We start from the raw sequence: 56,858 nt of genomic DNA, 5'->3' as shown, positions 1-56,858 counted from the left end.
CGGTCGCGCGGAGCGCGACCGCCCCCGAGATCCGGTGACCTCTCGCGGGCGGTCTCAGATCAGGCCGCGTCCGCGTGCCTCGCGCACCGCTGCCGACCGCGTGTTCACGCCCAGCTTCTGATAGATCGAGCGTACGTGCGTCTTCACGGTGTTCTCGCTGACTCCTTCGGCCTCCGCGATCTCGGGGATCGTCAGCCGCGAGGGGAGGTCGTGGAGCACGTCGAGCTCGCGCGCGCTCAGCAGCGTGTCGATCACCCCCGTGGCGCGGTCGGTCCGCTCGGCGTGATGGGCGAGCAGGGCCGCGACGAAGCCCTCCGCGGGACCGAACCGCGAGCGGTTCCTCGACAGCAGCGGCTCCAGATGTGGCCACACGTCGATGAACGGCCGGCGGAAGTTGTTGGGCACCGCCCACTCGAGCGCCTTTCTGAGTACGTCGAACGCGCGGACGTCATTGCCCACGGACGACTCCAGGGCCGCTGCCAGCACCTGCGCGTAGACGACGGTCGTCGGTACGTGGGCCGGGCGGGTCCCGTCGAGCACCGGCTCGAGCTCGGTCAGTGCGTCGCGGGTCCGTCCGGCGGCGGCGAGTATCTGCGCCTCCGGAATCGTGCTCTCGGCGCTGCCGGGCATCTGGTCGCGCACACGTGCCGCGATCTCTCCAGCCCAGTTCTCGTTGCCGATGGCGAGGGCGATCCTGATCTCCTGGGGCGTGCTGGCACTGATCGCCGCAGGAGAGACATGGTGGGCGGCGTCGAGCTGCCAGAGGCGCCGGAAGGTCTCGGCGGCCGCGGCCCGCTCCTGTCCCGTCGTGGCCTCGAAGGTCGCCAGTGCGTGCATGCCGCGGATGCCGAGCCCGACCTCGGCGTCGTTCACCCCGTCCAGCGCGCGCATGCCGAGGTCGGCGTACTCCAGCTGTCTTCGGCCGTCGCCCGTCTGGAAGGCGGTCCACGCGGCGACGAGGTAGGAGTGGGCGAGCCGCGTCGAGTCTCGCCAGCCGTGCCGGGTGGCGAACGCGATGGCGTGGTCGGACCAGTCGAGGGCGGCCTGGAAGTCGCACATGGCGCCGGCCATCCCGGACAGCTGCGACATGGTCTCGAGCACGACCTGGTCGTAGCGACGGCTGCGGGCCAGCGCCAGCGCCTCTTCGAGGTCGTCGATCGCTCCGAGGTAGTCGCCGGCGCGCATCCGGGCGGGTCCGCGCTGGGAGAGGAGGACCAGGTTGACGTCGCCGTCACCCGTCGTGGCGATGTCGAGGATCGCGCTGTCCTGCAGGGCAGCGACGACGTCGCCCCCGGCGAGGGCCCGCTGGACGACGGCCGCGGCGAGCATCGCGGCGTACGTCGGGTCGGACGGCGGATCGTCGCCCGACGCCGCACTCAGCGCATCGTCGGCCGCAGGGAGGTCGTTCACGTCCAGCGCCGCCAGGGCGGCGATGACCGCGACCCGATGGTCGGTGACGGGCGAATCGCGGGATGTGATGGCCTCGCGCACGAGATCGCCGCGGCCGGACAGGACCATCTGGAGCCCGCTCGCGCGGAGCATGCCGACGAGCAGGGCCTCGTCCCCAGCCCGAGTCGCGTGCCGCAGCGCGGTCGCTGGTTCGCCATGTGAGTCGAGCCAGGCGGCGGTGGCCCGGTGCTGGCGTGCCGGCGCCTCGACGTCGCGTCGGGCCAGAGCGGCGAGCAGGCAGCTCCGCAGCAAGGCGTGGTAGCGGTACCACGCCGAGTCGCCCGACTGGCTGACGAGCGCGTTCGCCGCGCACAGCCGGTCCAGCAGGGCACCGGCGTCGGGTCTGCCGGAGAGGTGGGCAGCCAGATCGATGGACAGGTGGTGGGGTGCGCAGGTGGCGTAGAGGAACTCGACCAGCTCCGGGTCGAGTCGGTGGACGACCTCGGTCAGGACGTACTCGATCATCGTGCGGACATCGCCGTCGAAGGCCGCGACGACCTCGGCGGGGTCGTCGCCACCGACCACGGCCGCGAGCACCGCCATCCGCAGCGCGGCGGCCCAGCCCTCGGTCAGGCCGACGAGACTCGAGATCGCGTCGGCCGTCATCGGTAGGCCACTGATCGCGAACAGCTCCAGCGCCTCGACGTCGGTGAAGGCGAGGTCCTTGCCGCGTACGTCCGAGAGCGACCCGTCGAGCCGCAGCCGGTGGAGCGTGAGCGACGGCTCGGACCGGCACGCCATCACCAGCCCCACCTCGGGCGGCAGCTCGGCGAGGAGGATGTCGATCCCGCGCAGGACCTCCGTGTCGTGGAGCAGATGTACGTCGTCCAGCACGATCCAGCGCACACCGGCGACCAGGAGCGACTCGACCACCTTCGTGACGAACCTCGGCTCGGTTCCCTGCGCAGGAGGGGTCAACCCGTCGAGCTGCTCAGTCCTCCCCGGCAGTCCGGCGAGGACGAGGGCCTCGATCAGCGCCGACCAGAACTCGTACGGCCTGTCGTCCTGCTCGTGCAGCGACAACCAGGCCACCGGCTCATCGCAGGCGGCGGCACGGGTGGCCCAGTCGGCCACGAGCATGCTCTTCCCGTAGCCCGCGGGTGCGCAGACCAGGGTGAACCGGCACTGCCCGACGGCATCCTCGACCAATCGGGCTCGGCTGACGAACGTGGGCAGTATCCGTGGAACGTGCAGCCTTGTATCCGCCACGTAGGCGCGAGAACCGGTGTTCAACATTCGCAAACGAACGCTCCTCGCATCTCCGACAAGGCTTTACCGGCAACCATCCAATCAGCGCCTCTTCGGTGAAGTAAGGAGTCAAAGGGCCCGTATACGGGCCAGGGGATGAGCCCACTCGGGTGGTCGTGCTCACCCCTATCGGGTGATACAGGCGGACCGGACGGGCTAGACCATGGTTGGGTGAGCCCCAGGACACAAAGCCCGGAAGAGCCGGCCATGAGCTGGCCACCGCAGTTCAGGGTCTTGGGGGTCCTGCTCGGATCCGCTGCGGTGGTGATCCTCGTGGCCGGGCTGCAGGCAGCCAGCGGCATCCTCGGACCGCTGTTTCTCGCGATGGTGCTGACCATCGTCGTCCACCCGGCCCGGAACTGGCTGGCGCGGCGCCTCCCGTCCGGCGTCGCCACCACCCTCTCCATCATCGCGGTCATCGTCGGCGTCGTTGGTCTGGGCGTCTGTGTGCTCCTCGCGGTGGCCCGCTTCGCGACCTTGTTGGGCACCTACAGCGGTGTCGCCAAGGAGCAGGTCGAGGAGCTGACCGACTGGCTCACCAAGGTCGGCATCGGCACGGACGAGGTGATCAAGATCGTCGAGTCGTTCGACCTCTCGAACCTGCTGTCCGTCGTCTCCGGTGCTCTGAACGGGATGTTCGGGGTGCTGTCCACGGTGGTCTTCATCCTGGCCCTGTGCCTGTTCATGGCCATCGACGCGACGGCGCTGCCGCGCCAGCTCGCCTCGATCAGCCGCCGGCGCCCGGGCCTCGTCGGTGCGCTGTCCTCGTTCGCGGTCGGGACACGTCGCTACCTGCTCGTCTCGACGGTCTTCGGTCTGATCGTCGCCGCCTTCGACACGCTGGCCCTCTACCTGCTGGGCGTGCCGGCGCCGTTGGTGTGGGGACTGCTCGCGTTCCTGACCAACTACATCCCGAACATCGGCTTCGTGATCGGCCTGATACCACCGGCGGTCCTGGCGCTGCTGGACGGCGACCTCTCGCTGATGCTCGCGGTCATCGCCGTCTACTGCCTCCTGAACGTGGTGATCCAGTCGGTGATCCAGCCGAAGGTCGTCGGAGAGGCGGTGGGCCTCTCGGTGACCCTGACGTTCCTGTCATTGATCGTCTGGTCCTGGGTCATGGGTCCGATCGGTGCCGTGATGGCGGTCCCGCTCAGCCTGTTCGTGCGCGCGGTCTTCGTGGAGGCCGATCCGGAGAAGAGCTGGCTGATGCCGCTGATCGCGGGCAGCGCTCCGGTAGAGCTACTCGGGGATGGTGACGATCTCGAGGACGTCGACCCCCAGAGAGCTCAGTAGGTCCAGCACCCCCTGCAGCTCCTTGGCGTCCGCGAGGTCGCCGACCAGGGTCGTCGTCGCCGGCTGCGTGGCTCGGGTCAGGTGAGGGAACGTCTCGAGGACGTCGTCCGACACCGACGAGCCCACGCGGATGAGGATCCGGGTCATGAGCGCGTCACGCCGATCAGGTGTCCGTTCACGTTGGCTCCAAAGAGTGGCCTTGGACGGTGGTCTCATCACGGTAAGCGGGCCGGCGCCCGGAGCGGTCACCGGAAACGGGCGAGGGTGAGCCGCCGTGCCTGGGGGAACACTGCTCGTGTGGACGTGGCTGCCCTGCGGGGCCGGGTGGAGGCACTGGTCGCCCACGTCCCTCTGCTGCGGAAGCTGGCCACAGAGGTCATTCGGATCGAGTTCATCGACCGGTGCATGCTGATCGCCGCCCAGGCGCTCCTGGCCATTGTGCCGATGCTGGTCGTGCTCGCGGCCTTCCTGCCTCACCTCACCGAAGCCGCGCTGCAACAGGTCTCGCATGTCACCGGCCTCGGCGACGAGGCCGTCCAGCAGGTCTCCGGAGAGGTGGATCTGGATCAGGTGCGTTCCGAGACCGGTACGGTGGGCCTGGCGATCACGATCCTGTCGGCGACGTCCTTCGGTCGTGCCGTGCAGCGGATGCTCGAGCGGGTCTGGGAGCAGGAGCACGTCGGAGGCCTGCGGGGAGCCGGTCGCTGCCTGCTCTGGGTCGCCGTCTGGCTGGCCTGCCTCGGGCTGGTCAACGCGGTCGTCAACCTGCTCACCGATCCTGGGGACCTGCTCCGGCCGCTGCTCCAGGCCGTGGGCGCGAGCGCCGTGTGGTGGGGGACCGGCTGGGTGCTGCTGTTCGGGCGCACCCGAGGATGGCTGCTGCTCCCGGGCGCGGTGCTGACCGGCGTCGTGCAGGTCGTCTACAGCCGAGGATCGGCGTGGCTGATGCCTGTCTATGTCGAGTCGAATGCCGAGCAGTTCGGCATGCTGGGCGTGATCCTCGCGCTCTCGACCTGGCTGATCGGCTTCGGCGGGATCATCGTCGGCGGTGCGCTGCTCGGGCGGCTGCTCGTCGAGGACCCGGTCATCACCTGGTTCGTGCAGCGCGTGCGTACGTTTCTCACCCGGAGAAGGTGAGGCCGGCCGAGCCGGCCTGCGCTGAAGTCGGGCCATGGGCGAAGCAATAGGGGAGTCTCTGCCGATCGCCGTGGGAGTGCTCGTCAGCCCCATGCCGATCGTCGCACTGGTACTCATGCTGGTCAGCGGCCATGCCAGCGCCAACGGGGCGGCCTTCGTCGCCGGGTGGCTGGCGGGCATCTTCGTGCTCGGTACGGCCGTCGCGCTGCTCGTCGGTGCGGCCGGATCGGGAGAGGCGGAGACTCCGACCTGGGCGGCCCTGCTGAAGATCGTCCTCGGAGCGCTGCTCCTGCTGCTGGCCGTACGCAGCTGGCAGGGCAGGCCGGAAGAGGGAGAGACCGCGCCGACGCCGTCGTGGATGGCGGCGCTGGACGAGTTCAACGCGTTCAAGGCGTTCGGCACGGGCGTACTCCTGGGATCGGTCAACCCCAAGAACCTGCTGCTCGTGGTCTCGGCCGCCAGCACGATCGCGACGGCGACAGCGGTGACCAGCGAGCGGATCGTGGCGATGGCCGTCTTCACCTTCGTCGCCAGCCTGGGCGTGCTGGTGCCGTTCGGCATCTACCTGCTGGCCGGTGAGCGCGCAGCCCGGCTGTTGGAGGGCATCAAGGCCTGGATGATCGCCAACAACGCGGCCATCATGACGGTTCTCCTCGTCGTGCTCGGGGTCAAGATGATCGGCGACGGAGTGGGGTCGCTCTGATGGACGCATCCACCTGGGTCGCGAGCCTCATCAGCGCAGCGCTCGTCCTCGCCCACATCACCGTCTGTGTGGTGGCCCTGGGCGTGATCCCCGGCGGCCGGAAGCCGTCCACGGGCCTGGCCTGGCTGTTCCTCATCCTGGCGCTGCCCGCGTTCGGTCTGCTCGCGTTCCTGCTCTTCGGCAGCACCAGCGTCGGCCGCAAGCGCCGGGCATGGCAGCGGCAGGTCAACCACCTGGTCAGCGCCGAGATCAGGTACGACCCGGGGGCACAGACGGCTCCGGCGGGCCCCGCGGTCGGTGCCGTGCGGCTCAACGAGCGCCTGGGATCACTGCCCATGACCGGGGACAACCGGGTCGAGGTCCACCCCGACTACGCCCGCACGTTCGCGGCGATGACCGAGGCCGTACGCAGCGCGAAGTGGTTCGTGCACGTCGAGTTCTACATCTCGGCCTGGGACGAGGACACCAGCGACTTCTTCGATGCACTCGTCGCCGCCGTCGCCCGCGGGGTGGAGGTACGTTTCCTCTTCGACCACCTCGGTTCGCGCGGCATCCCCGGCCACCAGGACATGCTGTCGCGGCTCGAGGGTTCCGGCATCAAGTGGGCACCGATGCTGCCCGTCCGCCCGCTGCGTGGTGAGCTCCGCCGTCCGGACCTGCGCAACCACCGCAAGATCCTCGTCGTCGACGGCGTGGTGGCGTTCGCGGGCTCGCAGAACCTCATCGAGCCCGGCTACAACAAACCGAAGAACCACAAGGCGGGCCGCAAGTGGGTCGACCTGATGATCCGGATCGAGGGGCCCGCGGTGCGGGACCTGGCGGTCGTCTTCGCGACCGACTGGTACGCCGAGACCGCCGAGAGCATCCGGGACCTGCTCCTGCCGCGCGAGCCCCTGGAGCTCCCGCGGACGGAGCGCGCGGCCGAGAACGTGGCGTGCCAGGTCGTGCCGAGCGGTCCCGGTTTCGTGACCGAGAACAACCTGCGCCTGTTCAACACCCTGATCTACGGCGCGCACTCGCGGATCTGCCTGGTCAGTCCCTACTTCGTGCCGGACGAGTCGCTTCTCTACGCCGTCACGACCGCCGCTCAGCGGGGCGTCCAGGTCGAGCTGTTCGTGAACGAGGGCGCCGACCAGTTCATGGTCTTCCACGCTCAGCGCTCCTACTACGCCGACCTCCTCGACGCCGGCGTCCGGATCCGGCTCTACCCGGCGCCGTACGTCCTCCACACCAAGTTCTTCACCGTCGACGACACGATCGCCGTCGTCGGGTCCTCGAACATGGACTACCGCTCCTTCGCGCTCAACTACGAGGTCATCGTGCAGATCGAGAGCGAGCGGGTGGTCGACGACCTGCAGAGCGTGCTCGACGACTACCGGGAGAAGTCGAGCGAGCTCAGCATCGAGGCGTGGTCGCGGCGCGGGCGTGGGGCCGCGTACGTCGACAACGTCATGCGCCTGACGGCGGCTCTTCAGTAGCCCGCTCCCGGGTCGCCGCCGCGAGGGCGGCCTCGACGGTGGGGTAGACCAGCGGCGGGCCTTCCTCGGCGGCCTCGGTCAGGACGTCGCGTACCTGGCCCACGTCGCCGGCGAGCGTCAGGTCGGCGCCGAGACGCTGTAGGTCGGTACGCAGCTGGGTCAGCATCTCGGTGGCGGTGACGTCGATCGAAGGCGTCGCCCGGCCGTCCAGCACCACCAGTCGTAGGTCCGGCACGTCCGTGGCGAGCTCACGGACCCGCTCGCGTACGAAGTCGGCGTTGACGAACAGCAGGGGAGCCTCGACCCTGACCACCAGGACACCCGGGACCCCTGCGTACGCCGGATTGCGGCTCTGGTCGACCCACAGCCCCGGGTGCGCGGACGCGGTGTCGTCATCGGTGCCCTCGACCGGGGCCAGCGGCGCGATGTGTGGCCGCGAGGTCCGCGCGATGAGCAGGACGACCGAGGCGGCGATGCCGATCACGAGACCGGGCAGGGTGTCGAAGACGAGCACGCCGATCAGCGCCGCGACGGCGCCGACGAAGTCGGCGCGGGCGCTGATCTGGTAGATCCTGGTGACCTGTCCGGTCCGGACCCGCCACAGCCGGCGCAGCGCGGAGATGTCGACGAGCTCGATCACCGCGGCGATCACGATCGCCGCGAGGGTGGCCTCGGGAAGGTCGGCGAAGAGCTTGGTCATGAACAGCAGGGTGAGCAGCGTGAGCACCGCGGCGGTCACCGCCGAGAGCTGCGACTTCGCCCCGGCCGAGCCGTTGACGGCGGTCTTGGACAGCGAGCCGTTGACCACCATGCCGCTGGCCAGGCCGGCACCCAGGTTGGAGACGCCCAGGCCGAGCAGCTCGCGGTTCGGGTCGATGTCGTATCCGCTCTTGGCCGCGTACGTCTTCGCGGCGCCCAGCCCCTCGGCGAACCCGACGAGCATCACGCCGACGGCGGCCGCGAGGAGGTCGCGGAACTCGGGAGCCGACACGTCCGGAAGCCCGATGGTGGGCAGGCCGGCGTCGATGTGGCCCACGATGGCGAGCCCGCGTTCGTCGAGGCCGAGCAGGGCGGTGAGCCCGATGCAGACCAGCGCCACGATCAGGGAGGCGGGAAGGAGCGGTACCAGCCGCCGCAGGACGAGCAGGACGGCGAGGCTGCCCACCCCGATGGCGATGGTCAGCGCGTCCACCTCACCGAGCTGGCGCAGCAGGTCCCAGGCCTTCTCGAAGAAGTTGCCCGAGCCCTTCTCCACGCCCACCAGCGACGGTAGCTGTCCGATGATGATCGTCAGTGCGAGCCCGATGATGAAGCCTCGTAATACCGGCTCGCTGATGAACGCTGCCAGAAACCCCAGGCGCAGCAGGCCGGCGATGAGCGCGACGATCCCGGTCGCGATGGCCAGCCCGACGGTGAGCGCGACGACGTCGGCTCCGTCGGACGCGAAGTCCGCCACGATCCCGGCCGAGAGCGCTGCGGTGGCCGACATCGGCGCGACGATCAGATGGCGCGAGGAGCCGAGCAGGCTGTAGAGCACCAGCGCCGGCACGGCCGCGTAGAGGCCCACGACCGGAGGCACGCCGGCGATGGTGGCGTACGCCAACGACTCCGGTACGAGCACGGCCCAGACGGTGAGCCCGGCGAGGATGTCGGACCTGATCCAGGACGGCGAGTAGCCGCTGAAGGACGGAGCGATGAGTCTGGCCACGATCGGTGAGGCTGCTACGACGGGCCTGTTCCGGGATCGCCCGGAAGGGGTGAGCATCGAGTCACCCGCCCGAAGGTCACCCGATGCGGGTGATCAGCACGGGCGCAGAGCGACCTAGCGTCGGAACCGTCCTGCCGCCCCGGCAGGCGTGCGATACGTGGGAGGCACGATGGAACGCGGCCCGGTCGAGATCCTGTTCCTGTCGATGTCGGAGGACGTCGAGCTCGGCGACCTCGCGGCGGTGCTGCGACAACCGGTCGAGAGCGGAGTGATCCGGATCATCGACTGCGTGCTGATGTCCAAGGACGCCGGCGGCAGCTTCCGGGCGCTCGACCTGGAAGAGGCCGAGGGTCTGCCGGCAGAGCTGGCGGGGCTTCAGATCGACGCCAACGACCTGCTCAGCGACTCCGACATCGAGACGTTCGCCACGGCCCTCGAGCCCGGCCGGGCCGGCCTCGCGGTCGTCTACGAGCAGGTCTGGGCGCGGGAGGCCGTCAGTCAGATCCGCAGCGTCGGTGCCGAGGTCGAGCTGTTCCTGCGCGTGCCGCCCGAGGACGTCGACGTCGCCTTCGCATCCGCCGCCCGCTAGAGAGGAGAAACGCCATGTTGCGCAGACGCATGGGCCGGCCCGGTCTCATCGGTGCCGCCGCACGTACGGCCGTCATCGCCGGCACCGCCACCGCCACCTCGAACGCCATCAACCGCCGGCAGGCGGCCAGAGCCCAGGAGCAGGCCGAGGCACAGGCGTACGAACAACAGCAGTACGCGGCAGCCCAGCCGCCCCCGCAGCCTGCCGCGCCGCCCGCCCCGGCGGCGCCGGCGCAGAGCGATCTGACGGGACAGCTGGCCCAGCTGGGTGAGCTGCACAGCCAGGGGGTGCTCAGCGACGAGGAGTTCGCCACCGCCAAGCAGCGACTGCTCGGCTGACGGACGCCAGAAGCGGGGGAGGACATGTCGACAGGGACTCTGGCCGTGTGGAGGTTCGACACTCCCGAGGGCGCCGAGGAGACCATGCACGCGCTGGAGGAGCTGGCTGACGAGGGTCTCATCGACCTGCACGACGCCGCGGCGCTCTCCTGGCCGTCGAGCACCACGAAGCTGAGGACGATCGAGCTGCATCCTGCCTCGGACGTGGGCGGGGCGGCGTTGGGCAGCTCCTTCTGGGGGCTTCTGCTCGGCTTCATCTTCTTCGTGCCGTTGCTCGGCGCCGCGCTGGGCACCGCCACCGGGCTGATCTCGGACGCGCTGAGCGCCGTCGGGATCGACGACGGCTTCATCAACAGGATCCGGGACCGGGTCACCCCCGGGACCTCGGCCTTGTTCGTGCTGACCACGGACAGCGTCGTCGACTCGGTCATGGACGCGCTCGGAGGGCGACTGCCGTCCGACCCGATCTTCACCGACCTGACCGATGGCCAGGAAGCAGCGCTGCGCGACGTCTTCGGCGCCGGAGGATCGCCCGTTGCGGGTGAGCCCGCCGGGGCTGAAGCGGCCTAACTTCACCTCCATTGAAGCGGTCAACGAGAAACCGCTCACGACCACAGGGAGTACTCATCATGAGCACCACCACACCACGAGGCGGAGGCTACGACACTCCGGTCAAGACCGCCTTCGCCTTCTCCGGAGCGATCTTCGCAGGCACCATTCTCACGACAGTCGGTATCTTCCAGATCCTGTCCGGCATCGCTGCCGTGGCCGAGGACACGGTCTATGTGAGGGGTGTCGACTACGTCTACCAGTTCGATCTCACCGCCTGGGGCTGGATCCACATCGTCCTGGGGGCGATCGCGGTAGCCGTCGGCATCGGCTTGCTCCTCGGTCAGACGTGGGCCCGTATCTCCGGCATCGTGATCGCCGTCATCGGCTCGGTCTCCGCCTTCGCGTTCATGCCCTACTACCCGTGGTGGGCACTCGCGATGCTGGCGCTCTACATCTTCGTCATCTGGTCGCTCGCGCAGCTGATGTCGAGCGATGCCGAGCTCTGACATGGCCCGCTCCGACATCCCGGGCTCCGACGTCGCCGGCTCGGAGCCTCCGGGACCCGACGTACGGAGCTCGGGTGCCGGACCGGATCCGCGGTCGGCCACGCCGGCTCAGGAGCGTCGCGTCGGCTCCGGGTCGGTGTTCGAGGGCCTCGGGGACTACTGGGGCCTGGTCCTGACCTACGGTCTGGTCACCACCGCACTCGGCATCATCCTGGCGGTCTGGCCGAAGCAGACGCTCGTCGTCGTCGCGGTGATCATCGCGATCCAGATCATCGTGTCGGGAGTGTTCCGCCTCATCGCCGCGGTGGCCGGCAGCTCCATGGAGGGTGGCCTGCGAGCGGTCGTCGGATTCTCGGGGGCGCTGGCGATCGTCGTCGGCCTGCTCTTTCTGCGTCACCCGGTCCAGACGCTGCTCATCGTCACCATCCTGCTCGGGGTCTGGTGGGTCATCGGAGGCATCGTCGACATCATCGGCGCCGTCCTCCGGCCGACTCCTGGGCGACGTATGTGGGACATCACCGCCGGGGCCATCACGGTCCTCGCCGGTGCCGTGCTGCTCATCAATCCGAAGCTGTCGCTCGGTGCGCTCCTGGTGATCTCCTGCGTGTGGCTGATCGTCGTCGGCATCATCGCCGTCGTGATGGCCTTCCGGCTCCGTTCCGAGGCCAAGAGCTGAGTTTCTGCCCCGGCCGAGAGCGAGCTCGATCGCCTCGGCCGGGTCCGCCCGCGGATCTCGCGGATCGTTCAGACGAGGTTCAGGCTCCGCGCCACGGCCAGCGCCTGACTGCGCCGCGAGGCGCCGAGCTTGGCGTACAGGCTGCTGACGTGGGTCTTCACCGTGTTCTCGGAGACGTAGAGCGCGGCACTGATGTCGGCGTACGTCGACCCGCGTGCGAGCTCACGAAGGACGTCCCGCTCCCTGGCGCTCAGACCCGGGAGCGGCCCGGCCGCCTCGTCGACCGCCTCGGTCGGACGGGGCGTGCCCTGGTCGAAGTACGTCGTCAGGCTGGACATGTCCGCGATGCCGGCCGAGATCCGGCCGACCCAGCGATGAGGCCGGAGCGCGGGCAACCGTCCCAGCATGGTCTGCACGGGCGTCCCCTGCCGGGTCCAGCCGAGGAACGGGATCGCGTTCTGGCGCACCTCGGTCTCGATCGCGACCTGCTGGAGATGCTCGGCCGCCGCGTCCACGTCCCCCAGCTCGTGGAGCAGCTCCGCGCGCCCGACGAGCGCGACCCCTCGGGTCATCGGCTGGGACCACCTCGCCTGCTGGGCAGCGGTGTCGAAGTGGTCCGCGGCGAGTCGCCGGTTTCCGTCGAGGTCGGCGAGCAGGGCACTGGCCAGGGCCGCCTCGCCGTGCATCCCGTGCTCGGTGAGCTCGGCCTCCACGGACTTCAGTGAACGCCGGTCGGTCGCCAGCGCGGCCAGCTCGGCCTGGTTGAGCAGCAGAGTGACCTGCAGATGGTCCGGCAGCCGGAAGGCCCCGGGCAGGTCCAACGGCTCGCCGAGGATCTGGCGGGCGCGTACGACCGAGTGGCCGGACAGGGTGACATGTGCCTCCCGGAGCCGCATCCAGAACCGGGTGCACAGGTCCGCGGGATGGAGCTTCGCGTCCGGGATGGATGTCAGCTCGAGCCAGGGGAGCCGTGCGGTGCGCGCCAGGGCTGCCGCCAGCGCCGTCCGGGTGCGGGTGAAGTCGCTACGAGGGCGCTGCGGGCGATCTTGGTCGGCCCGTTCGAGGAGGGTGGCGGCCTCGTCGGCGATCTCTCCGCAGGCCGCCTCGCGACCGAGCATGTACTCGGTCATCGCCAGATGGCTGGAGGCGGCGGCCCCGATCGCCGGCATGTCCCAGGTGCGAGCCAGCCCGATCGCCGAGGTGAGGCTCTGCTCCGCCTCGAGCAGGCGACCGAGCCAGTTCTGCGTGATGCCGAGCTCGATGAGCAGCTGCGGCAGGATGTCAGCCTCCCCGCCGGTGCCGTGCCTGCCGCGGACCACCTCGGCCGCCCTCTCCGTCGCGGCGCGCAGGGGCTCGAGACCGAGTCGTGCCCGCATCAGCCCGATGCAGGCGAGCTCCTCCTCCGACATCGCCTCCGACTCCGCCAGGCACCGGTCGAGCCAGTGCTCGGCCTCGGGTACACCGCCGTCGAGCCAGGCCTCGATCGCGAGGGCGAACCACGCCCTCGGGGTCGTCTCGACATGTTCGGCGAGGTTGCGGGCGAAGGGGGTGAGGCGATCCCCGTCGCCGCGTAACGCCGTTCGGACGCCGTCCTCGGCGAGTACGGCCGCCATCTCGTCGTGGGCGCCGACGGCTTCGAGCCGTCGCAGCGCGCCCCGCGCCTCGCCGCGTGTCCGGTCGATCCGAACGGCACGCACCACGGTCGACTGCGCCCGGGCGACGTCGACCCCGCCGGCGACCAGCCGGCGGCGTACGACCTCGGCGAGCAGCGGGTGGATCCGGTAGGCCTCCTCGCCGTGGGCGTCGGGGACGAGCGGGACCGCCCGGGTCACCAGCAGTCCGGTGCTCTCCAGATCGGTCAGCGTCTCCCCGGCGCTCGGGTCCTGGGAGAGGTGGGCGGCGGTCCTGGCGGTCACGACCGTCTCGGCAGACGTGCACAGCAGCAGATGCCTCGCGCGTGCGGACAGCGACGCGAACACCTCGCTCGCCACCCGGTCACCGAGGCCGACGGTTCCGTCCTCGAAAGCGGTCTCGCCCGCCCTGCCCGGGGGGCGGGCGTGGACCGACCGGGCCGCGAGGACGACGGCAGCGCACCAGCCGCCGGCCTGCTGGACGATGGCGTCGATGACGGGCCTGGAATCGGTGCGGGCGTGCTCGACGATGAGCGCCTCGGCCTCGACGTCGCTCAGTTGCAGCACATTGCCTCGTACGACCGAGAAGTTGCCCCGTAGCTCCGGCACCAGTCTGGTGAAGGGGAGGTCCCAACGGCTGATCATCAGCAGCCGCATGGAGTCGGGATCGTCGTTGAGCCTCTCGTTGAGCATCCGGTGCGTGGCCGCGCGAAGCAGGTGTGCGTCGTCGATCACGATGCGAGGGGGCGTGGCCTCTGCTGCCTCGTCGATCATGCCGGAGAGCTGATCGGGGGTCATCGTGCCGTCGGCGTCCACCCAGCGCTGTGCGCGTGGGAGGCCATCGCCGCTCTGCTGCCGCAGCCATCCGGCGACCCCCAGGGTCTTGCCGGCGCCGGCGGGGGCGATCAGCAGCGTGATCGCGGCATCGGCGGAGCGGTCGAGGTCGGCCCACAGCGAGCGGCGTGGCACGTAGACCCTCGGGAGGCGAGGCCACGGGGCGCTGGCCGCGCCGTCACCGTCCCTCGGCGTGGGTATCACCACCGTTGCCGCCTGACGGCGCGGCATCGGTGCGGGTTCATCTGTCGTCGGGTCTGTAGCGGGCGCCGGCCTGCTGCGCTGCACAACCTCTCCCCTCGGTCAGAGCTCAGATGCCAACGTCGGCGTCGTGCGCTCGTTGGGGGAGAGCATGCTGACGAGCGTCCCGCGCCGTGGACGAGCGGAAAATACCCGCCCGGTCATACTGCGATGCTTCTCAAAGTAAACGGCAAAAGATGGCGAAGGATCACCTATTTCAGGTGACCGGGCTCAGATCATCTTGGGGAAGGTCGCCAGGATGACCGCCAGGAGCACGAACCCCACGCCGCCGATACCGAGCAGCGCCCACTGTGCGCTACGGCGGCGCATGCGCTCGGAGAGGGCTGCGAAGAAGAGCACGGAGGCGAATCCGATGGTCAGGACGGTGTAGTTGTCGCCGCGCTGGTTGTTGCGGAGCGCCTGGACGAACTTGCGGTCGGCCTTGCGGTCGGCGTCGCCGGCCTGAACGGACTCGGGGATGACGTACTCCTCCATGTCGAACGGCGTGGCGGGAGCGTCGGGATCCTTGAGCGGCCGGGCCTCGAGCCAGGCCGGGAAGACCGTCGCCAGCGGCTCCGGGAAGCGCGCCTGGAGGAACTCGGTGAGCTCGGTGTCGCCGCTCTGGTAGGCCTCGAGCCACTGCGTGAACAGGGCGACCTGGACCGACAGCTTGCGGTTGGCCGTGGACTCGAACCCGAGCGGCCGCGATCCGGTTCGTCGATGCCTGCGAGAAGGAGATCGACATGGCGCCGCTCCACTTGCTGGCCTGGAAGCCGGTCCAGGCGGTCAGGATCGCCGTCACCGACAGCAGCAGGATCGCGATCAGCTCGCGCCAGTCCGTACGCGAGTGCTCAGGGGCCGCAGTGGTCGTCACGATCCCAGGGTGCCTACGCCGGGAGGCGCCGGTGATCGCCGGAAAGGGGTGAACGAGCCGATCCGTGCGATCAGCGAGGTCTAGAGGGCCATCTGGTCCGGTGGCCAGTCGCCCTCGTGCGCGTCGCGGTAGGCGCGCCTGGGGGAGGGCCGCTCCTGGTCGCTGGGCTCCTCGTCGTCCTGGGCCACCCAGGCGAGGGCATCCCCGTAGGCTTCCCGGGTGGCCTCCCAGATCACCGCGGTGCCCTGGTAGACGGAGCCTGCCGCGCCGAGCGTGTCGTCGGTCTGCAGTTGTCGCACCAGCCGTTCGTTGTCGGTGACGATCACCAGCCTGCTGCCGAGGTCGCCGAGCCCAGCGGCGTACGTCCCCAGCACCTCGAGCAGCGTGGCGCCGGCGTCGTCGGCGCCACGCAGCCGCAGGATCACCACCGACCTGCGGGAGGTCGGCGTCAGGTCGGGCATCTGCGAGCGCAGGGAGCTGGCGGTGGCGAAGAAGATCGGCCCGTACGGCTGGAGCACCACGACCTCGCGTTCGCCGAGGCTCCCCGGAGGATTGGTCTCGATGACCCTGTCGTCCGCTCCCATCACCAGCCGGCGCGTCACCAGGCGCGAGGACTGGCCGATCACGAAGAGCAGCACCGACAGCCCGACCCCGACCAGCACGGCGTACTGCAACGGCATCAGCAGGGTGAGTACCAGCGTCGTCAGCATCACCGTCAGCGGAACCGGCCCGGTCCTGCCGACCGCGATCAGCTTGGCCGGCTTGACGGTGCTGACACCGACCACGATCAGCAGCCCGGCGAGGGCCGGCATGGCGACGAGCTCGACGACGCCGGCGAACAGGACGATGACGGCGGCCATCACGGCGGCCGCGACGAGCAGCGCGAACCGGTTCCGGGCGCCCGCGCCGACGACCAGCGAGGTGGCCGACATCGACCCGCCCACGGGTACGCCGCGGAAGAGGCCGGAGGCGATGTTGCCCGCTCCCTGGCCGATGAAGTCGCGCGAGGGACGGCTGGTGCCGTCCGGGTTCGGGAAGCCCGCCGAGACCCCGGCGCCCTGGACGAGCCCGACGAACGCGAGCGCGGCGGCAGGAAGCAGCAGATCGATCGTGGCCGACAGGTCGGGGAGCACCGGAAGAGGCAGCGAGCCCGGGACCTCGGCGACGTCGGCGACCAGCGCCACGGTGTCGCTGCCCATCGCGTTGAGCAGGGCGGCCAGCGCGGAGCCGGCGGCGACCGCCACCACCAGCCCGGTGGCGCCCAGGCGGGTGCGCTGCAGGAAGAGGATGCCGGCGACCGTGGTCAGGCCGACACTCAGGGACGCGAGGTCGACCCGGTGCAGGTGCAGGAGTAGGTCCAGCGCCGCGGTGACGCGGTTGCCTCCCTGGGAGTCGTAGCCGGTGAAGTTGTCGAGCTGGCCGAGCACGATGCTGATCCCTACGGCCGAGATGAACCCCGTCATCACCGACTTGGACACGAAGCGCAGCAGCCGGCCCAGGCCGAGGGCGCCGGCGACGATCATGATCACGCCGGTGAGGATCGAGAGGGTGGCGAGGGCTCGAACCGGGTCGTCGTACCCATCGAGGTCGACGTCGGCGACGATGATCGCCATCGCTCCCGTGCCCTGGATCGCCATCGCCGCGGTCCCGGTGAACAGCGCGCCTCCGGCGAGCCCGAACAGGTAGCCGTAGAGCCCCGCAACCGGGTTCACCCCGGCGAGGAGACCGCTGGCGAGGCCGTCCGGGACCGACTCGATGCCGAGCACGGCGCCGGCAGCGGCATCGCGCCCGGCCGTACGCCGATCGAAGAGGTGGCGAGGCAGAGTGATCCGCTCGCGCAGCCAGGTCAGCACCGCACCATCGCAGCGTCCCCGGCGCGCAGCCGCATCACCTGACTCGGGTGAGGCGGTTACCTCGAACTTACGAACCGAAACGGGTTCCGTATTCCAGGCGTAACCAGTCCGAAACGGCTGGGCCGAAGGCTTGATGCCATGACCAAGCCCCTCCACGACGCCCACCGCCACATCGGCCGGCTGCCGGCGTACCCGTTCTACGGAGGCCCGGCGATCACTGCCGACGTCACCGCGCGCGGCACCGTGAAGGAGCTGGTCGCCGACCTCGACGCCGATCGGATCGAGCGGGCGCTGGTGCTGCCGAACTACGGCGTGCCCGACCCGGATGCGGCCTTCGCCCTCAACGCCCTGGCGATCGAGGCGGCCCAGAGCGACGACCGGATCCGGTGCGGCCTGTGGGTCTCGCCCAAGGGCACCGACTCGGCCCGCAACGACGCGGCCCTCGCCCTCGCCGGTGAGGACGGCGTGGCCGCGCTCAAGACGAGCTTCCTGCTCGGCGGCCATCCCACCGACCCGGAGTGCCTCGAGCAGCTCGACAAGGTCTTCGCCACCGCCCGGGCGCACGACCTCACCGTGCACGTGCACACCTCGCCCGGCGCCGCCTCCGACGTCGACCAGATCGGCACGCTCGTGGAGCGCTACGCCCGGGACGTACGTCTCCATCTCGTGCATCTCGGCGGCGGGATGAGCGGCCACATGAAGCTCATCGGCGGCCGGCTCTTCGACTGGATCGAGGCCGGGATGCAGGTCTACACCGACACCAGCTGGGCGATCGGCTTCGCGCCGTCCTGGCTGGTCCAGGAGATCGAGCGTCGTGGCGTCGGGCACGACCGCATCCTCTTCGCCACCGACGCGCCCTGGGGCGATTTCGCCGGCGAGCATGCCCGCCTTGCGGCCGCGGCCGGTGACGGCGAGCTCGCCGACGCCTTCTTCCACCACAACTTCTCAGCCCTCTACGGCTGAGACCGGCAGCTCGACTGCCGGCCACTCGTCAAGGACGACGAGCTCGCCCCCACCACCCGCATCGCCCCTTCCACCTCTCATGGAGACCCCAGTGACCACTGACACCGCTGACATCGACGCCCAGATCGCCGAGAACATGGCCAAGTCGCTCGGCGAGATCCCGCACCCCTCGCAGCAGCCGGGCACGAACATCTACGGCTCGACCAAGATCTTCCCCGACTACCAGGCCGAGGACGGGGAGACCTACTTCACCCTCGTCCACGGCATCCCGCACGAGTCCTCCGTCAGCTTCGTCGCCGTCCTGCAGGCGACCCGAGCGCTGCGCAAGGGCTTCGAGTCCGCCATCTACTTCTACGGTCCCGGGACGCTGGCGTGCATGGCCTCCCGTGGCTTCCCGACGATGGGCGACGCCGGGTTCCCCGGAGAGCTCAACACCAACGGCGCCATCGAGACGTTCATCAAGGAGGGCGGCACCGTCTTCTGCTGCCGCTTCGGGATGGGACTCCACGGCCTGCGCGAGGAGGACCTGATCGAGGGCGTCGTGCCCTCGCACCCGCTCGACGTCCAGGACGCGCTGATCCACTACGCCCGCAAGGGCGCCATCATCAACTCGACCTACAACCTCTGAGGGCCCGGCCATGACCTCGCCGATCTCGTCCAGCACCCGCGTCGACGTCGCCATCCAGGGGATCCGCCTGCTCGACGCCCCGGTCGCCCGCCGCTCGGGCGCGGGACCGAGCGACGACGGCCACGTCCTCCTGGACGGGGTCGGCGCGGCCATCCCGCTCAACCCCCGCAGCCCCTATTCCGTACGCGGAGGCAAGCTGCTCCTCGACGGGGCCGACACCGGTCTCGGCGTCGAGGCCGTCGCCCGGCCCCGCTTCTACGATCTGGTGACCGCCGACGGCGTCTCCTACGACAAGATCGCCCGTCTGCACTCGGCCAATGTGCTCGCCACCACCGTCGTGCAGACCTGCGCGCGCTACGCCGTGGAGGAGCGCTGCCGGTTCTGTGCGATCGAGGAGTCGCTGCGCCAGGGCTCGACGATCGCGGTCAAGCAGCCTGCCCAGCTCGCCGAGGTGGCCAAGGCCGCGGTCGAGCTCGACGGGGTCACTCAGATGGTGATGACCACCGGGACATCCCGGGGGCGTGACCGTGGGGCCACCCATCTGGCGCGCTGCGTGCGCGCGGTGCGCGAGGCGGTCCCCGACCTCCCGATCCAGGTGCAGTGCGAGCCTCCTGGCGACCTCGCCTCGATCCAGGAGCTGTACGACGCCGGTGCCCGCTCGATCGGCATCCACGTCGAGTCCCTCGACGAGTCGGCCCGGCTTCGCTGGATGCCGGGCAAGGGCTCGGTACCGATGAGCGAATACAAGGCAGCCTGGGCCGAGGCGGTCCGGGTGTTCGGCTGGAACCAGGTCTCGACCTACCTCCTGGTCGGTCTCGGCGAGGATCCCGACGAGCTCGTCGCCGGCTGCGAGGAGCTCATCGCGATGGGCGTCTATCCCTTCGTCGTTCCGTACCGCCCGCTGGCGGGCACCCTCGCGAAGGACGTCGACGGCGTGGATGCGCCGCCGCACGCCGACGTCTACCGGGTGACCTCGCGGGTCGCCGCTCTCCTGCGCCGGGCTGGCATGGCCGGCGCCGACCAGGCCGCCGGCTGCGCCTCGTGCGGCGCCTGCTCGGCGCTCGGTGCCTGTGGGGAGGAGTCGGCATGACCGAGCTTCTCGACGACGTCATCCTCACCGGTGCCGTACGCCGATCGCCGAGCCTCGAGGGCTACACCGTGTTCCGGGCCGAGACCGCGGCCGACCTGGAGGCCTACCTCCGGCTGCGCCGGGAGGTCTTCGTCACCGAGCAGGGCCTCTTCGCGGGCTCCGACGTCGACGACGTCGACGACGACCCCCGCCGGATCGTGCTGCTCGCCCGCTCGGACGACGGTGAGATCCTGGGCGGCGTACGTCTCCATCCCGCCCGTCACCCGGGACAGCCTCGTGATGTGGGCTGGTGGCGGGGGAGCCGGCTGGCGGTCAAGCAGGACGCGCGCCAGCTTCTCGGCGTCGGCGCGGCGCTCGTCCGAGCGGCCTGCGCCGCGTCCGAGCAGGCGGGTGCGCTCCGCTTCGACGCCACCGTCCAGTCCCGGAACGAGGCGCTGTTCCGCAGGCTCGGCTGGATCCCGCGCGAGCGTATCCACCTCCACGACATGACCCATGTCGTGATGGAGTGGCCGGTCAGGCGCATCCGGCAGCTGTCCGAGGCCACCAAGGCGCCGCTGGGCGACCTGGTCGGTGCCCTGGTGGGTCACTCGACGCCCGGCTTCCGCGGTGACGACGGGGCTCCGGTCCCGGGCAGCGACCTGGTCGCGGCCTGCGACGCGATCCTTCCCGCGATGGTCGAGCGCGACCCGGAGTGGGCCGGATGGTGCGCGGTCCTCGTCAACGTCAACGACCTCTCCGCGATGGGCGCGGCGCCGGTCGGGCTGCTCGACGCCATCGGAGCCCGCGACGCGTCCTTCGCCCGCCGGATCGTGCGCGGTCTGGCCGAGGCCGCGCAGGCGTGGGGCGTACCGGTCCTCGGCGGGCACACCCAGCTCGGCGTCCCGGCCGCGCTCTCGGTGACCGCCTTGGGACGCGCCGAGCGGCCGGTCCCGGGCGGTGGGGGAGCGCCCGGTGATCTCCTGAGGCTGAGCGCGGACCTGGGCGGAGGATGGCGGCCCGGCTATCGCGGCCGCCAGTGGGACTCGTCCTCGCACCGCACCTCGGCCGAGCTGCGGGCGCTGTCCGGTGTCGTGCCCTCGTTGGCCCCGACGGCGGCCAAGGACGTCAGCATGGCCGGGATGGTCGGCACCGCGGGGATGCTGGCCGAGGCCAGCGGCTGCCGCGCGATCATCGACGTCGCCACCGTCCCCACCCCGGCCGCCGCCTCGACCGCGGACTGGCTCACCTGCTTCCCGGGCTTCGCGATGCTCACCGCGGAGGCGCCCGGCCGTACCGAGGTGCCGCCCGAGCTGCCCGGCTTCGTCTCCTCCGCCGTCTGCGGCGAGCTCGTCCCCGGCACAGGCGTCGGCCTGCGCTGGCCCGACGGCACCGTCACCGACGCCATCGACCACACCGTCACCGGACTAGGACCAGCGACATGACCACCAGCACCCAACCCGGCACCGCCGTGGCCGCCGTCTGCGCCGGCTTCGGCCGGGACGTGGACCAGAACCTCGCCCAGATCGGCGGCCTCATCGAGGAAGCCCGACAGTCCGGCGTCGGTCTGCTCGCCCTCCCCGAGGCCTGCCTCGGCGGCTACCTCTCCGTGCTCGGGGCGGGTCGCGACGGCAGCCACGACGAGGCGCCCGAGGATCTTCCTCCCGTCATGGACATCGACGGCCCCGAGCTCCGCCGGGTCGCGGAGCTGGCCGGGGACATGACCGTGGTCGTGGGTCTGTGCGAGTCCGACGGTGCGGACCGCTACAACACCGCCGCCGTCGTCACCGGCGACGGCGTGCTGGGCGCCCACCGCAAGGTGCACCAGCCGCTCGGCGAGAACCTCTACTACGCCGCCGGGGACGGGTTCGGCTGCGTGGACACACCGGCCGGCCGGATCGGCACCATGATCTGCTACGACAAGGCGTTCCCCGAGGGAGCGCGGGCGCTGGCCGTCGACGGCGCCGAGGTGATCGCCTGCATCTCGGCCTGGCCGGCCTCACGCACCGCCACCAGCGCCTCGATCGAGGACGATCGGTGGACGAAGCGGTTCAACCTCTTCGACGCCGCCCGGGCCCTCGAGAACCAGGTGGTCTGGCTGGCCTCCAACCAGCACGGGACCTTCGGCAAGCTCCGCTTCGTCGCCAACGCGAAGGTGGTCGGGCCGGGTGGCGACATCCTGGCGACCACCGGCGTCGAGGCCGGCATGGCGGTGGCCGAGCTCGACGTGCCCAGCGCACTGGCGACGGCGCGCCGGGCGATGTTCCACCTCCGTGACCGACGGCCCGAGGCGTACCCCTCCACGCTGGCGACCGCCGAGCCGCTCTCCCCGGTGGGTGAGGGACATGCCTGAGATGACCTTCACCGTGCGCTGGCCTGACGGCAGGGTCGAGGACTGCTACTCACCCTCGCTGGTGGTGCACGACCACCTGACGGTCGGCGGGACGTACGCGGTCGAGGACTTCCTCGACCGCAGCCTCACCGCCCTCGCCACCGCCTCCGAGCGGGTCCGGGCGAAGTTCGGCTTCGCCTGCACCAGCGCGATGGCGACCTCCGACCAGCTGCGGGCCTCCGCCGCCGCGTACGAGTTCGGCCAGTGCGTCACCGTCCTCGCCATGCACCCGCCTCTTCCCGTCGCACCGAACCCGCAGGAGTCCCGATGACCACGCACCGTGCCACTGTCGCGATCGTCGGGGGCGGTCAGGCCGGCCTGGCCGCGAGCTGGTTCCTCGTCCGCGACGGCGTGGACCACGTCGTCCTCGAAGCCGGCACCGCCGGCCACGAGTGGGCCGACACCCGCTGGGACAACTTCACCCTGGTCACGCCCAACTGGCACTGCCGCCTCCCCGGCTACGAGTACGCCGGGACCGACCCGGACGGCTTCATGACCCGTGACGAGGTGGTGAGGTGGCTCGCCGGCTACGCGCCGACCTTCGGCCCGCCGCTGCGCGAGCACACCCGGGTGACGTCGCTGACCCAGCGCGCGGGAGGCGGCTTCATCGTCGAGGCCGAGGGCCCGGACGGCGCCGAGGCCTGGGATGTCGAGCACGTCGTGGTCGCGACCGGCGGCTACCACGTACCGGTCATCCCGGCCTGGGCGCCCGCGCTCGACCCCGCCATCGACCAGCTGCACTCGGCCGACTACAAGAGCGCCTCGCGGCTCCGCCCGGGCGCGGTGCTGGTGGTCGGCTCGGGCCAGTCCGGTGCGCAGATCGCCGAGGACCTGCACCTGGAGGGACGCCAGGTGCATCTCGCGATCGGCGATGCGCCCCGGGTCGCCCGGTTCCACCGCGGCCGCGACTGCATGACCTGGCTGGCCGAGATGGGGCTCTACGACACCCCGGTCACGAGCTACCCGGGCGGACTGGCCGCACGGGAGAAGACCAACCACTACGTCACCGGTCGTGACGGCGGCCGTGACATCGACCTGCGCCAGTTCGCGGCCGAGGGCATGCGCCTCTACGGCCGGCTCGCCTCCGGGGCCGGGACCGATCTCGTGCTAGAGCCGACGCTGCGGGAGGCACTCGGCTCCGCCGACGACGTCTACCGCTCGATCTGCCGCGACATCGACGCCTACATCGCCTCCCGCGACCTCGACGTCCCACCCGCGGAGCCCTACCGCCCGGTCTGGGAGCCGGAGGCGGATCCCACCGCCCTCGACCTCGCCGCGGCCGGCGTCTCGACGGTGATCTGGGCGATCGGCTACCGGCCCGACTACCGATGGGTCCGGGTCGGTGTCTTCGACGGCACCGGACGCCCGACCCACACCCGAGGCGTCACCGCGGTCCCCGGGCTCTCCTTCCTCGGCCTGCCCTGGCTGCACACCTGGGGCTCGGGGCGATACCTCGGCATCGCCGCCGACGCGGAGCACATCGCGGGCACCATCACCGGCCAGGGCCTTCGGACCGTCGAGCCCGCCGCCGAGCTGGCCCGGCGCCGCTCACCCGGCCCGCTGGACACGTCGGCGGCGGTCGCCTGAGGCACCACCCACCCAGGACCGAGGACGGATAGGTTGAGGAGCATGTCGAAGGTACGCATCGGGGCGGTCGCGGCCCACTTCGGACGCGATCTGCCGCGCGCGGTCGCCAAGCTCGAGGGGATCGTCGAGGACGCCCGGCGCAACGACGTACGCCTCCTGGTGCTCCCCGACGCGACCCTCGGTGGCTACCTCTCCGACCTGCGTCACCCCGACCCGCACGCGTTGCCGCCGGCCCTGAACGAGGACTCCTTCGAGATCGGCCGGATGATCGCGATGGCCGGCGAGATGGTGGTCTGTCTCGGCTACGCCGAGGAGGTCGTCGTCGACGGCCAGGCGCGGCTCTACAACTCCGCCATCTGTCTCAGCGGTGACGGCGTGCTCGGGCGCCACCGCAAGGTGCACCAGCCCGCCGGCGAGTCGCTGGTCTACGCGGCGGGGGAGGGGTTCTCGGCCTTCGACACCCCCGTCGGAAGGCTCGGGATGCTCATCGACTACGACAAGACCTTCCCGGAGGCGGCCCGCACCCTCGCCCTCGACGGAGCCTCGGTGATCGCCTGCCTCTCGGCCTGGCCGGCCTCGGTCACCGACCGCGCCTCGCGGCTCCCGCAGGACCGCCAGTCGCGGCTCTTCGACCTCTACGACCAGGCCCGGGCCGCCGAGAACCAGGTCGTCTGGGTCTCGTCCAACCAGACCGGGGTCATGGGCGGGCTGCGGTTCCTGGGACAGGCCAAGGTGGTCGGTCCCGGCGGCGAGATCCTGGCCCGGACGACCTCCAAGGGCGGCCTGGCCGTCGCGGAGATCGACGTCGAGGCGGAGATCGCCCGGTCCCGGCGGGTCCTGCATCACCTCAAGGAGCTGACCCCGACGGCGTACACGTTCCCCGGGACCTCGCGATGAGGATCGCGCTGCTGACCTACTCCACCCGGCCCCGCGGCGGGGTCGTGCACACCCTGGCGCTGGCCGAGGCACTGGCGGCGCTCGGTGAGGACGTCCACGTCTGGACCCTCGGCCGCCACGGCGACACCGCGTTCTTCCGGCCGGTCGACCCCGCCGTCACGGTCCATGCGGTGCCCTTCGAGGCCCGCGACGAGGAGTCGGTGGGGGAGCGGATCGTACGTTCCATCGGCGTGCTGCGAGCCGCCTTCGCGCAGCAGCGGGACCGCTACGACATCGTCCACGCCCAGGACTGCATCAGCGCCAACGCCGCCCTGCCCTGCATCCGCACCATCCACCACCTCGACCACTTCACCACCCCGCAGCTCGCCGCCTGCCACGAGAAGGCCGTCGTCGAGCCGTACGCCCGGATCTGCGTCTCGCAGTCGGTCGCGGACGAGGTCGCCGCCGGATGGGGGTTCACACCCACGGTCATCCCCAACGGCGTCGACGCGGCCCGGTTCGCGACCGGCGCCGCCGACGCCGGCGGACGGGAGGCCTGGCGGGCGCGGCTGGGTCGCTACGTACTCGCCCTCGGTGGGATCGAGCCGCGCAAGGGATCGCTCGACCTGCTCGAGGCGTACGCCGCACTGCGCGCCTCCGACCCCGGACACTCCGACCTGACGCTGGTCTTCGGTGGCGGGGAGACCCTCTTCGACTACCGCGACTACCGAGCGGCGTTCGACGCTCGGGCTCGCGAGCTGGACGTGCCCGTCGTGATCACCGGAGTGCTCGAGGAGGACGAGCTCCCGTCGCTGGTCGCCGAGGCCGGCGCCCTCGCGATGGTGTCCACCAAGGAAGGCTTCGGGCTCGCGGCCCTGGAGGCCCTGGCCGCCGGCGTACCCGTCGTCGCCCGCGACCTGCCCGTGCTGCGCGAGGTCTTCGGCGAGACCGTCGCCTACGCCACGACGCCGGCAGAGATCTCCGTCGCGCTGGGCAAGGTCCTGGACACCCGGCCGGACCCGACCGGCGGACGGGACCTCGCCGCCGGCTACACCTGGGACCGCGCCGCCCGCGCCCACCGCGAGTTCTACAGCCGCATCTGAGATTCCTGAGCGCCGGGTTGACAGTGGCCGGTGACGCCCATCACACTCACTGCCATGAACCTGTCAGACAGGCAAACAGTCAAACCGATTCGGCGTGCGAACGCGATGGAGCTCGTCCTCGCCGAGCTGCGCTCGGAGATCGAGTCGGGCACCTTCCCCGTCGGCACCCGGCTGCCTTCCGAGGCGACCCTGGTCCGCGACCTGGGGGTCAGCCGCCCGGTCGTCCGCGAGGCGCTGCGGGCGTTGCAGGCGCTCGGCATGACGGAGTCGCAGACGGGACGGGGCACGTTCGTGGTCTCCGACCGTGCCGCCGACAACCCGACATTTGGCAGCTACTCCGCACGCGACCTGGTGGAGGCACGTCGCCATGTCGAGGTGCCGGCCGCCGGGTACGCCGCGGCTCGGCACAGCGGTGACGACCTCGACGAGATGCGCAGCCTGCTCGAACGGATGGAGCGCGAGGAGGACGGCGCGGTCTGGGTCGCGCTCGACTCCCTGTTCCACATCGCGATTGCCCGCGCGTCGGCCAACCCGGTCTTCGGCAAGGTGATCGAGGAGATTCGCGAGGCCCTCGCCACCCAGTCCGCCCTGCTCAACAAGCTCGACGAGACGCGGCGTACGGCCTCCGACGCCGAGCACCGCCTGATCGTCGACGCCATCGCCTCCGGATCCTCGGACACCGCCGAGGCTGCGATGCGCGCCCATCTCGAGCACGTCGACGGCGCGCTCGAAGACATCGTCCGCGACCCCACCACCGACAGGACCTCCGCCCGATGACACTGCCATCCTCCACCGGCGCCGAAGCCCCACCACAGATCACCGACGCCGGCGACGACGGCTACGGCAAGTCGCTGACGCCGCGCCACATCACGATGATCGCGATCGGCGGCGCCATCGGCACCGGTCTGTTCCTCGGCGCTGGTGGGCGCCTGGCCACTGCCGGGCCGTCGCTGGCGATCGCGTACGCCGCGTGCGGCCTCGTCGCGTTCATCGTCGTGCGCTGCCTCGGTGAGCTGATCCTCTACCGCCCGTCCTCCGGTGCCTTCGTCTCCTACGCCCGCGAGTTCCTCGGCGAGAAGGGTGCCTACACCGCTGGTTGGATGTACTTCCTGAACTGGTCGACCACCGGCATCGCCGACATCACCGCGATCGCCCTCTACGCCCACTACTGGTCGTTCTTCGCGCCGGTCCCGCAATGGGTGCTCGCCCTGGGGGCCCTGGTGATCGTGCTGACCCTCAACCTGCTCTCGGTCCGCCTGTTCGGCGAGATGGAGTTCTGGTTCGCGCTCATCAAGGTGGCCACGCTGGTGGTCTTCATGGCGATCGCGATCTTCCTCATCGTGACCCGCCACCCCATCGACGGCACCACCCCCGGACCCCAGCTGATCGCCGACCACGGTGGGATGTTCCCCGCCGGGGTACTCCCGATGGTCCTGGTCATCCAGGGCGTCATCTTCGCCTACGCCTCCATCGAGCTGGTCGGCGTCGCCGCCGGCGAGACCGAGGACCCGCGCCGCGTCATGCCTCGGGCCATCAACACGATCATCTGGCGCATCGGCATCTTCTACGTCGGCTCCGTCGTCCTGCTCGCGATGCTGCTGCCCTGGTCGGCCTACTCCGCCGACGAGAGCCCGTTCGTGACCGTGCTGTCCCGGGTCGGCGTGCCCGGTGCTGGTGACGTGATGAACCTGGTGGTCCTCACCGCCGCGATGTCGAGCCTCAACTCCGGGCTCTACTCCACCGGCCGGATCCTGCGCTCGCTCGCCGCTGCCGGCACCGCCCCCCGCTTCGCCGCGGCGATGAACCGGCACAGGGTGCCCTACGGCGGCATCCTGCTGACGGCTGCCGTCTGCGTCCTCGGTGTCGGGCTCAACTACGTCGTGCCCGCCCAGGCGTTCGAGATCGTCCTCAACCTGGCCTCGGTCGGCATCATCGCGACCTGGGCGATCATCCTGATCAGCCACACGATCTTCGTACGCCGCAGCCGCGCCGGCGAGGTCGAGCGTCCCGCCTTCCGGGTGCCGCGGTCGCCGCTGCCGCAGTTCATCGCGCTGGGGTTCCTCGCCCTGGTCCTGATCCTGATGTTCTTCGACCACGTCGGCCGGATCACCCTGCTCGCGATGCCGGTGCTGCTGGCGCTGCTGGTCGGCGGCTGGTTCCTCGTCCGCGACCGCATCGACACCTCCGAGATGGAGGTGTGATGAGCCTGCCCCAACTGGTCAGACCGATCGCCGACGCGCCTCCGATGCGGGTGCCGGCCCACGAGCCGCTGGTCGAGGTCTGGCGGGGCGAGATGGTCGAGGGCCTCCACCACGGCTCGGCCGTGCTCCTCGATCGCGACGGTCGGGTACGCCTGGCGGTCGGCGACATCGAGGCGGCGTTCTACCCGCGGTCGGCGGCCAAGCCGATGCAGGCGGTGGCGATGGTGCGCGCCGGGCTCGACGTCAGCGACGATCTGCTCGCGCTCGCCGCGGCCAGCCACTCCGGCGAGGCGGTCCACCTGGCCGGTGCGCGCCGGTTGCTGGCCTCCGCCGGCCTCGGCGAGGACGCCCTGCAGAACCCGCCGGACCTGCCGCACGACCCGGTCGAGCGTGAGAGCTGGCTGCGTGCCGACGGGCAGCGGAGCCGGCTCGCCCACAACTGCTCGGGCAAGCACGCCGCGATGGTCGCGACCTGCGCGGTCGCGGGCTGGGCGCACGATCGTTACCTCGATCCCGCGCACCCGCTGCAGGCCGCCGTCCGCGCCACCGTCGAGGACCTCACCGGGCAACGGGTCGCGACTGTCACCGCGGACGGCTGCGGCACCCCGCTCTTCGGGATCTCGCTGCACGGGCTCGCCCGCGCCGCCCGACGCCTCGTGCTCGCCCCCGAGGGCAGTGCCGAGCATCGGGTCGCCGCGGCGATGCGCCGCCACCCCGAGATGGTCGCCGGCAGCCGCCGTGACGTCACCACCCTGATGCAGGCAGTTCCCGGGCTGCTGGCCAAGGACGGGTTCGAGGCGATCCAGGTCGCCGCCCTGGCCGATGGCACCAGCCTCGCGCTCAAGATCGCCGACGGCGCCGACCGGGCCCGCCTGCCCGCGCTGCTCGCGCTGCTGACCGAGGGCGGCGTCGCCACCGACGTTCTCGCCCCGTTCGCTCCCACCGGCCTGCGCCCCACCGCAGCGCTCACCCCGACCCGCACCTATCCGACGGAGATGCAATGACCCGACCGACCCGCCGCGAGCACGACCTTCTCGGTGACCTCGACGTCCCGGCGCAGGCGTACTGGGGCGTTCACACCGCCCGCGCTCGCGCCAACTTTCCCATCACCGGCACCACGATCGGCACCTATCCGCACCTGGTGAACGCGCTCAGCGCCGTCAAGGAGGCCGCCGCGCTCGCCAACCTCGAGCTCGGCCTCCTCGACGAGAAGCGCGCGCATGCCATCGCGTCCGCGTGCCGGGAGATCCGCACCGGCGCGCTGCACGACCAGTTCGTCGTCGACGTCATCCAGGGCGGCGCCGGCACCTCGACCAACATGAACGCCAACGAGGTCATCGCCAACCGTGCCCTCGAGCTCCTCGGTCACTACAAGGGCAGCTACGACCAGCTCCACCCCAACGAGCACGTCAACCTCAGCCAGTCGACCAACGACGCGTACCCCACCGCCGTCAACATCGCGACCATCATCGCGGTCGGTGCGCTGGCCGACGCCATGCGCGTCCTCGAGGACGCGTTCGCCGCGAAGGCCGAGGAGTTCAGCGGCATCCTCAAGATGGGACGTACGCAGCTCCAGGACGCCGTGCCGATGACCGTCGGTCAGGAGTTCCGCACCTACGCGGTGATGCTGGGGGAGGACCGCCTGCGGCTGCAGGAGGCCGTCACGCTTCTGCACGAGATCAACCTCGGCGCGACGGCGATCGGCACCGGACTCAATGCGCCCGCGGGATATGCCGAGATCGCCCGTCGTCACCTGGTCGAGATCACCGGTCTGCCGCTGGTCACCGCGCCGGACCTGATCGAGGCGACCCAGGACTGCGGGGCGTTCGTCCACCTCTCCGGCGTGCTCAAGCGGGTCGCGGTCAAGGTGTCCAAGACCTGCAACGACCTACGGCTGCTCTCCTCCGGGCCGCGAGCCGGGCTCGGTGAGATCAATCTGCCGCCGGTCCAGGCAGGATCCTCGATCATGCCGGGCAAGGTGAACCCGGTCATCCCGGAGGTCGTCAACCAGGTCGCGTTCGAGGTCATCGGCAACGACGTCACCGTCACCATGGCCGCCGAGGCCGGCCAGCTCCAGCTCAACGCGTTCGAGCCGGTCATCCTGCACTCGTTGGTCGGCAGCATCACCCACCTGGCTGCCGCCTGCCGCGTGCTCGCCGATCGCTGCGTCCGGGGCATCACGGTCAACAGCGATCTGACCCGCGCCCAGGTCGAGCGCTCCATCGGGCTCGTCACCGCGCTCAACCCCGAGATCGGGTACGTCGCCGCGACCGAGATCGCCCGCGAAGCGCTCAGCAGCGGTCGTGGCGTCGCCGAGCTGATCCTCGAGCATGGCCTGATCTCACCCGAACGGCTCGCCCATCTGCTTCGGCCCGAGCACCTCGCGCACCCTGGCACCGCAGGCCGAATGGAGTCAACGATCACCCGTTGCGGGTGAAGGGAACTCCAGTTGCAGGGCCAACGATGTACCCATGCTGCTGAGCTGACCTCGGGTGCTGGCCAGCATTCTCTGCCTCATCCCGAATGAAGGAGAACTTCTCACATGAGCTTCTGGGACATCATCTGGTTCATCATCGTGTCCTTCGCCTTCGTGGCGTACCTGATGATCCTGTTCAACATCGTCACCGACCTCTTCCGGGACAAATCGGTCTCCGGTGGAATGAAGGCCGTCTGGATGATCGGTCTCGTCTTCCTGCCCTTCCTCATCGCCGTGATCTATCTGATCGTCCGGGGTAAGGGGATGGCGGAGCGTCAGGGCCAGGCGTACCAAGAGGTCCGGGCGGCACAGGACGACTACATCCGCTCGGTCGCCGGCTCGTCTCCCGCCGAGGAGATCGCCAAGGCCCAGCAGCTGCTCGATGCCGGGACGATCACACCGGAGGAGTTCGCCGCCCTCAAGGCGAAGGCCATGGCCCCCTGACCGGCACCCGCTTCCCAGTCGTCCGGCCGGGGTGATGCCCCGGCCGGCTCGGGGTGGGAACGTGGGCGACCATGTCCACAAGTACCCAGCCACCGGGACTGCTCTCCGCCGAAAAGCTCAGTGAGCTGCTCGGGCTGACCAAGCAGGCCGACAGCGTCGAGCTCAAGATGACCGTGCCGAACGCAGAACGGCCTCGGGCTGTGGCTGCCCTCAGGCTCGATCCGCTGGATGCCCAGATCCGGCAGGTGTTCTTCTTCGACACCGCTGACCTGGCGCTCAACCAATGCGGGCTCGTCGTGCGCGCGCGTCGGATCCAGGGACGGAACGACGACTCCGTCGTGAAGGTGCGGCCCGTCAACCCGACCGAGGTCTCGACGGCGCGCACGTCCAAGAACCTGACCGTCGAGGTCGATGCGATGCCAGGAGGCTTCGTCTGCTCGGCCTCGATGAAGGCGACCCTCGGCCGGACCGACGTCAAGCAGGTCGCCGAGGGCACGCGTGCGATCCACAAGCTGTACACGAAGGAGCAGCAGGCCTTCTTCCGGGCCAACGCAGCCTCGGACGTCGAGCTCGACGATCTGGTGCGGCTCGGCCCGATCACCGTGCTGAAGCAGAAGCTGAGACCACAGGAGTACGCCGGCCGGCTGGTCGCCGAGCTGTGGTTCTACCCGGATGGCGCCCGAATCCTCGAGCTGTCCTCCAGATGCGCACCCGCGAACGCCTTCCAGGTGGCCGCGGAGCTCAAGGCGTTCCTGGTCGAGCGCGGACTGGAGATCTCGGGTGACCAGCAGACCAAGACCACAACAGCCCTCGAGTACTTCGCAAGCGAGCTGAGCGCGTAGCCGCACCGGCGACGCCGTGGTCCTCATCCGCCACGGACGACGCCCCGTCGCTGTTTCCGCATCAGGCTTGCTTCAGCCGTGGCTGACGATGATGCGGCCGGTACGTCGAAGGACGCGGGGTCGAGAGTCACGACGCAGCCGAGGACGTGCCGAGCGCGGGAAGCGAGTGGAGACCATGGATCAGAACCCGCGGGAGCCGGAAAACGCCGCTGCCGCCGATGCCCAGGCGTTCGAGATACGGGTCGCCGGGCTGGTTCCGCAGCAGGTCCTGCTGGAGTTCGCCGACGTCGAGACCTCGTCGCAAGAGACGAGGACCGTGTTGATCCGCCGGTGTCGAGACCAAGCCGAGCTCCATGGGTTCCTCGCGAGACTTCGGACCTTCGGTCTCGAGGTCGTGGAGGTCCGACGGCTCATCGGCGGGACGGCGGACGAGGACCCGACGGGGGATGAGGCATGAGCGGGGCGGGGCCCGACACTGAGGTCGTGTTCGAGCTGACCGTCGAAGGCGAGCTGGGTCCGGTGCTCCGTTGTGCGCTGCAACCGGACGCCGTCGAGCGGCAGTCATGCACCACCTTTCGAGCCACTGCCGGCGCGGGTCTGGGCATGGCCGACCTCGTGGGCATGCTGGACGCGAAGGGGCTGACGGTGGAGAGTATCCGTGTGGCTGGGCTCCGATGAACAGCGAGGATGTGGGGAGCGAGGTCCGCGAGCCGCACCCGAGCGAGGATCAGCGGCTCGGCCGCGGGCCTCGCGCGGTCGCCGGTGCCGTCTACGGTCTCGTCTCGGTGATCGCCGTCATCGTCGGAGCCTCACACTTCGATGACTCTGCCGGCCGGGTCTTCGCCTTCGCCGCGGTCTCCAGCGTGGTGATCTGGACCGTGCACGTGTACGCCTCGATGCTGGCCGAATCGGGTTCGGAGGTCGCGCCGTGGCGCAGCGTCCTCATCGCGGGAGTGCGCCACGAGTTCGGAATCATCGAGGGCATCTTCGTCCCGCTGCTCGTCCTGTTCCTCGGCGCGATCGGGTGGCTCGAGGACGCACGGGCCATCGCCTGGTCCATGTGGTCCGGCGTCGTGCTCCTGGTTCTGGTCCCTCTGTTCTGGCTTCGTCGGACGGGCCGCTCGTGGGCTCGGGCCTTGGTCGCGTCCGGAGCTTGTGGGCTGCTCGGCCTGGGGCTGACCTGGATGAAAGTCCTGCTGCACTGACCCACGCGAGCTGACGCATACGGACTATGTACGGCCTCAGGGCGTCGTACTAACGTAAATATCTCCTCGGGACTGACGCTCCCCCTGTTTCAATCCGTTGGGCGCTCTGCGCACTGGTTCGATCTAGGAGGCGCGTCGACGCGATGGGTCCTCACCCTGGCGATGGCTGGTTCGGCATCCCGACGATTCCCTCGGCGTACGTCCGACGACCCCGCCTCCTACAGATGCTCGATCGCAGTGACGCCTGCTCGCTGGTGCTGGTCAGCGCGCCCGCTGGAACCGGGAAGACGGCTCTGGTGGCGGACTGGGTCGCGGCATGCGGGGAACAGGATCGCACCGCGTGGATCACCTTCGACGGGGCGGATGCCGCGTTCTGGCCCGGCCTCATCGGGTGCCTCGAAAGCCTGGGGGTAGCGGTCTCACCCGATACGGTCCGCGGGGAAGAAGGCCCGCTCGACCGCCAGGTTCGCCGGGCGATCGCGGAGACCGTCTGCGCCCATCCGGCACGGCTGACGGTCGTGGTGGACGGATACGACCTGCTCTCTACGGACGTGGCGGACGACCTGGACTTCCTGTTGCGACACGCCCGCGATCGTCTCCGGCTGGTGATGGCGACACGGGTCGACCCGGTGCTTCCGCTGTACCGGTACCGACTCGATGACACGGTCGTCGAGGTACGGATGGCGGACCTCGCCTTCACCGACGAGGAAGCCGGTGAGCTGACCCAGCAGGCGGGACTGACCCTGACGCCGGACTCGGTGCACGCGCTCAACCTCCGGACGAAGGGATGGGCGGCCGGGCTGCGGTTCGGCACACAGCTCCTGCGGATGCGGCCGGATCCGGATGACGCCGTCGCAGACATCGTCGGTGACACCGGGAACATCGCGGAGTACCTGGTTGGCGAGGTGCTGGCCGCCCAGAGCCCGGACGTACGGGCCCTGCTGCTGGCGACAAGCGTTCCCGACACGATCCAGCCGGGACTGGCCGAGGCGCTCGGCGGCCCGGATGCCGAACGTACGTTGACCTTCCTGACCCGCGACAACGTGCTGATCGAGCCGGTGCCCGGTCATACCGGGTGCTACCGCTACAACCCGCTCTTCCGTGATCTCCTGCGCGCCATCCTCGCCTATGAGTCGCCCGACGAGATGAATCGCCTGCAGCGGACGGCGGCCGAGTGGTACTCCCGCGACGGTCAGGTCACCGCGTCCGTCACTCACTTCGTGGCGATCGAGGCCTGGGAAGAGGCGGCAGCAGAGGTGGTCGAGGACCTGGCGGTCGGCCAGCTCCTGCTCGACGACGGCACAGCCGGCTTGACCCGGTCGTTGCGGTTGATGCCGTCGGAGCTGGATGACCCCGCCGCCACCGTCGTGAGAGCGACCCTCGCGCTGGGAGCCGGTGACACGACCGGTTTCACCGACGAGCTGGCTCAGGTGAAGTCCGAGTCGGGTGAGGGATCAGGTTCCCATCCCTGGGCCACCGACGTCGCGGTCCGGGTGCTGGAAGCCGTGTGCGCGCAGACGTCGGAGGACCCGAGCCAAGCGATGTCGCTCGCCACCGCGGCCGAAGAGGCGCTGGAGGCGCCGGACCGCGGCCCGATGGTCAACCCCCATCCCGAGCTGGACGCTCTCGTCATTCTCAGCAAGGGCATCGCGGCCCTTCGTCAGGGAAGGCTGGCCGCGGCCGACGCGATGTTCAAGTCCGGCGTCGCGGCAGCCGCGGCTGCCGGATCCGAGGCCGTGCAGGTGGAGTGCCTGGGCTACCAGGCGGTCATCGCCTGCTGCCGGGGCAAGCTCTCCAGGGCTGCGAAGCTCGGGGCTCGAGCGATCGCTGCCGCCGAGCGCGGCGGTGTCAACGCAGGAGACCGGTCGGCTGCGGCCCGGGTCGCACTCGGCTGGGTGGAGATGGAGCGGTACGACCTGCGCGCGGCAACGGAGCACGTTCACGCGGTCGAGCGGTTGGACCGGCCGCTGCGGGATCCGGTGCCGCACGCTTTCCTGGCGATCGTCAGGGCGCGCCTCCAGGTGGCGCATGGCGACCGCCTGGGCGCGCTCAGCGGCCTGGAGCAGGCGGCCGCGGGTTTCATGGACGAGCGTGGCTGGCTGGGTGAGCAGCTACGTATCGAGCTCGCGCACGTCCGGGTCGCCGCTGGTGAGCCGGCGGCCGCGGTCGTCGTCGAGGACCTCGACGACGAGCCGGAGGCGGCCCTCGTGCTCGGGCTCGCGCACCTCCAGCTGGGGGATCCGGACGCCGCCGACGCCGCGATGTCGACGGTCCTGTCCAAGCGGGCTGCTGCGCCGGTCCAGGTCTCCGGATGGCTGGCGGAGTGCGCGCGCCGGCTCCGCGACGGCGCGTCGGTGCGGGCACACGCGGCGCTCGAGCGGGCGCTCACGCTGGCCGCGCGCGAACGAGTGCGGCGCCCGTTCCACGAGGCGCCCGCCGTAGTGCGCCAGCTGCTGCTGCGAGACAAGCAGCTGAGCACCGAGCACGAATGGCTCTTCGAGATCTCGACGCCGTCACGCAGGTTGTCCCTCAACAAGCCGGCACCGACCTCCGTCTCGTCGCGCCCTTCCGCGCCCGTGGTCGAAGAGCTCACGGAGAAGGAGCAGGAGGTGCTGGGTCACCTGGCGAACCTGCTGACCACCGAGGAGATCGCGGGCGTCATGTACATCTCCGTCAACACGATTCGCACCCACGTACGCAACATCCTTCGGAAGCTGGGAGTCACCCGCCGCAACGCTGCGGTCAGGCGGGCTCGCGAGCTGCAGCTGCTGCCGCAGTGAGCAACCGGTCGCAGCCAGTCGGGGTCATCCGTAGCGGATGAGGTGAGTGGCGCGGACGTCGCCCTACCGTCGGAGAGCTGGAGTGTCCAGCTCGATACCTGGGTCGTCCGGTGTGCTGCGGGGCGACTCGGGAGAACCCGGAGGTACCCCGTGACCACATCGGACGTCAGCGCCCCGCAGCCGGGGCTGAGCGTCGGGCCGACGAGCGAGTTCAGTCTGTTCTTCCGAGTCAGACCCGGTGAGGCGGAGTCCCTGCGCAGTGCGCTGTCGGCGCTCCAGAACACTCCCGGCTACCGGCCGGGCGACTACGGGATGGCGATCCAGACCATCCACGAGGCGCGATTCGTGCTGTTCGACGACGACACCCGGCTGGCGTTCATCACCAGCTTCGACGGTCCGTGGGACGCGTACATGGAGGACTTCTTCACCTCGGGTCCGACGCTGTCCCTCTTCGACGTGATCTTCAGCCACGTCGAGGGGTACGACGGACTGCCGGACCTGGCGGCCGTGCGTTCGTTCGTCCTGGGAGCCGAGCAGAGCGCCGCGGCGTACGCCCGCAACTACGGCGGCACGGTCAAGGAGATCCGTAAGGCACAGCGTGTGAACAGCGCCTTCCAGCAGGTCCTCGACCACCCGCAGGCCGGCGAGATCCTCGAGCACCCAGCGATGCAGCCCTTGCTCGACGAGGCCGGCGACTAGCCGCGCGAGCGGGGCGAGGCGAGGAGCAGCAGTGTCTGATCACATCTCTGGGCCGCGCGCCCTGGCCGATCCGATCGCGGACATCACCGACTTCTACGCGTTCCCGAGCCCCGACTCCCCGGGTCGCCTCGTTCTGGTGATGAACACCCTGCCGATGGCGAAACCCACCGACCTGTTCTCGGCGGGGTTGCTCTACCGCTTCCGGCTGCGGCCGCTGAGTGCTCCTGCCGCCGGCTCGACCAGCGGGGTGTTCGTCCCGGGCGGCGACGAGGTGGTCATCGACTGCGTCTTCGACCCGCCGCAGCACGTGTCGGACCCGGCCACCGGTCGGCCGGGCCACGAGCAGCACGGCAGCTGCGTGGTTCCGGGTGGTGAGAAGGTCGCCTTCCGCGTCAACGACGAGTCCGGCGGTGCCGGCGGTGCCGGTGGGGGAGTGCGTGTCTTCGCCGGAACGCGCTGGGACCCGTTCATCATGGACGCCCGCGCCGCACTGGCCACGATCGCGACGCGGAAGCTCGCGTTCACCGAGGACGGGTCGATCTTCCTGGACGGCAAGAACGTGCTGAGCATCGTGGTCGAGATCGACGCGGATCTCCTGCCGGGCGGGATGCTCGGGGTGGTTGCCGAGACCCTGACCCGGGGCGAGTTCAACGTCCGCATCGAACGGGTCGGCCGGCCCGAGGTGAAGAACATGATGCTGGCCCCGAAGGACTTCGACCAGGTCAACCGGGATCTGGAGATCCGCGACCTCTACAACATGGAGGATGCCTTCCACCTCGGCGAGTCGTACTACGGGGCGTTCCGGGCACGCCTGGATGCCAACCTCGCGTTCTGGGACTGTCTCGACGGCAAGCGGGACTGGCCTCTCGGAGAGGACGGGAGCCACCCGCTCACCGACCTCGTCCTCGCCGACTATCTGGTCGTCGACCCCACCTTCCCGTACGCCGAGCACGGGTCCTTCCTCGAGATCGAGCTCGCCGCCAGGCGTGGTGAGCCGCACCAGACCTGCGGAGGCCGGGCCCTGAACGACGACGTGATGGACGCGCTCTTCACCCAGCTCGTCAACGCAGGTCATGGCCCCACGATCCGTGACGGCGTCGACTCCGCCAGCCGACCGGCCACCACGACGTTCCCGTATCTGGCCGCGGCCAACCCGGACCCGCCTGAACCTCCGGAGCATCACTGACATGGACGACGTGACCCTCGAGCTCGACGACATCCAGTCCGGTGCGCTGTTCGAGCGCCCTTCGCCGTACGTCGGTGTCTACCTGCTGCTCAGCATCCACGATCCCCGGGACGGCCGTGAGCTGGTCCGGCGGATGCACCGGCTCCTCGCCGCCGACGGCGAGGCCAGCGAGAAGGGCGAGACCTCGCTGACGGTCGCGTTCACCTACCAGGGGCTGAAGGCGCTCGGCGTGTCCCAGGCCTCTCTCGACAGCTTCGCGCCCGAGTTCCGGCAGGGCATGGCGGCTCGGGCCGAGATCCTGGGTGACGTCGGCGAGAGCAGTCCCGAGCATTGGGAGAAGCCCCTGGGCAGCGCCGACGTCCACGTCGCGATCTCCGTGCTCTCCTCGGACGAGGGCCGGCTCCGGGCTGTCGCCGAGAAGGCCCGCCGAGTTCATGCCGACCTGTCCGGGGTCGAGGTCATCTGGCGCCAGGACTGCTACCAGCTGGCGACGGGACGGACGTCGTTCGGCTTCAAGGACGGCATCGGTCAACCGGCCGTCGAAGGAAGCGGCCGACCGGCGACCGACTCGCGCGAGCCCCCGCTCAAGGCCGGCGAGATCATCCTCGGCTACCCGGACGAGACGGGCGAGCTCGCTCCGATGCCGACACCAGAGGTGCTGGGGCGCAACGGCACGTACGTCGTGTTCCGCAAGCTGCACACCAAGGTGGCGGCGTACCGGGCCTATCTGCGTGCGCGTGCGGCGTCGCGCGCGGAGGAGGACCTTCTCGGCGCCAAGATGGTCGGCCGCTGGCAGAGCGGAGCCCCGCTCGCGCTCGCGCCCGAACGGGACGACCCCGAGCTCGGGAGCGACCCGTCCCGCAACAACGACTTCGCCTACGGCGACGACCCGCGCGGCTTCAAGTGCCCCGTCGGTGCGCATGCGCGTCGCGCCAACCCTCGCGATGGCCTGGACCACGAGGGCAGCGTCGACGTACGGCTGCACCGGATGATCCGACGTGGCACCAGCTACGGCCCGGCCCTGCCCGACGGTGTGCTCGAGGACGACGGGGCCGAGCGCGGCATCATGTTCGTGTTCGCCGGTGCGCACCTGAAACGGCAGTTCGAGTTCGTGAAGACCCAATGGCTCAACGACGGGATCTTCATCGGCGCCCCGCTCGAGGCGGACCCGCTCGTCGGCCCTCACCGCGAGGCCGGGACGTTCACGATCCCGCAACGACCGATCCGGCGCCGGCTCCAGGACCTGCCGCCGTTCGTCGTCACCCGCGGCGGCGAGTACTGCTTCGCCCCGAGCCTGAGCGCGCTGCGCTGGCTCGCCGACCTGGAACCCGACGACTCGGCCACCCCGAGAGGAAACAGATGAGCACCTCGAGCACCGACCGCTGGGAAGCACTCGACTTCGCCCCACCGGCCCCCGACGTCGAGGAGACCGAACCCTCGGTCCTCCTCGACTACCTGTCCGACGGCGCGGTCGCCCGGATCACGCTCAACCGCCCTCATGCCGACAACGCGATCTCGACCGAGATGGGCGCCCGGCTGACCGAGGCCGTCGAGGAGATCGCGGTGCGCACCGGCGTACGGGTCGTCATCCTGACGGGTGCCGGAGAGCGGGCGTTCTCGGTCGGTAGCGACCTGCGGCAGCGCAAGGCGATGACCAAGGAGGACTGGCTGCGCCAGCGCCAGGCCTTCGACCGCACCCTGTACACCGTGCGTCAGCTGCGCAAGCCGATCTTCGCCGCCGTCAACGGCATCGCGTACGGGGGCGGTTGCGAGCTGGCGCAGAGCACCGACTTCATCATCGCCTCGACCGCCGCGACGTTCGGCCAGCCCGAGGCGATGCTCGGCCTGGCGGCCGGAGGCGGCTCGCCGGCTCTGCTGCCTCGCCTGCTGCCGCGCGGCAAGGCGCTGCAGATGCTGATGACCGGCGACCCGATCGCGTCGGCGGAGGCGTACCGGCTGGGCATGGTCAACGAGCTGCACGAACCCGGCGACCTCGCGTCAGCGGCGCTGCGGATCGCGGAGAAGATCGCCGGCAACTCGCCGACCGCGGTCCAGGCGGTGAAGCGGGCCGTGCACCTGGGGGAGGGACAGCCGATCGAGGAGGCCATCGCGATCATGATGGACGCTCACTGGCGCTCCGCGGTCCACCCCGACCGTGTCGAGGGCATCGGCGCCTTCAACGACGGCCGCGAACCCACCTTCGCCGACTCCGACTTCTGACCCCGTCACCCGCCCCAAGGAGGCTGAACCACCATGACCGTTGCCGATGAGCTAGAGGCGGCCCGCGCCGCGCTGGTGATGATCAACCCGGCGCCGTACAACGCCGAGGCGCCGCCGGCCGCCCTGGTCGGGGATGTCACTCCGAACGAGCTCCACTACGTACGCAGCAACTTCGCGGTGCCCGACCACGACGGCACCCTGAAGATCGGCGGCGCGGTCGGCAAGCCCACGACCCTGACGCTCGAGGACCTGCGTGCGATGCCCGCGCACGACCGCACGGTCACCCTCGAGTGCGCCGGCAACGGCCGTCTGGAGATGAGGCCGCTGCCGACGGGGGAGCCGTGGGGAGACTTCGCCGTCTCCACGGCACGGTGGACCGGAGCCCTGCTCCATGATGTCCTCGCGAAGGTCGAGCCGGCGACCGACGGGGTCGAGCTCCTCGCCACGGGCGCCGACCACGGGCCGTACCACCTGCAGGCGGTACTCGCCGAGACCGACCAGGACGACCTGACCTTCACTCGAGCGCTGCCCCTGTCGCAGGCCACCGACCCGGAGTCCGGGATCCTCATCGCCTACGAGATGAACGGCCAGCCGCTCGGGCGCGACCACGGCGCCCCGTTCCGGCTGATCGTCCCGCACTGGTACGCCGTCGCGTCCGTGAAGTGGCTCGAGCGCCTCGACGTCCTCACCGAGCCCTACACCGGCGAGTTCCAGACCGGCCACTACATCTACGAATGGCCCGACCGGCCCCACGAGCCCGTCACCCTCATGCGGGTCCGCGCCCGCATCACCGAGCCCAGACCTGGCTCGGTCCTCACCCGTGACGCCTGCACCGTCCGTGGGAAGGCGTGGTCAGGCACCGGCCCGGTCACGAAGGTCGAGGTCAGCCTCACCGGGGAGGGCGACTGGCAGCCGGCTCAGCTGGAGCCGGCCGCCCCGGGCGACTTCGGGTGGCAGGACTGGAGGTTCACCTGGGACGGGATCGGCGTCGGCCGGCATACCCTTCGCGCCAGAGCGACCGACGCCGCCGGGAACGTGCAGCCCGACGTACCGCCGTGGAACCGCCTGGGCTACGGGAACAACGCCATCGAGGTCATCTACGTCGACCGCCACTAGAGCCCGCGCCAGGCTGACCACAGCTGGGCGTAGCGGCCCTCGCCCGCGACGAGCTCGGCGTGGGTGCCGGTCTCGACGATCCGGCCGTGCTCCATGACGACGATCCGGTCGGCGGACTCGGCCTGGGTGAGGCGGTGGGCGATCACCAGCGACGTACGCCCGGAGGTGACCGCCAGGGCGGCGCGCTCGAGGTCGCGGGCGCCGCTCGAGCCCGCCTCGGCGGTCGCCTCGTCGAGGACGACGGCGACCGGGTCGGCGAGGAGCACGCGCGCCAGGGCGATCTTCTGGACGAGCGCCGGGGTGAGCTGGTGGGCGCCTTCACCGACGAGGGTCTCGAGCCCGTCCGGGAGAGCGGCCACCTCGGCCCAGGCCTCGACCTCGCGCAGCGCCTTCTCCAGCACGGCATCGTTCGCGCCCGGTGCGGCCAGGGTGAGGTTGTCGCGGACGCTGCCGGTGAAGGTGTGTACCTCCTGGGTGACCAGGGCGGCCCGGCTCCGGCCGTCGCGCACCGGGAGACCGCCCACCATCACCTCGCCTGCGCTCGGGGTGAGCTGGCCGGCCACGGTTGCGCCGAGGGTCGACTTTCCCGCTCCCGAGGCGCCGACCACGGCGACCAGCTCTCCCTCAGGGATGGTGAGATCGATCCGGTCGAGAGCCGGCCGGCCCGGCACGTACTCGTGATGCAGGCCGGTGACCACGATGCCGGAGCCGTCCGGCTCGTCGGCCGCTGCGGTGGCCGGGCGCTCGAGGAGGGCCAGCCCGGCCAGGCGTACGAGGGAGGCGCCGACCGACTGCACGTCGTCGAAGAGAGCGATGACCGCGCCGATCGGGTTGAAGAGCCGGTGGAAGTAGAGGGCAGCCGCGGTGACGGCGCCGACGCTGGCGGCGTCCGCGCGGACGAGGAAGAAGCCGGTGCCGAGGATGGCGAGCAGGCCCATCAGCTCGGCCCGGTTGTTGCGGCCCAGGAAGCGCATCAGCATGGCGAACACCTCGACCGAGATCGACGCCGAGGTCCACGAGGCGGCGCGGACCTTCTCCTGATGCTGCTCGGCGATGCCGTACGCCCGCAGGGTCCGGTTGCCGTGGACACCGGTCAGGAACGCCTCGGCGCGCACGCCGTTGGCCTCGCGCTCGCGGCGGTAGTAGGGACCCGAGCGGGGGAGGTACCAGCGCAGCGCCATCACGTAGAACGGCGCGGCGAACAGTCCGGCGAGCCCGAGGCGCCAGTCGAGCGCCATGAGGCCGGCGGTCGTGAAGACGATCGCGATCACCGAGTTGAGCATGAGCGGAACGACGTCGGCCATCGAGCCGCCGATGAGGCGTACGTCGTCGCCGACCCGGGACACCAGGTCGCCGCTGCCGCTCTCCTCGAGCCGCTGGGTGTCCAGGTGCAGGGCCCGGTCGAGAACCTCCTCGCGGAGCTCCGCCAGCGCCGGCTCGGCCACCCGGGCGAGCAGGTGGATCGAGACCGCCCCGGCCGCTCCGGCGACGATCGCGGCTCCGAGGATCCAGATGCCGGCGGTGACGATGTCGGCTTCCGGTGAGCCGGAACGGACCAGGTCGACCATCCGGCCGAGCATCCAGGGAGCCACCAGGCCGGCCAGGCCCTCGAGGGCGAAGACGGCCAGGCATGCCGCCAGCAGGAGCGGACGGCGGGTGAGCAGGCGCCGCGCGAGGCCGGCCGCCTCCCGTGGTGTGGAGACAGGGAGCTTCGTCAGGGTCGGGGTCCGGGTGGTCATCGCAGTACCGCCGCGCAGTAGTCGGTGTGGGTGGCCAGCTCGTCGTGGGTGCCTCGGGCCTCCACGCGGCCGGCTCGGATCCAGACGACCTCGTCCGCGGCGGCCAGGAGCAGCGGGCTGCTCGTGAACAGCAGGGTGGCGCGGTCGGAGCCGGGGCCGTGCCGCAGGCGGCGCAGCTCCTCTGCGACGTACTGCTCGGTGACGGCGTCGATCGCCGTCGTGGGGTCGTGCAGGACGAGCACAGGGGCCTCCGCGGCGAGTGCCCGGGCGAGACCCAGTCGTTGGCGCTGACCACCGGAGAGACTCTGCCCGTCGACTGCCACGTGCGTGGCCAGGCCGTCGGCCGCGACCGCGACCAGCTCGGTGGCCGAGGCGGCTGCCAGCACGGCCGTCACCTGCTCGTCGTCGAGGCGGTCGAGCGGGTCGACGTTGCTCCGCAGGGTGCCCTCGAAGAGGTCGACGTGGTGGTCGGCGACGAGCAGCCGGTCACGTACGTCGGAAAGCGCGAGCTCGGTGAGAGGCTGGCCGCCGAGCCGGACGGTCCCGCGCTCGGGCAGCGACTCGCCGTGGAGCAGGGAGAGGAGCGTGGCCGGCACCGCCGGGTCGTCGGCGACCACCGCCACCAGCCGCCCCGGCGGCACCGCGAGCGACAGCTCGGCGACCGGGCCGGCGGCGACCTGGTCGAGTTCCAGGTCGTGGCCGTGCGCGCGTCGCTCGCCCTCGATGACCAGCGCAGGCGTCGAGAGGAACCCCACGATCCGTGCCGCCGAGGCGCGGGACTGTGCGACCCGGGCGACCAGGGCGCTGAGCATCCGCATGGGCTCGGCCACGAACTGTGCCAGCCCGACGACCGCCACGAGCTCGCCGATGCTCAGGTCCCCGGAGAGCGTCCGCAGACCGGCGACGATCGCGATCACCGCCAGGAAGACACCGCTCCCGGCGGAGGTGATGCCGGTCAGAAGGCCGGCCCAGCCGGCGGCGGCGACGCTGGTGTGGGCGGCCGTACGACTCTCGCGGCGATAGCGCTCGAGTGCCACCTGCACGCCGCCGATGCCCTTGAGCGGCCGAATCCCGCGGATCAGGTCGCTGGCGATCCCCGTGGTACGTCCCAGCGCCTCCTGCCGTCGCGCACTGCGGTGGGCCAGGCCCGGCGCGACCAGATGGGTGGCGCCGAGGACGAGGGGCACGCCGACCAGGACGATCAGGGCGAGCCACGGGTCGATGACGGCGAGCACCACGCCGCTCACCACCAGCCCGATCGCGCCGGCGGTGGACAGGGCCACCTGGCGGATGACCTCGCCGACCAGGTCCGCATCGCCCGTGGCCAGCGCCAGCAGGTCCCCGGAGAGCCGGTCGGTCCGCGCGCCGCGCGGGTCGAGCACGTGCCCCGAGACCTCGGTGCGCAACCGGTGGCTCTCGACGTGGACGGCACGGTTACCGATCCGAGCGCCGAACCGGTACGACAGGCTCAGCACCAGGAAGTGCAGGCACAGGACCACCGCCCACAGCACCAGCTCGCGCAGGTCACCGGTCGTCACCGCGCGGTCGATCATCACGCCGATCAGCACCGTGACCATCGCCTCGCACACCTGCCACAGCGTGATCAGGGCCGACGAGGCGAGCACGGCGCGCCGCTGACGACGCAGCGACCGCCGCATCAGCGCACCCGGCGTACGGGGAGTGGACACCGGGGTCCTCCAGAAGTCCGAAGCGGTTGGGTTAGGTCAGCCTAACTTGGGCCTGTCTGGGCGGGAGCGTCGGCTCCGGCTCCCTGGAGCGGCTCTCGCGGTGGATCAGCGTTTCGCCGAGGCGGCGTGGCGGAGGAAGAGGCACTCCATCGCCACCTGCGCGGCGAGGCTCGCCGTGATGCCCAGGTGGTCGTGGGGCGGGCTGACCGTGTTGATGTCGAAGGCCGCGAACTCGAGCCCGCGCAGGCCGCGCAGGATCGCCAGACCCTCCCGCACCGTGATGCCGCCCCAGGACGGCGTGACGACGCCCGGCGAGACCGAGGGATCGAAGACGTCCATGTCCCAGCAGAGGTAGATCGGTACGCCGGCGAGCCGCTCCCGGAGGCGAGCGACGAGTGCGGGAATGCCCATCTCGACGATCCGGTCCATCGTGATCACCTCGTAGCCGAGGCCGGTCGCCACGCCGACGATGCCGGGCCGCCCGTCGTACGCGGTGTCGCGCATCCCCACGTGCAGAGACCCTGCCGGATCGATGAGCGCCTCGCGGACGGCGTGCACGAACGTGTTGGCGTTGTTGTACTCGTAGGGGTAGATGCCCTCGTAGGCGTCGGTGTGGGCGTCGAAGTGCAGCACCGCGAACTCGCGCCCGAGCGTCTTCTTCAGTGCGCGCAGCTGCGGCAGGGTGACGGCGCCGTCGCCGCCGAAGGTCAGCGGGGTCGCGCCGGCAGCGAGGATCGCGGCGACCCCGGCCTCGATCGCGTCGAAGCTCTGCTCCACGTTGCCTGGCAGCACCTTCGCGTCGCCCGTGTCGACGACGCCGAGATCGCCCAGCAAGTCGACGTCGAAGCCGTCCAGATGCTCGGCGACGAGGGCGGAGTGGGTGCGTACGTGGGCCGGGCCCGAGCGCGCGCCGACCCGCGTCGGGTGGTAGCCCATGTCGAAGGGAACGCCCATGACGGCGACCGAGCTGGTTGCGTCCGCCGGGCGGGCGGGAACCCCGAAGAGAGTGCCGACGGGGGCGAGCGAGGCGTTCTCCATGTGCTCAGCATGTCAGAGTCAGCTCGGGAGGCGGCTGGACGATCCTGCGGTCCCGCGAAATGCGAGAAACCCCAGGTCTCCCTGGGGTTTCTCTCTGTGCGCGAGGGGGGACTTGAACCGACATAAACCCCGCAGGTCAGGCCGACTTTTGGCCGATTCAGGCGTGAAGTGACCTCCCGTTACCTCCCGTTGCCTCCTGTTCTGGCCCGTGTTGTGCCCGGTGTCCGGGCACGGATTCGCACCTGATGCACGGAGGTGCAGAACATGGTGTGGATCGAGAAGCACAAGCGCAGTGACAAGGTGGTGTCGGCGTACGTCGTATGGCGGCTCGGCGGCGGCCGTGATGGTGAGAAGCAGTTCGAGGCGTTCAGTGCGGGGACGAGCGAGCAGAATCTGGCTCGTGCCGAGGGATTCCAGAAGATGGTCGTGGCCGCCGGAAGCCACTGGCCCGACGGCTGGGTGAAGGGCGAGGGGTTCGTACGTCCGAACGGCGGCGATCCGACCGCGGAGGCTCCTGCTTTCTCCACGATCGGCGAGGAGTACATCCGCCAGATCGTCGACATCACGCCCGGCCAGCGCAAGAAGTATCTCTCGCAGGTGCGCGTGCTCGCTCGCCTGGAGGTCCGCGGGCGGTTGCCGTTCGCGCAGCCAGTGTCGGCGATCAGCGAGCCGGAGGTGAAGGCTTGGCTGATTGACTGGGACCGTGCGCTGAAGACGAAGGCGAACTACCACGGTCTGATGTACGGCGTCTTCAACTATGCCGTGGAGCAGGGCTTCCTCACCGTCAACCCGTGTGCCCGGACGGCTCCGAAGCGTCGACGGGTCAAGCAGTCCCAGGCGGAGCTGCGGTTCCTGTCGGAGGACGAGTTCGCAGCTGTCGTGGCCAAGGCCGACGGCTACTCCTACTCCGCAGCCGACCTGATCCGGGCCACCGCCGGAACTGGCCTTCGTTTCGGTGAGATCACCGCGCTTTGGGTCAGTGACGTCGACTTGCGCAACCGGACGATCCGGGTGAACAAGGCGTGGAAGCGCGTGGGGGAGAACGGTGAGACCGAGGTCCCGTCGTGGCTGAAGAAGCAGATCCGCGATAAGCACACGATGCGCGAGCACTACCTCGGTAACCCGAAGACACCGAAGTCAAGGCGTACGGTCTCGATCTCGTCGAGCATGGCGACCATCCTGGAGAAGCTGATCGAGGGAAAGGCCGCGAACGACTTCGTGTTCGTCTCGCCAACTGGTCGGCCGGTGCACAACTCGGACTTCTATACCCGGGTCTGGCGTCCGCTGATGGATGAGGTGATCGAGGACGGGATCGCGTCGTTCCGGTTCCACGACCTGCGGCACACGCACGTGTCGTGGCTCATCGCCGGTGGCGCCCCGCTGCCGCACATCCAGGCACGGCTGGGACACGAGTCAATCACGACCACGATCGACACCTATGGCCACCTGTTGCCGGCCGGGGATGAGCTGATCTCTGACATCGTCGACGCCGTGCTGAGCGGCAAGCAGATCCGACCGCCTCTCCACCTGCTGCGCGGCGGAGTCGACGCCGCGGTCGCCTGAGCAACCGGATCGTTGGGCATCGGTCTTGCGCTGCCTGGTCGGTTGGCGTGGCATCGTCTCGCCTCGCCAACCGACCATCAGGACAGTCCTGAAGGTCAAAGACGCGAACGGCTCGCCCCTTTGGGCCTGAGGGTGAGGACGCTTTCCTCGCTAGGCACAGTCACGGGTTGTTCGCCAGCGGCAACGAGCTCGTCGAGGTGCTCGATGCGAAAGCGCACGTGCTTCCCAATCCGCGTGTATCGAATCCGGTGCTGACGTACCGCGTCCGCCACCCAGCGCCGGGGCACGTTGAGGTACGCCGCTGCTTCGTCGACGTTGAGAAGCGGCGGTGGGAAAGTTGTCGGCGCAGATCGAGCGGGTCGGGTCGGCATTGGTCTACTCCTCTCCGTGGATACACGACACTCGATCTAGAGGTGTGACGGGCTTTCCAGCCCGAGAGCCGTGACGTGTACGACCACGTCGCCGGGGGAGTTGACCGTTGGCGTTGGCCGTTGTGCGTCGATTCGCCCACAATGACTCACGACTTGACCACAGAACTTGGCTCGGTCCGCGCCTCCGAACTCACTGGGAAGGCCCCCGTTCTGTCGGAGCTGCAAGACTCTAACTCCCTACATACCTGATCGCCACGGCGCCAGCGCCAGCCTTGGCGCGAGGGCACCTCAACGGGGCCGGGCCGGACGACCTATCAGCCGCTGATACCAAAGGCACCCCAACCCTGATCTGGCTTCGGTAGGGTACCCGGGTGAGAATAACTGGGATCCGGGTTAAGAACTTTCGCACTATCGGGACGCAGGAACAGTTCCTCGATCTTCGCGAAAGTATGACTATCATCGGTCCCAACAACACCGGCAAGACGAATCTTCTGCACTCGGTGCAGATGTTCTTTACCGGCCATGAGAACACCCACGACTATCACGTTGACATCGACTCGCCTCGCGGCAAGGGCGCGCGAACCAGCATCGTCGGCTATTTCGAAGGCGATCCCCATGGTCAGGATTCCGAATTCTATGATGCGCTAGACAGACTCTACGCGATGTATAGCCTCACGCGACCAAATCCAACCGTCGCTTTATATCTGACATTCTCGCCTTCCAACACCCCTGTATACAACTTCTTCCCCAACCAGAAGCGACCGAAGGATGGTACGACACAATCCGCCATTAGCCGTCTCCAGAAGCAGATGGTAGTTGACCTCCTTTCCGAGTTCGAGTGCCATTTCATTCCATCTGAGAAGAGTATGCACGAGCTCATTGACGACGTCTTGACCCCGCTCATTCGCGGCGTCGTGGTGGGCGTACTCGAGCCGCTTCTAGGTGAAATTGAAACCAAGCTGGACGATGTTTCGAAGAACATCACGAGCGCGCTTGCGGCCAGTGGCATCGACGGGTTAACAGCATCCTTTGGTTTTCGAGGAGGCTCGATGGAAAACATGCTAAGCGACTTCGACCTTTATCTGAGCGACCCTTACAAAACTCCGTTCGCACGAAAGGGCCAGGGGATCCAGAGCCTGGCTTTCATGGCGACACTTCAGTGGGTCACCAACATGGAGGCTGCTCGCGGGCAGAAGGCCATCTGGCTCATTGAAGAACCGGAGTCGTTCTTGCATCCGCAGCTCTCCCATAGTGCAACCCGACTTCTCGAGAAGCTCGGGAACTCTTCGACGCTCGCCATGACAAGCCACTCGATGGCATTCGTACCCCACGATCCGCGACGGGTAATTGGAACCAGTCTCGATTCGGAAGGATGCACCGAGATCGCATCTTTCAAGTCGCACGAGAAGGCGACGGTGGTGCTCAGAAAAGGCCTCGGCCTCAGATTCGCCGACTACTTCTCACTAGGGACCGTGTCCGTCCTGACCGAGGGGCAGTCGGATTCTGAGTACCTGCGATGGTTTCTAAAGATCAGCGAAGACTGGCCGGATTGCAGTTGGCCTTCTCTTCGAACTGCGACGATTAGCGACCGCGGCGGAGCGTCGCATCTCGCAGGCTTTGTTCGCGCGAACTATGAAATCCTTCGGAAGGAACAACCGACCGTGAGCCTGTTCGACGCTGACGAGGCGGGCATTAGGGCGGTGAGTGACCTGAGCGCATATTTCAACAACGTTGGAGTGCCGTTCAATTCTAACAAGGAATACGTGTACGTGCGGGCCGGATTCGCTATCGAGGGACTGTTTCCAGATGAATGGATGCGCGACGCGCGGAATGCGAATTCGAATCACTTCTCCGATTTCCAGGTCGATGCTGGAGATAACATAGTCAAGTACCGCATCAAGGACAACGCAAAAGGGTCGATTAGCCACACCATGCGGACGCGCGCCGAGGCCGCCAGAGATAGAGGTTGGGCTCACCGATGGCTCGCCGTTTGTGCGGCGCTCGACAAGGCACTGGGTCACCAGGCATCGTCGCTTCTTGCCGCTACCGAAGTTGCCGACATCGATGAGGCATCCGGGGCGGCACGTTAGTCCGTCGCCTGGCACGTAGACCACGACGAACAGACCGAGGTCCATTGTCGCTAGCTGGCGGATTCTCATGATTGCACCAGCATGATCCGAGAAGAAGTTCGTGCCGAGTAAGCGCGGTGGATCTCGTGCAGGCTGCAAGCGGCGCGCGGATGAGTACGGCGCTGCAGCGTTCGGCGCGAGTCGGCGCGAGGTGATGTGATGAGGCGCGTCACCCCCTCCCCCCGGTGTGGCGAGGTGTGCTCGGCCCGTGTCGTCGGTCTCGGTCGCCAAGCCGCCATCGATGGAGAGGGGCGTTGGACGAACCCAGCGATGAAGTGTTCGCCGAGTACATACCCTACGAGATGGAGGCCCTCGGTCAGCGCAGTCCGCGTTGCCGCAGGGTCTTCACGGTCACTTCGCCGTTCTTGTCCATCGTGGGCTCGGTCGCAGCGACCGCTGCGGCCTCCTCAGGTGTCAGCGGCTCCTGACTGGCAATCTTCTGGAAGACTGCCGATGGCACGCCCGTGAGCTGCTCCATGAGTTCGTGTGCACGGGCGCGAAGACGTTCACTGACGCCCTCGCCCGGAGCGGTGCCACTCACGTTAAGTTCGTCTCGTGCGTAAGCCAACAGGTTAATGGGCGGCCGAGTGAATTCAGAGATGTGCGTCGCCAGGCTCAGAAACCACATAAGCAACGCTTTGTTGCTCTCCGCGTCCAGGAGGAAGCCGTGCGAGGATGGAGAGGCGGTGATTCTCGGTGCGATGGAGTCGCCTTCGTCGTCGAGTTCTAGACCGGAGTTCAAGTTCACGCCGCGGGTGAGGTAGCAGGCGGAGTCAATCCGGTGGTGGGCAGGCAGATCGAGTTGAAGCTCGTTGAGCGGACCTGCGTACATGTTGTCGCTGTCAAAGGCAAACAGCGAGTAGTACGGCGGCGGAGCCTCCCAGACCCGCTCATACACGTAGAACCTGCGACCGTCCGGCGACGGCATGAACGCTGAACGCTCCATCGTTTTCACCGAGAGGCAGTTGGCCAGAATTCCCTTGAGGTCAGCCCTCTTCAAAGCCATCTTCACTTCGATCACGGCGACCACGCCCTCGATAGGGACCAGCGTCACGTTGTCCTCGGCCGATCGGAACAGCATCGGGCAACGGATTGCGTCATACACGATCACATCAAGTTGTCGACTGCGGTGCCCCGCGCTGTCGATGACCTCTCCGCTTGTGACGCCGACCCCTGCTGGCAGATGATTCCGCAGGAAAGCCGCAACGAACTGTTCGGCAGTGGTGCCTTTGGTGGTTGAGTTCTCGAGTGCCGCACGATTGGCTTTGATGTCAGCAAGCATCTTGGCTTGAGTGGCATTCAGGATGTCGCCGAGCGAGGTCATGACCATCTTGTACCACGGCGGTCAACCACACGCATATATCTCGGATGGCGCTCAGGCTGGAGCGATGGCCCAAGTCGCCCACGACGCATGGTTGCGTGCTCGGCACCTCGACGGCATGGCTCGCATGCCGTCAGGACAGCAAGTCACTCGTGCCTGCAGTCGTCACCCGCTCTCGGGTCCGTTGCACGACTGGGGGTCCGGACACCTGCGTCGATCCACCGCGTGGCGGCTATTCCTTTTGGGGCGATGTCAAGGTCAACTCGTCGGTCCAACGCGCAACCGTCGAAGGCACGGCCAAGTACTCGACGGCTTCCTGGTCGGACCGCTGGGGCTCTAAAGAGTGGGCCACCACATTCCGGACGCCCGCCTATGCCCCCATCGCGAGATCGTGGACAACATCTTGTCGAGAGCGCCAGGTGTCGTTTCCCCTATCGCCCGGGAGCCAGAGTCGGGAGTGGGCCTTGTGTGGCTTTGGCGAGAAGACGTCAGCAGCCAACTCCCGGTCCGCCAGTTTCGATCCCGACTTCTGCTGGATGTGCGCGGTAAGCGACTTCGCCCCGTACTCCACTGCTGCCGCACGCTGTCCGGTCTCCCAAAAGGCGCTAGCCGTTCGCCATATCGACGGGTGCAGACCATCGGCGGTCAACATCGGGCCTCTGGCTCGTCTGGAGCGAGTCGGACGCGCCATTCTTCTCCATCTCGGAGGATGCCCAAGCTCTGGCGCACAAGACGCCCCGTCGGTGCGGACGCGTAGGACGGCGGAAGCAGCGGCTCCGTGGGCGGTGCACCGATCGCTTCCAAGATCCGTGTGACGGTCGGCAGGAGCTCTGTGGCCTTGTCGTTGAAGGCTCTCGCACGCTCATTCCAGTAGTCGCCGGCCGGGACGGCGTCACCGCAAGCTTCTCGAGCTCCAGGTACGTCGTCAGCTGCTCGCGAGCCCACTCGATGTCCACGGCGGATCGCTGTCCTCCAGCCCCGACTCCTCAGCGTAGTTCGGAGCGGAAGGAGAACGCGTCCTTTCGCCGCGACGAGCGCATCAGTGGGATGAAGATCGCGATGTCCGATTCGGCTTCCTCGATCGCGCCACGCAAGCCCGGCTCGTCGCGCATGCGCTGCAGCTCAGACTGCACAAGCGCCACATCCAGTTGCCCGTGGATCCGTGCAATGTGCCCCAGGCAAGTGATCGCGATCCCGCGCAGCCTGAAACTCTGATGACCGAGCAGTTCGAGGCACTTGTTCTGGCACCAACGCCAGCCGTCGTCGTGGAAGACCAGGCCGACGAGCGCCTGCGCTGACAAAGCATCGTCCCCCGATTCCAGGGCAGCGTCGAGGTCTCCGCGACTCGCCCGGCCTGGCTGCTCGTACTTCCGTCTGCTCACACCACGAAGTGTCCCGCAGATGTACTCGGTCATGCCGCGTACGGGGCGGCACTAGACTGCGTCACACCGCCGACTACCGTCAGGTGCTCCCAACCCGGAACCGCGATAGAGAGCTTCTCGCCGAGCATCACGACCACGGCCCGGCCTCAAGTGACCGCGTTCCGGTGAGCGTTTGGCCCCCGACGTAGCCGCTCCGGCGATAACGTCACCTGCAGACGACGAAGGGACTTGGTATGCAGGCGGAGGGCTACGGGGCCGACATCGCATTCGATGGCTCGACACTCACGATCGTGGCCAGGGGACTCGGCAAGGGTGCACTTGGTGCCAGCAGCCGGCAGATTTCGGTCGCATCACTTCGATCGATGGACTTCAAACCGGCGAGCGCGCTTGTCAACGGGCACATCGAACTAGTCACCGACCAGGGCAAGACCCTCGTGCATTTCCGTCGCAAGCACAGCGACTCGATGTCTGCCATCTATCAGGCAATAGCCGGGTCGGCGTCCCATGCACACCAGAGCAAGGTGAAGGCACCCATGGCCAGCAAGCTCAGGGACGCGAACCTAAGCCGCCAACCATCGACGACTGTGCCCCTGACGCCTGCAGGCTGGTATCCAGACACCGGCGGGTCCGGAAGGCTGCGCTACTGGGACGGCACGAAATGGACGGACCACTTCGCGGACGGCGCCGCGTCGCCGGATACCGCGGCGGACCCAGGATCACCATCCCAACAGCAAAACGCGGGTTCCCACGGGCGACCCATCCCACCCTGGTCCGAACAACTGAGCAACCACAACATTGTCGGCGAATCCTTCCATGAAGCCGACTTCAAAAAGCTCGCCGCAGAGCACGGGCACAAGACCGTGCCTGACTATGGCATCGAACTCACCGAAACCCGCGCCGCGCTCGTCCCTGACCCCGACAACCCATACGACTCCAACGCCCGTCGCTGTCTGGATCGACGATCGACACCCTTTCGCCGATCAGCCGACTGTCACCAACGTGATGGCCGAGTACATCTAGCGAGCACTGCGCCCTCACCGACGGCCTCGCGCAGGGGCTAGCGATGCAGCCGAATGACGTGCTCCCGACATTGAAACCGCACTTCGCACTCACCCATCTGCGGTAATCCGAGGGCGATTCCTACAACACGTCAAGATGGGGGCCGTAGCTCATCCACACTGGCCGGATGGAGATCACGGACCCGGACCAGCCTCCGAACGGTGCCGAAGTGATGCGGCGCCTAATTGCGCTGCAAACAAGTGCGACGGACAGCACGCTGCCGAGGAGACTTCGGGAAGCCGAAGTAATAGAGACGTACGACCGGTGCCAGGGCTACGCGATCATGGGCATGGCTTCCCTGGTGGCTCGACGCGCCAAGATGGCAATCCACCACGCTAAAGCCGAGAAACTACCGCTGGACGAGTTGCGTCGATCGTTGCCCAGCCAGACACCTGTCGAGGTGATAGAGCCCGTTCTCAATTTGTGCTGGATCTACAACATGGCCCCAGAAGGCACGGCCGAGTGCGGCAACATCATCAACGCGCTGACGACTTCGGGGAGAGGCTTCAATGCCTTCGTGGCACTGTGCCACTTAGCGAACGAAACGGCCTCAATGCTCGTGCAGTTTGACCCAACGCTCCTAACCAAGGTCGACCTATTACGCCGAGAGGCGCTCGAGTTCGAGGAGGGGCAAGACACGGTATGAGCTGAGCCCGCCTGGCCGTCTGGCGTCCTACCGGGCTGGCCAGGACCGCACCTCCGACCACCTGCGTCATTTCGCCGCATCGGACACGCGCATCAGTCGATATCCGCGCGGCAACCACATCGAGACTTCCGCTCCCCACTTAGGTTCTGTGCGCTAGTTTCGAGCCCTGTCCAGCGCAGCCCGAACAATCGGCGCAGCGTCGAGACCCCAAGAGCGAGCCGAGCGGCTGGTGTGCCGGACCTTGACGACCGGGACTGGGGGCTGCTGCGTCCTGACGAAGGCCTCAGCTTCGTTGCCGAGGACCAGGACAATCTTCGGCTGGAGGTGTTCGATCATCGTCTTGTGGAACTGCCAGCAGACGGTTTCCCACTGCCTTCGGGTCGACCCCTCTAGGTGAGCGATCTGGGAACTGCGAGCAAAAACCACGTTGCTGGCGGGGGTGCCTCGGAGGTCGAGTTTAAGCTCACGAAACAGGTCCTTAATACGGACCTGCATCGGGGACATTCCTTTAGCAGGACCCCAGGACTCGTCCTCGTAGCTCGACCAGCGCTCGGCCTCCAGCATCTTGGCTGCTTGCTGCCCCAATGTGTTGGCGTCGCTGCCACTGACACCACCAGGGTTGTACCCCAGCAGGTAGATCTCTGGCCGGGTGGATCTGACCCATGCTGACCGGCCGGAGTAGAGGACGGATCCTGCGACCGCGTCCCTGATCTCCGCGGGGATCGCAGCGACGATGTCTTGCTCGTTCAACCGTCTACCTTCCGATTCTGCCAACCTAGCGGGCTTGCCCGAGCCTCAACGAGCCCGCCCGCGAAAGGCAACGCGCTGGTGACTATCGCCTGGTCTCGACACCGACGAGGGCGCTCCACTTCTTCGTCGCGTAGCCGTGTCCGCCCTGATCTGCCGCGAGCCGCTCGTCCGGCACCCGCGTTTTAACGCCGCGTGCCTGCGGGGGTTACCCGGGCGATCAACGTGACACACTAGGATCCCCGTGTGGGACAAGTTCCGCCGATACATGCTCGGGTCACTCTGCCTTCCTGGCTATGGGGCGGCAATCCCGAGCAACTCCTCGCTGAATCGGACTATCGGTCACGCCCGGCTGAGGACGGTTCCTTCTTCGTCCAGACAACGGAGTCGTACCACCGTCAACGGCCCGATCTCGTCCGACTGCGCACGATAGCGAAGCCGGGTGACTCTTCGCCTCGGTGGGCCGACTTGGCGAATTACGCAGAACGAGTTTCCGTCGAAGCGCCGGAGCAACTTGGACCCGCCCTTGAGCGACGTCGGATGAAGGCCGAGGCGGGAGGCGGCTTGCTCGATGTCATCAACCATCAGCAGCTTCTGCTGCTCGTGATGCCGGTCCAGGACCTCCCGGTGCAAGCCCGGTACTTCATCGAATTCCTCAAGTCTGTGCGCTTCGACGAGGACCCAGACCACGGGCCGTTTCCCAACACTGGGGTGCACGTTGTTGACGTGAACGAGGCTCTAATGCACCGGCTCAAGATTGCGTCAGTCTGGCTTCGCATGGAACAAGACGCACGTCTTGGCATCGGGGACGCCGCTCACCTCCAGGAACTGGCCGCCGGCGCCGGTCAAGCGTTCGAGTCTTCCTCTGGTCTCTACAGCGGCGTCATGCTGTTCGACGCCTACCTCGGGCCACTCCTCGCAGCTGGCACCCCCGGCATCTGGGCCATCAACGTCGTAAGGTCCTTCGGTTCGATCATCTTTGATCTCGGTACCTTCATTTCTGGAACCGAGGGCGATGCAGTTGAAATGCTGCATCTCATCTCCGTCCCTGGGGCTGACGACGCCGTCAGATTCCCCAAGCTTTCGGCCCAAGCGGGACATGAATCTCTGCACTGGTGGGTGGATCGCCTAAATGCCCTCTTCGGGGTACTGAGCGACCTCGCCACGTTTACGAACGGAGCGGGCGACTACCGTCCAGCGAAGCATCTCGAAGCGCTGCTCACCATCGAGCAGGTCTTTCGGCGTACGACGTCGATGCTGGTAGCACATCGCGACACGAATGCGCGACGGACGCTCCTCTTCAGCGTGCTGGACTCGCTCGAGGGTGTCCGCGGCACCAACTTCTTGACCATGTGCAAGCACAGCCACGCGGAGAAGGTCCTCGAGCGACTCGAGGCTTCGGTACCGCGACAAGCAGGGGAAGTGCTGCTTCCCGCCGCCAGACGAGCGGTCAGTGCACTACGCGCGATGCAAGACGGCTTCTTTATTCGCCGTCAACTTGGAACCGAGAAGGTCGAACTTCAACTCAGCAGGTCTGAATCTCAGTCGCTATCGGCAGAGGACGCCGCCGCGCGCTATCTGAAGGTTCTGCGGGACGCGACGCACGGACACGGCGCCGAGAAGGAGTCGGCGAAGGCCATGACCGACGCTCTCCTGGCTCATCACAATGGCGACATCCCTCATGACCTCGGCCTACTCGGGTACCTGTACTTGCTTGATGTCCTCAATCACCCGGAGCGGGTGAGTCAACTTCTCTACCGCAACGGCCGATAGGTGAAGCAACGGGCTACGCACTGGGCGCCTACAACGCCGGCGCCGAAAGGTCGCGCTTGCGGGCGCCGGTCGTGCCTCCCACCTGTGCGTTGAACGCCGACGCATCAACGCGGCGAGTGCGTTCGAGCATGCGTCTATCCACCGCCAGTGGGGCGCACCAACTGTGTCGAGGCTTGAGGCGGTGGTGGACGGAAGCGCGAGTGGCCGATGCTGCGCCGAGCGGCTGGAGCGCTGCGGACACCGGATAGCGACCGGCTGCGGACGCGACGAGCCTGAGACACATGGCCCTTCAGTACTGCTTCCCACATCCACCAGTCCCAGATCATCACCTCCGATGCGATACGTCGGACGATGGGCTCGTCTGCTCGGGCGTCGTCGTGGTGACAGCCCTCGGCGCCGACGCGACACCGACCGAGGCACGTCAGGCACACTGCAGGTGTGTCCGACGCTCTGCGCAATCTGCTCGCCGCGCCGCCCGATCTCCCGGTCACCGCCGGCTTGGCCGC

Annotated in this window: 54 protein-coding genes (1 of these 54 running past the window's edge); 40 read left to right on the top strand and 14 right to left on the bottom strand. The window is 68.8% G+C overall.

Going from position 1 to position 56,858, the window contains the following annotated elements:
- Positions 1-38, top strand: the end of a protein-coding gene (locus tag ABT304_RS17140) for a DUF6069 family protein (RefSeq protein WP_350716899.1). The gene continues 421 nt to the left of window position 1, outside the view; the window shows 38 of its 459 coding nt (coding positions 422-459); the start codon falls outside the window, past its left edge; it ends in the stop codon at positions 36-38.
- 16 nt (positions 39-54) lie between these two features.
- Here the strand turns inward: ABT304_RS17140 and ABT304_RS17135 are convergent, their stop codons facing one another.
- A complete protein-coding gene (locus ABT304_RS17135) occupies positions 55-2,598 on the bottom strand; it encodes a winged helix-turn-helix domain-containing protein (RefSeq protein ID WP_350716897.1) in 2,544 nt (847 codons plus the stop codon).
- A 306-nt stretch (positions 2,599-2,904) separates the two neighbouring features.
- Here ABT304_RS17135 and ABT304_RS17130 point away from each other — a divergent pair, with 306 nt between their 5' ends.
- On the top strand, positions 2,905-3,993 hold the full coding sequence (locus ABT304_RS17130) for an AI-2E family transporter (RefSeq protein ID WP_350716895.1): 1,089 nt from the start codon (positions 2,905-2,907) through the stop codon (positions 3,991-3,993).
- Here ABT304_RS17130 and ABT304_RS17125 read toward each other — a convergent pair.
- Positions 3,940-4,140 (bottom strand): DUF8691 family protein, encoded by a 201-nt coding sequence (locus tag ABT304_RS17125; RefSeq protein WP_350716893.1) that lies wholly within the window; start codon positions 4,138-4,140, stop codon positions 3,940-3,942. The two genes, ABT304_RS17130 and ABT304_RS17125, sit on opposite strands and share 54 nt — an antisense overlap.
- 150 nt (positions 4,141-4,290) lie before the next feature.
- Between ABT304_RS17125 and ABT304_RS17120 the strand changes: the two genes are divergently transcribed.
- From ABT304_RS17120 to cls, 3 genes are read left to right on the top strand one after another with little or no spacing between them, the layout of a single operon-like run.
- The gene (locus tag ABT304_RS17120) at positions 4,291-5,130 is read left to right on the top strand and encodes a YhjD/YihY/BrkB family envelope integrity protein (protein WP_350716891.1); all 840 of its coding nucleotides are present in this window, start codon (positions 4,291-4,293) and stop codon (positions 5,128-5,130) included.
- A gap of 34 nt (positions 5,131-5,164) precedes the next feature.
- On the top strand, positions 5,165-5,833 hold the full coding sequence (locus tag ABT304_RS17115; RefSeq protein WP_350716889.1) for a GAP family protein: 669 nt from the start codon (positions 5,165-5,167) through the stop codon (positions 5,831-5,833).
- On the top strand, positions 5,833-7,311 hold the full coding sequence (gene cls / locus ABT304_RS17110; protein ID WP_350716887.1) for a cardiolipin synthase: 1,479 nt from the start codon (positions 5,833-5,835) through the stop codon (positions 7,309-7,311). Before ABT304_RS17115 ends, cls begins: the two co-directional genes overlap by 1 nt.
- Here cls and ABT304_RS17105 read toward each other — a convergent pair.
- Complete coding sequence (locus tag ABT304_RS17105; RefSeq protein WP_350716886.1) at positions 7,283-9,019, bottom strand: SulP family inorganic anion transporter; 1,737 nt, start codon at positions 9,017-9,019, stop codon at positions 7,283-7,285. The genes cls and ABT304_RS17105 overlap by 29 nt on opposite strands.
- Positions 9,020-9,188: 169 nt before the next feature.
- On the opposite strand from ABT304_RS17105, the gene ABT304_RS17100 reads away from it, so the two are divergent.
- Genes ABT304_RS17100 through ABT304_RS17080 form a run of 5 tightly spaced genes read left to right on the top strand, consistent with a single transcriptional unit; the run spans position 9,189 to position 11,680 of the window.
- A complete protein-coding gene (locus ABT304_RS17100) occupies positions 9,189-9,608 on the top strand; it encodes a DUF6325 family protein (RefSeq protein WP_350716884.1) in 420 nt (139 codons plus the stop codon).
- Positions 9,609-9,622: 14 nt separating this feature from the next.
- Positions 9,623-9,946, top strand: a complete 324-nt coding sequence (locus ABT304_RS17095) for an SHOCT domain-containing protein (protein WP_350716882.1) — start codon at positions 9,623-9,625, stop codon at positions 9,944-9,946.
- A 24-nt stretch (positions 9,947-9,970) separates the two neighbouring features.
- On the top strand, positions 9,971-10,516 hold the full coding sequence (locus ABT304_RS17090; RefSeq protein ID WP_350716880.1) for a DUF1269 domain-containing protein: 546 nt from the start codon (positions 9,971-9,973) through the stop codon (positions 10,514-10,516).
- Between the two features lie 59 nt (positions 10,517-10,575).
- A complete protein-coding gene (locus tag ABT304_RS17085) occupies positions 10,576-11,004 on the top strand; it encodes a DUF7144 family membrane protein (protein WP_350716878.1) in 429 nt (142 codons plus the stop codon).
- Complete coding sequence (locus ABT304_RS17080; RefSeq protein ID WP_350716876.1) at positions 10,991-11,680, top strand: HdeD family acid-resistance protein; 690 nt, start codon at positions 10,991-10,993, stop codon at positions 11,678-11,680. The genes ABT304_RS17085 and ABT304_RS17080 overlap by 14 nt, the downstream gene beginning before the upstream one ends.
- Before the next feature lie 68 nt (positions 11,681-11,748).
- Here the strand turns inward: ABT304_RS17080 and ABT304_RS17075 are convergent, their stop codons facing one another.
- Positions 11,749-14,280 carry a helix-turn-helix transcriptional regulator gene (locus tag ABT304_RS17075; RefSeq protein ID WP_350716875.1) on the bottom strand — a complete coding sequence of 844 codons (2,532 nt, stop codon included), beginning with the start codon at positions 14,278-14,280 and terminating at the stop codon, positions 11,749-11,751.
- Positions 14,281-14,616: 336 nt separating this feature from the next.
- Positions 14,617-14,880, bottom strand: a complete 264-nt coding sequence (locus tag ABT304_RS17070) for a hypothetical protein (RefSeq protein ID WP_350716873.1) — start codon at positions 14,878-14,880, stop codon at positions 14,617-14,619.
- Positions 14,881-15,128: 248 nt separating this feature from the next.
- Here ABT304_RS17070 and ABT304_RS17065 point away from each other — a divergent pair, with 248 nt between their 5' ends.
- Positions 15,129-15,311, top strand: a complete 183-nt coding sequence (locus ABT304_RS17065) for a hypothetical protein (RefSeq protein WP_350716871.1) — start codon at positions 15,129-15,131, stop codon at positions 15,309-15,311.
- Between the two features lie 28 nt (positions 15,312-15,339).
- On the opposite strand, the gene ABT304_RS17060 is transcribed toward ABT304_RS17065, so the two are convergent.
- Entirely contained in the window at positions 15,340-17,112 is a 1,773-nt protein-coding gene (locus ABT304_RS17060) for a SulP family inorganic anion transporter (protein WP_350716869.1), read from the bottom strand.
- A 138-nt stretch (positions 17,113-17,250) separates the two neighbouring features.
- On the opposite strand from ABT304_RS17060, the gene ABT304_RS17055 reads away from it, so the two are divergent.
- From ABT304_RS17055 to ABT304_RS16940, 24 genes are all read left to right on the top strand, one after another.
- Positions 17,251-18,075 carry an amidohydrolase family protein gene (locus ABT304_RS17055; protein WP_350716867.1) on the top strand — a complete coding sequence of 275 codons (825 nt, stop codon included), beginning with the start codon at positions 17,251-17,253 and terminating at the stop codon, positions 18,073-18,075.
- A gap of 91 nt (positions 18,076-18,166) precedes the next feature.
- On the top strand, positions 18,167-18,703 hold the full coding sequence (locus ABT304_RS17050; protein ID WP_201451036.1) for an MSMEG_0572/Sll0783 family nitrogen starvation response protein: 537 nt from the start codon (positions 18,167-18,169) through the stop codon (positions 18,701-18,703).
- A 10-nt stretch (positions 18,704-18,713) separates the two neighbouring features.
- Positions 18,714-19,793, top strand: a complete 1,080-nt coding sequence (locus tag ABT304_RS17045) for an MSMEG_0568 family radical SAM protein (protein WP_350716865.1) — start codon at positions 18,714-18,716, stop codon at positions 19,791-19,793.
- Positions 19,790-21,214, top strand: a complete 1,425-nt coding sequence (locus ABT304_RS17040) for an MSMEG_0567/sll0787 family protein (protein WP_350716864.1) — start codon at positions 19,790-19,792, stop codon at positions 21,212-21,214. Before ABT304_RS17045 ends, ABT304_RS17040 begins: the two co-directional genes overlap by 4 nt.
- Positions 21,211-22,122 carry a carbon-nitrogen hydrolase family protein gene (locus ABT304_RS17035; RefSeq protein WP_350716862.1) on the top strand — a complete coding sequence of 304 codons (912 nt, stop codon included), beginning with the start codon at positions 21,211-21,213 and terminating at the stop codon, positions 22,120-22,122. Before ABT304_RS17040 ends, ABT304_RS17035 begins: the two co-directional genes overlap by 4 nt.
- Positions 22,115-22,432 (top strand): MSMEG_0570 family nitrogen starvation response protein, encoded by a 318-nt coding sequence (locus ABT304_RS17030; RefSeq protein WP_350716861.1) that lies wholly within the window; start codon positions 22,115-22,117, stop codon positions 22,430-22,432. Before ABT304_RS17035 ends, ABT304_RS17030 begins: the two co-directional genes overlap by 8 nt.
- A complete protein-coding gene (locus ABT304_RS17025) occupies positions 22,429-23,748 on the top strand; it encodes an MSMEG_0569 family flavin-dependent oxidoreductase (protein WP_350716859.1) in 1,320 nt (439 codons plus the stop codon). Before ABT304_RS17030 ends, ABT304_RS17025 begins: the two co-directional genes overlap by 4 nt.
- 42 nt (positions 23,749-23,790) lie before the next feature.
- Entirely contained in the window at positions 23,791-24,645 is an 855-nt protein-coding gene (locus ABT304_RS17020; RefSeq protein WP_350716857.1) for a carbon-nitrogen hydrolase family protein, read from the top strand.
- Positions 24,642-25,727 carry an MSMEG_0565 family glycosyltransferase gene (locus ABT304_RS17015; protein ID WP_350716855.1) on the top strand — a complete coding sequence of 362 codons (1,086 nt, stop codon included), beginning with the start codon at positions 24,642-24,644 and terminating at the stop codon, positions 25,725-25,727. The genes ABT304_RS17020 and ABT304_RS17015 overlap by 4 nt, the downstream gene beginning before the upstream one ends.
- A 54-nt stretch (positions 25,728-25,781) precedes the next feature.
- A complete protein-coding gene (locus ABT304_RS17010) occupies positions 25,782-26,504 on the top strand; it encodes a FadR/GntR family transcriptional regulator (protein WP_350716853.1) in 723 nt (240 codons plus the stop codon).
- On the top strand, positions 26,501-27,928 hold the full coding sequence (locus ABT304_RS17005; protein ID WP_350716851.1) for an amino acid permease: 1,428 nt from the start codon (positions 26,501-26,503) through the stop codon (positions 27,926-27,928). The genes ABT304_RS17010 and ABT304_RS17005 overlap by 4 nt, the downstream gene beginning before the upstream one ends.
- Positions 27,928-28,932: an asparaginase gene (locus ABT304_RS17000; protein WP_350716849.1), complete on the top strand. Its 1,005-nt coding sequence runs from the start codon at positions 27,928-27,930 to the stop codon at positions 28,930-28,932. The genes ABT304_RS17005 and ABT304_RS17000 overlap by 1 nt, the downstream gene beginning before the upstream one ends.
- Positions 28,929-30,365: an aspartate ammonia-lyase gene (aspA, locus tag ABT304_RS16995; protein ID WP_350716848.1), complete on the top strand. Its 1,437-nt coding sequence runs from the start codon at positions 28,929-28,931 to the stop codon at positions 30,363-30,365. Before ABT304_RS17000 ends, aspA begins: the two co-directional genes overlap by 4 nt.
- A 105-nt stretch (positions 30,366-30,470) precedes the next feature.
- Positions 30,471-30,848 carry an SHOCT domain-containing protein gene (locus ABT304_RS16990; RefSeq protein ID WP_350716846.1) on the top strand — a complete coding sequence of 126 codons (378 nt, stop codon included), beginning with the start codon at positions 30,471-30,473 and terminating at the stop codon, positions 30,846-30,848.
- 71 nt (positions 30,849-30,919) lie between these two features.
- Positions 30,920-31,690, top strand: coding sequence for a hypothetical protein (locus ABT304_RS16985; protein WP_350716844.1), 771 nt, complete (start codon positions 30,920-30,922; stop codon positions 31,688-31,690).
- 175 nt (positions 31,691-31,865) lie between these two features.
- The gene (locus ABT304_RS16980; protein ID WP_350716842.1) at positions 31,866-32,147 is read left to right on the top strand and encodes a DUF8691 family protein; all 282 of its coding nucleotides are present in this window, start codon (positions 31,866-31,868) and stop codon (positions 32,145-32,147) included.
- Positions 32,148-32,173: 26 nt separating this feature from the next.
- On the top strand, positions 32,174-32,368 hold the full coding sequence (locus ABT304_RS16975; protein WP_350716840.1) for a hypothetical protein: 195 nt from the start codon (positions 32,174-32,176) through the stop codon (positions 32,366-32,368).
- A complete protein-coding gene (locus ABT304_RS16970; RefSeq protein ID WP_350716838.1) occupies positions 32,365-32,895 on the top strand; it encodes a hypothetical protein in 531 nt (176 codons plus the stop codon). Before ABT304_RS16975 ends, ABT304_RS16970 begins: the two co-directional genes overlap by 4 nt.
- A gap of 224 nt (positions 32,896-33,119) precedes the next feature.
- Positions 33,120-35,675 (top strand): winged helix-turn-helix domain-containing protein, encoded by a 2,556-nt coding sequence (locus ABT304_RS16965; protein WP_350716836.1) that lies wholly within the window; start codon positions 33,120-33,122, stop codon positions 35,673-35,675.
- A 150-nt stretch (positions 35,676-35,825) separates the two neighbouring features.
- Positions 35,826-36,374: a hypothetical protein gene (locus ABT304_RS16960; protein WP_350716834.1), complete on the top strand. Its 549-nt coding sequence runs from the start codon at positions 35,826-35,828 to the stop codon at positions 36,372-36,374.
- 31 nt (positions 36,375-36,405) lie between these two features.
- The gene (locus ABT304_RS16955) at positions 36,406-37,560 is read left to right on the top strand and encodes a DUF4331 family protein (protein WP_350716832.1); all 1,155 of its coding nucleotides are present in this window, start codon (positions 36,406-36,408) and stop codon (positions 37,558-37,560) included.
- Position 37,561: 1 nt separating this feature from the next.
- The gene (locus tag ABT304_RS16950) at positions 37,562-38,923 is read left to right on the top strand and encodes a Dyp-type peroxidase (RefSeq protein ID WP_350716830.1); all 1,362 of its coding nucleotides are present in this window, start codon (positions 37,562-37,564) and stop codon (positions 38,921-38,923) included.
- On the top strand, positions 38,920-39,780 hold the full coding sequence (locus ABT304_RS16945; RefSeq protein ID WP_350716828.1) for an enoyl-CoA hydratase/isomerase family protein: 861 nt from the start codon (positions 38,920-38,922) through the stop codon (positions 39,778-39,780). The genes ABT304_RS16950 and ABT304_RS16945 overlap by 4 nt, the downstream gene beginning before the upstream one ends.
- 33 nt (positions 39,781-39,813) lie before the next feature.
- Complete coding sequence (locus tag ABT304_RS16940; protein WP_350716826.1) at positions 39,814-40,896, top strand: sulfite oxidase; 1,083 nt, start codon at positions 39,814-39,816, stop codon at positions 40,894-40,896.
- Here ABT304_RS16940 and ABT304_RS16935 read toward each other — a convergent pair.
- The 3 genes from ABT304_RS16935 to ABT304_RS16925 form a co-directional block, all read right to left on the bottom strand.
- Positions 40,893-42,635: an ABC transporter ATP-binding protein gene (locus ABT304_RS16935; RefSeq protein WP_350716824.1), complete on the bottom strand. Its 1,743-nt coding sequence runs from the start codon at positions 42,633-42,635 to the stop codon at positions 40,893-40,895. The genes ABT304_RS16940 and ABT304_RS16935 overlap by 4 nt on opposite strands.
- Positions 42,632-44,323, bottom strand: a complete 1,692-nt coding sequence (locus ABT304_RS16930; protein WP_350716822.1) for an ABC transporter ATP-binding protein — start codon at positions 44,321-44,323, stop codon at positions 42,632-42,634. Before ABT304_RS16930 ends, ABT304_RS16935 begins: the two co-directional genes overlap by 4 nt.
- Positions 44,324-44,428: 105 nt before the next feature.
- Complete coding sequence (locus tag ABT304_RS16925; RefSeq protein WP_350716820.1) at positions 44,429-45,361, bottom strand: arginase family protein; 933 nt, start codon at positions 45,359-45,361, stop codon at positions 44,429-44,431.
- Between the two features lie 264 nt (positions 45,362-45,625).
- Here ABT304_RS16925 and ABT304_RS16920 point away from each other — a divergent pair, with 264 nt between their 5' ends.
- Positions 45,626-46,924 carry a tyrosine-type recombinase/integrase gene (locus ABT304_RS16920; protein ID WP_350716818.1) on the top strand — a complete coding sequence of 433 codons (1,299 nt, stop codon included), beginning with the start codon at positions 45,626-45,628 and terminating at the stop codon, positions 46,922-46,924.
- Positions 46,925-47,019: 95 nt separating this feature from the next.
- Here ABT304_RS16920 and ABT304_RS16915 read toward each other — a convergent pair whose 3' ends face one another.
- A complete protein-coding gene (locus ABT304_RS16915; protein WP_141780853.1) occupies positions 47,020-47,295 on the bottom strand; it encodes a helix-turn-helix domain-containing protein in 276 nt (91 codons plus the stop codon).
- Positions 47,296-47,744: 449 nt separating this feature from the next.
- Here ABT304_RS16915 and ABT304_RS16910 point away from each other — a divergent pair, with 449 nt between their 5' ends.
- Positions 47,745-49,385 carry an ATP-dependent nuclease gene (locus ABT304_RS16910; RefSeq protein ID WP_350716816.1) on the top strand — a complete coding sequence of 547 codons (1,641 nt, stop codon included), beginning with the start codon at positions 47,745-47,747 and terminating at the stop codon, positions 49,383-49,385.
- A 355-nt stretch (positions 49,386-49,740) separates the two neighbouring features.
- On the opposite strand, the gene ABT304_RS16905 is transcribed toward ABT304_RS16910, so the two are convergent.
- From ABT304_RS16905 to ABT304_RS16895, 3 genes are all read right to left on the bottom strand, one after another.
- On the bottom strand, positions 49,741-50,748 hold the full coding sequence (locus ABT304_RS16905) for a DUF6602 domain-containing protein (RefSeq protein ID WP_350716814.1): 1,008 nt from the start codon (positions 50,746-50,748) through the stop codon (positions 49,741-49,743).
- A 367-nt stretch (positions 50,749-51,115) separates the two neighbouring features.
- Entirely contained in the window at positions 51,116-51,397 is a 282-nt protein-coding gene (locus ABT304_RS16900) for a TIGR02391 family protein (RefSeq protein ID WP_350716812.1), read from the bottom strand.
- A 334-nt stretch (positions 51,398-51,731) separates the two neighbouring features.
- On the bottom strand, positions 51,732-52,160 hold the full coding sequence (locus ABT304_RS16895) for a hypothetical protein (RefSeq protein WP_350716810.1): 429 nt from the start codon (positions 52,158-52,160) through the stop codon (positions 51,732-51,734).
- Positions 52,161-52,360: 200 nt separating this feature from the next.
- Between ABT304_RS16895 and ABT304_RS16890 the strand changes: the two genes are divergently transcribed.
- The gene (locus ABT304_RS16890) at positions 52,361-53,188 is read left to right on the top strand and encodes a DUF2510 domain-containing protein (RefSeq protein WP_350716808.1); all 828 of its coding nucleotides are present in this window, start codon (positions 52,361-52,363) and stop codon (positions 53,186-53,188) included.
- 125 nt (positions 53,189-53,313) lie between these two features.
- A complete protein-coding gene (locus ABT304_RS16885; RefSeq protein WP_350716806.1) occupies positions 53,314-53,832 on the top strand; it encodes a hypothetical protein in 519 nt (172 codons plus the stop codon).
- A 153-nt stretch (positions 53,833-53,985) separates the two neighbouring features.
- On the opposite strand, the gene ABT304_RS16880 is transcribed toward ABT304_RS16885, so the two are convergent.
- Complete coding sequence (locus tag ABT304_RS16880; protein WP_350716804.1) at positions 53,986-54,582, bottom strand: hypothetical protein; 597 nt, start codon at positions 54,580-54,582, stop codon at positions 53,986-53,988.
- 537 nt (positions 54,583-55,119) lie between these two features.
- On the opposite strand from ABT304_RS16880, the gene ABT304_RS16875 reads away from it, so the two are divergent.
- On the top strand, positions 55,120-56,352 hold the full coding sequence (locus ABT304_RS16875) for a hypothetical protein (protein ID WP_350716802.1): 1,233 nt from the start codon (positions 55,120-55,122) through the stop codon (positions 56,350-56,352).
- The last annotated feature ends 506 nt before the right edge of the window (positions 56,353-56,858 follow it).

The sequence above is a fragment of the Nocardioides sp. NPDC000445 genome, from assembly GCF_040300245.1.
GTDB lineage: Bacteria > Actinomycetota > Actinomycetes > Propionibacteriales > Nocardioidaceae > Nocardioides.
Note: the sequence above shows the minus strand (reverse complement) of the source record. Positions and strands in the feature narration are given on the sequence as shown.

Bases quoted from the DNA above. Each gene is read 5' to 3' on its own strand.
- ABT304_RS17130 (WP_350716895.1), top strand. From the start codon at position 2,905: ATGAGCTGGCCACCGCAGTTCAGGGTCTTGGGGGTCCTGCTCGGATCC.
- ABT304_RS17125 (WP_350716893.1), bottom strand. From the start codon at position 4,140: ATGACCCGGATCCTCATCCGCGTGGGCTCGTCGGTGTCGGACGACGTC.
- ABT304_RS17115 (WP_350716889.1), top strand. From the start codon at position 5,165: ATGGGCGAAGCAATAGGGGAGTCTCTGCCGATCGCCGTGGGAGTGCTC.
- cls (WP_350716887.1), top strand. From the start codon at position 5,833: ATGGACGCATCCACCTGGGTCGCGAGCCTCATCAGCGCAGCGCTCGTC.
- ABT304_RS17100 (WP_350716884.1), top strand. From the start codon at position 9,189: ATGGAACGCGGCCCGGTCGAGATCCTGTTCCTGTCGATGTCGGAGGAC.
- ABT304_RS17095 (WP_350716882.1), top strand. From the start codon at position 9,623: ATGTTGCGCAGACGCATGGGCCGGCCCGGTCTCATCGGTGCCGCCGCA.
- ABT304_RS17090 (WP_350716880.1), top strand. From the start codon at position 9,971: ATGTCGACAGGGACTCTGGCCGTGTGGAGGTTCGACACTCCCGAGGGC.
- ABT304_RS17085 (WP_350716878.1), top strand. From the start codon at position 10,576: ATGAGCACCACCACACCACGAGGCGGAGGCTACGACACTCCGGTCAAG.
- ABT304_RS17080 (WP_350716876.1), top strand. From the start codon at position 10,991: ATGCCGAGCTCTGACATGGCCCGCTCCGACATCCCGGGCTCCGACGTC.
- ABT304_RS17070 (WP_350716873.1), bottom strand. From the start codon at position 14,880: ATGGAGGAGTACGTCATCCCCGAGTCCGTTCAGGCCGGCGACGCCGAC.
- ABT304_RS17065 (WP_350716871.1), top strand. From the start codon at position 15,129: ATGGCGCCGCTCCACTTGCTGGCCTGGAAGCCGGTCCAGGCGGTCAGG.
- ABT304_RS17055 (WP_350716867.1), top strand. From the start codon at position 17,251: ATGACCAAGCCCCTCCACGACGCCCACCGCCACATCGGCCGGCTGCCG.
- ABT304_RS17045 (WP_350716865.1), top strand. From the start codon at position 18,714: ATGACCTCGCCGATCTCGTCCAGCACCCGCGTCGACGTCGCCATCCAG.
- ABT304_RS17040 (WP_350716864.1), top strand. From the start codon at position 19,790: ATGACCGAGCTTCTCGACGACGTCATCCTCACCGGTGCCGTACGCCGA.
- ABT304_RS17035 (WP_350716862.1), top strand. From the start codon at position 21,211: ATGACCACCAGCACCCAACCCGGCACCGCCGTGGCCGCCGTCTGCGCC.
- ABT304_RS17030 (WP_350716861.1), top strand. From the start codon at position 22,115: ATGCCTGAGATGACCTTCACCGTGCGCTGGCCTGACGGCAGGGTCGAG.
- ABT304_RS17025 (WP_350716859.1), top strand. From the start codon at position 22,429: ATGACCACGCACCGTGCCACTGTCGCGATCGTCGGGGGCGGTCAGGCC.
- ABT304_RS17020 (WP_350716857.1), top strand. From the start codon at position 23,791: ATGTCGAAGGTACGCATCGGGGCGGTCGCGGCCCACTTCGGACGCGAT.
- ABT304_RS17015 (WP_350716855.1), top strand. From the start codon at position 24,642: ATGAGGATCGCGCTGCTGACCTACTCCACCCGGCCCCGCGGCGGGGTC.
- ABT304_RS17010 (WP_350716853.1), top strand. From the start codon at position 25,782: ATGAACCTGTCAGACAGGCAAACAGTCAAACCGATTCGGCGTGCGAAC.
- ABT304_RS17005 (WP_350716851.1), top strand. From the start codon at position 26,501: ATGACACTGCCATCCTCCACCGGCGCCGAAGCCCCACCACAGATCACC.
- ABT304_RS17000 (WP_350716849.1), top strand. From the start codon at position 27,928: ATGAGCCTGCCCCAACTGGTCAGACCGATCGCCGACGCGCCTCCGATG.
- aspA (WP_350716848.1), top strand. From the start codon at position 28,929: ATGACCCGACCGACCCGCCGCGAGCACGACCTTCTCGGTGACCTCGAC.
- ABT304_RS16990 (WP_350716846.1), top strand. From the start codon at position 30,471: ATGAGCTTCTGGGACATCATCTGGTTCATCATCGTGTCCTTCGCCTTC.
- ABT304_RS16985 (WP_350716844.1), top strand. From the start codon at position 30,920: ATGTCCACAAGTACCCAGCCACCGGGACTGCTCTCCGCCGAAAAGCTC.
- ABT304_RS16980 (WP_350716842.1), top strand. From the start codon at position 31,866: ATGGATCAGAACCCGCGGGAGCCGGAAAACGCCGCTGCCGCCGATGCC.
- ABT304_RS16970 (WP_350716838.1), top strand. From the start codon at position 32,365: ATGAACAGCGAGGATGTGGGGAGCGAGGTCCGCGAGCCGCACCCGAGC.
- ABT304_RS16965 (WP_350716836.1), top strand. From the start codon at position 33,120: ATGCTCGATCGCAGTGACGCCTGCTCGCTGGTGCTGGTCAGCGCGCCC.
- ABT304_RS16950 (WP_350716830.1), top strand. From the start codon at position 37,562: ATGGACGACGTGACCCTCGAGCTCGACGACATCCAGTCCGGTGCGCTG.
- ABT304_RS16945 (WP_350716828.1), top strand. From the start codon at position 38,920: ATGAGCACCTCGAGCACCGACCGCTGGGAAGCACTCGACTTCGCCCCA.
- ABT304_RS16940 (WP_350716826.1), top strand. From the start codon at position 39,814: ATGACCGTTGCCGATGAGCTAGAGGCGGCCCGCGCCGCGCTGGTGATG.
- ABT304_RS16935 (WP_350716824.1), bottom strand. From the start codon at position 42,635: ATGACCACCCGGACCCCGACCCTGACGAAGCTCCCTGTCTCCACACCA.
- ABT304_RS16925 (WP_350716820.1), bottom strand. From the start codon at position 45,361: ATGGAGAACGCCTCGCTCGCCCCCGTCGGCACTCTCTTCGGGGTTCCC.
- ABT304_RS16920 (WP_350716818.1), top strand. From the start codon at position 45,626: ATGGTGTGGATCGAGAAGCACAAGCGCAGTGACAAGGTGGTGTCGGCG.
- ABT304_RS16915 (WP_141780853.1), bottom strand. From the start codon at position 47,295: ATGCCGACCCGACCCGCTCGATCTGCGCCGACAACTTTCCCACCGCCG.
- ABT304_RS16910 (WP_350716816.1), top strand. From the start codon at position 47,745: ATGACTATCATCGGTCCCAACAACACCGGCAAGACGAATCTTCTGCAC.
- ABT304_RS16905 (WP_350716814.1), bottom strand. From the start codon at position 50,748: ATGACCTCGCTCGGCGACATCCTGAATGCCACTCAAGCCAAGATGCTT.
- ABT304_RS16900 (WP_350716812.1), bottom strand. From the start codon at position 51,397: ATGTTGACCGCCGATGGTCTGCACCCGTCGATATGGCGAACGGCTAGC.
- ABT304_RS16895 (WP_350716810.1), bottom strand. From the start codon at position 52,160: ATGACCGAGTACATCTGCGGGACACTTCGTGGTGTGAGCAGACGGAAG.
- ABT304_RS16890 (WP_350716808.1), top strand. From the start codon at position 52,361: ATGCAGGCGGAGGGCTACGGGGCCGACATCGCATTCGATGGCTCGACA.
- ABT304_RS16885 (WP_350716806.1), top strand. From the start codon at position 53,314: ATGGAGATCACGGACCCGGACCAGCCTCCGAACGGTGCCGAAGTGATG.
- ABT304_RS16875 (WP_350716802.1), top strand. From the start codon at position 55,120: ATGAAGGCCGAGGCGGGAGGCGGCTTGCTCGATGTCATCAACCATCAG.